Annotated in this window: 52 protein-coding genes (2 of these 52 cut by a window edge); 17 read left to right on the top strand and 35 right to left on the bottom strand. The window is 48.2% G+C overall.

All coding sequences use genetic code 11. The features are described 5' to 3' along the window. From AC1DVJ_RS06465 to AC1DVJ_RS06420, 10 genes are all read right to left on the bottom strand, one after another. Window positions 1-1,745, bottom strand: the 5' portion of a protein-coding gene (locus tag AC1DVJ_RS06465) for a transglutaminase TgpA family protein (protein ID WP_477589260.1). 673 nt of this gene lie to the left of the window's left edge; the window shows 1,745 of its 2,418 coding nt (coding positions 1-1,745); the start codon lies at window positions 1,743-1,745; the stop codon falls past the left edge of the window. Beyond that, window positions 1,732-2,949: a DUF58 domain-containing protein gene (locus AC1DVJ_RS06460; protein WP_477589259.1), complete on the bottom strand. Its 1,218-nt coding sequence runs from the start codon at window positions 2,947-2,949 to the stop codon at window positions 1,732-1,734. Before AC1DVJ_RS06460 ends, AC1DVJ_RS06465 begins: the two co-directional genes overlap by 14 nt. Before the next feature lie 11 nt (window positions 2,950-2,960). Then, complete coding sequence (locus AC1DVJ_RS06455) at window positions 2,961-3,938, bottom strand: AAA family ATPase (RefSeq protein WP_477589257.1); 978 nt, start codon at window positions 3,936-3,938, stop codon at window positions 2,961-2,963. A gap of 64 nt (window positions 3,939-4,002) precedes the next feature. Continuing rightward, complete coding sequence (locus AC1DVJ_RS06450) at window positions 4,003-5,466, bottom strand: polysaccharide deacetylase family protein (RefSeq protein ID WP_477589256.1); 1,464 nt, start codon at window positions 5,464-5,466, stop codon at window positions 4,003-4,005. 166 nt (window positions 5,467-5,632) lie between these two features. After that, window positions 5,633-6,124, bottom strand: a complete 492-nt coding sequence (gene bcp, locus AC1DVJ_RS06445; RefSeq protein WP_477589255.1) for a thioredoxin-dependent thiol peroxidase — start codon at window positions 6,122-6,124, stop codon at window positions 5,633-5,635. 124 nt (window positions 6,125-6,248) lie between these two features. Then, window positions 6,249-7,169: an RNA polymerase sigma-70 factor gene (locus AC1DVJ_RS06440; RefSeq protein ID WP_477589254.1), complete on the bottom strand. Its 921-nt coding sequence runs from the start codon at window positions 7,167-7,169 to the stop codon at window positions 6,249-6,251. A gap of 39 nt (window positions 7,170-7,208) precedes the next feature. Next, window positions 7,209-8,486 carry a phytoene desaturase family protein gene (locus AC1DVJ_RS06435; protein WP_477589252.1) on the bottom strand — a complete coding sequence of 426 codons (1,278 nt, stop codon included), beginning with the start codon at window positions 8,484-8,486 and terminating at the stop codon, window positions 7,209-7,211. Window positions 8,487-8,690: 204 nt separating this feature from the next. Then, on the bottom strand, window positions 8,691-9,686 hold the full coding sequence (locus AC1DVJ_RS06430) for a 2,3-diaminopropionate biosynthesis protein SbnB (RefSeq protein WP_477589251.1): 996 nt from the start codon (window positions 9,684-9,686) through the stop codon (window positions 8,691-8,693). Window positions 9,687-9,702: 16 nt separating this feature from the next. Continuing rightward, window positions 9,703-10,668, bottom strand: a complete 966-nt coding sequence (sbnA, locus tag AC1DVJ_RS06425) for a 2,3-diaminopropionate biosynthesis protein SbnA (RefSeq protein WP_477589249.1) — start codon at window positions 10,666-10,668, stop codon at window positions 9,703-9,705. 14 nt (window positions 10,669-10,682) lie between these two features. Then, the gene (locus AC1DVJ_RS06420; protein WP_477589248.1) at window positions 10,683-11,900 is read right to left on the bottom strand and encodes a phenylacetate--CoA ligase family protein; all 1,218 of its coding nucleotides are present in this window, start codon (window positions 11,898-11,900) and stop codon (window positions 10,683-10,685) included. A 172-nt stretch (window positions 11,901-12,072) separates the two neighbouring features. Between AC1DVJ_RS06420 and AC1DVJ_RS06415 the strand changes: the two genes are divergently transcribed. Further along, the gene (locus AC1DVJ_RS06415; RefSeq protein ID WP_477589246.1) at window positions 12,073-12,981 is read left to right on the top strand and encodes a YheC/YheD family protein; all 909 of its coding nucleotides are present in this window, start codon (window positions 12,073-12,075) and stop codon (window positions 12,979-12,981) included. A gap of 78 nt (window positions 12,982-13,059) precedes the next feature. Here the strand turns inward: AC1DVJ_RS06415 and AC1DVJ_RS06410 are convergent, their stop codons facing one another. The 3 genes from AC1DVJ_RS06410 to AC1DVJ_RS06400 are packed head-to-tail and all read right to left on the bottom strand — an operon-like array spanning window position 13,060 to window position 15,697. Continuing rightward, window positions 13,060-13,854 carry an ABC transporter permease gene (locus AC1DVJ_RS06410; protein WP_477589245.1) on the bottom strand — a complete coding sequence of 265 codons (795 nt, stop codon included), beginning with the start codon at window positions 13,852-13,854 and terminating at the stop codon, window positions 13,060-13,062. 3 nt (window positions 13,855-13,857) lie between these two features. After that, window positions 13,858-14,652: an ABC transporter permease gene (locus AC1DVJ_RS06405; protein ID WP_477589244.1), complete on the bottom strand. Its 795-nt coding sequence runs from the start codon at window positions 14,650-14,652 to the stop codon at window positions 13,858-13,860. Further along, complete coding sequence (locus tag AC1DVJ_RS06400) at window positions 14,645-15,697, bottom strand: ABC transporter ATP-binding protein (RefSeq protein WP_477589242.1); 1,053 nt, start codon at window positions 15,695-15,697, stop codon at window positions 14,645-14,647. The genes AC1DVJ_RS06405 and AC1DVJ_RS06400 overlap by 8 nt, the downstream gene beginning before the upstream one ends. Before the next feature lie 231 nt (window positions 15,698-15,928). On the opposite strand from AC1DVJ_RS06400, the gene AC1DVJ_RS06395 reads away from it, so the two are divergent. The 6 genes from AC1DVJ_RS06395 to AC1DVJ_RS06370 all read left to right on the top strand — a co-directional run bounded on the left by AC1DVJ_RS06395 (window position 15,929) and on the right by AC1DVJ_RS06370 (window position 26,475). Further along, window positions 15,929-16,969 (top strand): LCP family protein, encoded by a 1,041-nt coding sequence (locus tag AC1DVJ_RS06395; protein ID WP_477589241.1) that lies wholly within the window; start codon window positions 15,929-15,931, stop codon window positions 16,967-16,969. 745 nt (window positions 16,970-17,714) lie between these two features. Further along, window positions 17,715-19,061 (top strand): glutamate-1-semialdehyde 2,1-aminomutase, encoded by a 1,347-nt coding sequence (locus tag AC1DVJ_RS06390; protein WP_477589240.1) that lies wholly within the window; start codon window positions 17,715-17,717, stop codon window positions 19,059-19,061. Between the two features lie 518 nt (window positions 19,062-19,579). Further along, window positions 19,580-24,121 carry a glutamate synthase-related protein gene (locus AC1DVJ_RS06385; RefSeq protein ID WP_477589238.1) on the top strand — a complete coding sequence of 1,514 codons (4,542 nt, stop codon included), beginning with the start codon at window positions 19,580-19,582 and terminating at the stop codon, window positions 24,119-24,121. A 143-nt stretch (window positions 24,122-24,264) separates the two neighbouring features. Further along, window positions 24,265-24,393: a DUF6254 family protein gene (locus AC1DVJ_RS06380; RefSeq protein WP_477589236.1), complete on the top strand. Its 129-nt coding sequence runs from the start codon at window positions 24,265-24,267 to the stop codon at window positions 24,391-24,393. Window positions 24,394-24,634: 241 nt separating this feature from the next. Further along, on the top strand, window positions 24,635-25,438 hold the full coding sequence (locus AC1DVJ_RS06375) for a phytanoyl-CoA dioxygenase family protein (RefSeq protein WP_477589235.1): 804 nt from the start codon (window positions 24,635-24,637) through the stop codon (window positions 25,436-25,438). A 14-nt stretch (window positions 25,439-25,452) separates the two neighbouring features. Next, a complete protein-coding gene (locus tag AC1DVJ_RS06370) occupies window positions 25,453-26,475 on the top strand; it encodes a GntR family transcriptional regulator (RefSeq protein WP_477589234.1) in 1,023 nt (340 codons plus the stop codon). 129 nt (window positions 26,476-26,604) lie between these two features. Here AC1DVJ_RS06370 and AC1DVJ_RS06365 read toward each other — a convergent pair whose 3' ends face one another. The 8 genes from AC1DVJ_RS06365 to AC1DVJ_RS06330 form a co-directional block, all read right to left on the bottom strand. Continuing rightward, a complete protein-coding gene (locus tag AC1DVJ_RS06365; protein WP_477589232.1) occupies window positions 26,605-27,267 on the bottom strand; it encodes a bifunctional 2-keto-4-hydroxyglutarate aldolase/2-keto-3-deoxy-6-phosphogluconate aldolase in 663 nt (220 codons plus the stop codon). A gap of 33 nt (window positions 27,268-27,300) precedes the next feature. Further along, window positions 27,301-28,266 (bottom strand): sugar kinase, encoded by a 966-nt coding sequence (locus tag AC1DVJ_RS06360; protein WP_477589230.1) that lies wholly within the window; start codon window positions 28,264-28,266, stop codon window positions 27,301-27,303. Between the two features lie 200 nt (window positions 28,267-28,466). Beyond that, entirely contained in the window at window positions 28,467-29,327 is an 861-nt protein-coding gene (locus tag AC1DVJ_RS06355) for an inositol monophosphatase family protein (RefSeq protein WP_477589228.1), read from the bottom strand. Between the two features lie 196 nt (window positions 29,328-29,523). After that, window positions 29,524-30,294: an enoyl-ACP reductase FabI gene (fabI, locus tag AC1DVJ_RS06350; protein ID WP_477589227.1), complete on the bottom strand. Its 771-nt coding sequence runs from the start codon at window positions 30,292-30,294 to the stop codon at window positions 29,524-29,526. A 91-nt stretch (window positions 30,295-30,385) separates the two neighbouring features. Beyond that, window positions 30,386-31,375, bottom strand: coding sequence for a UV DNA damage repair endonuclease UvsE (gene uvsE / locus AC1DVJ_RS06345; protein ID WP_477589225.1), 990 nt, complete (start codon window positions 31,373-31,375; stop codon window positions 30,386-30,388). A gap of 458 nt (window positions 31,376-31,833) precedes the next feature. Further along, window positions 31,834-32,157, bottom strand: coding sequence for a hypothetical protein (locus AC1DVJ_RS06340; protein WP_477589224.1), 324 nt, complete (start codon window positions 32,155-32,157; stop codon window positions 31,834-31,836). A gap of 7 nt (window positions 32,158-32,164) precedes the next feature. Further along, on the bottom strand, window positions 32,165-33,307 hold the full coding sequence (locus AC1DVJ_RS06335; RefSeq protein ID WP_477589223.1) for a D-alanine--D-alanine ligase: 1,143 nt from the start codon (window positions 33,305-33,307) through the stop codon (window positions 32,165-32,167). A 39-nt stretch (window positions 33,308-33,346) separates the two neighbouring features. Then, complete coding sequence (locus AC1DVJ_RS06330) at window positions 33,347-34,369, bottom strand: amidase domain-containing protein (RefSeq protein ID WP_477589221.1); 1,023 nt, start codon at window positions 34,367-34,369, stop codon at window positions 33,347-33,349. A 234-nt stretch (window positions 34,370-34,603) separates the two neighbouring features. Here AC1DVJ_RS06330 and acnA point away from each other — a divergent pair, with 234 nt between their 5' ends. Further along, window positions 34,604-37,321: an aconitate hydratase AcnA gene (gene acnA / locus AC1DVJ_RS06325; RefSeq protein ID WP_477589220.1), complete on the top strand. Its 2,718-nt coding sequence runs from the start codon at window positions 34,604-34,606 to the stop codon at window positions 37,319-37,321. 232 nt (window positions 37,322-37,553) lie between these two features. Further along, entirely contained in the window at window positions 37,554-38,213 is a 660-nt protein-coding gene (sleB, locus tag AC1DVJ_RS06320) for a spore cortex-lytic enzyme (RefSeq protein WP_477589219.1), read from the top strand. Window positions 38,214-38,324: 111 nt separating this feature from the next. On the opposite strand, the gene AC1DVJ_RS06315 is transcribed toward sleB, so the two are convergent. The 3 genes from AC1DVJ_RS06315 to AC1DVJ_RS06305 form a co-directional block, all read right to left on the bottom strand. Further along, window positions 38,325-39,242: an SRPBCC family protein gene (locus AC1DVJ_RS06315; RefSeq protein ID WP_477589218.1), complete on the bottom strand. Its 918-nt coding sequence runs from the start codon at window positions 39,240-39,242 to the stop codon at window positions 38,325-38,327. A 118-nt stretch (window positions 39,243-39,360) separates the two neighbouring features. Beyond that, a complete protein-coding gene (locus tag AC1DVJ_RS06310; RefSeq protein ID WP_477589217.1) occupies window positions 39,361-40,257 on the bottom strand; it encodes a cation diffusion facilitator family transporter in 897 nt (298 codons plus the stop codon). A gap of 418 nt (window positions 40,258-40,675) precedes the next feature. Next, window positions 40,676-41,419: an IclR family transcriptional regulator gene (locus AC1DVJ_RS06305; RefSeq protein WP_477589215.1), complete on the bottom strand. Its 744-nt coding sequence runs from the start codon at window positions 41,417-41,419 to the stop codon at window positions 40,676-40,678. Between the two features lie 305 nt (window positions 41,420-41,724). Between AC1DVJ_RS06305 and AC1DVJ_RS06300 the strand changes: the two genes are divergently transcribed. Then, window positions 41,725-42,753 carry an alpha/beta hydrolase gene (locus AC1DVJ_RS06300; protein WP_477589214.1) on the top strand — a complete coding sequence of 343 codons (1,029 nt, stop codon included), beginning with the start codon at window positions 41,725-41,727 and terminating at the stop codon, window positions 42,751-42,753. Window positions 42,754-42,863: 110 nt separating this feature from the next. On the opposite strand, the gene AC1DVJ_RS06295 is transcribed toward AC1DVJ_RS06300, so the two are convergent. From AC1DVJ_RS06295 to AC1DVJ_RS06255, 9 genes are all read right to left on the bottom strand, one after another. Further along, window positions 42,864-44,189, bottom strand: a complete 1,326-nt coding sequence (locus AC1DVJ_RS06295) for a deoxyguanosinetriphosphate triphosphohydrolase family protein (RefSeq protein WP_477589212.1) — start codon at window positions 44,187-44,189, stop codon at window positions 42,864-42,866. A 258-nt stretch (window positions 44,190-44,447) separates the two neighbouring features. After that, window positions 44,448-45,038, bottom strand: coding sequence for a GTP cyclohydrolase I FolE (folE, locus tag AC1DVJ_RS06290; protein ID WP_477589211.1), 591 nt, complete (start codon window positions 45,036-45,038; stop codon window positions 44,448-44,450). A gap of 25 nt (window positions 45,039-45,063) precedes the next feature. Beyond that, window positions 45,064-45,285, bottom strand: coding sequence for a YneF family protein (locus tag AC1DVJ_RS06285; protein ID WP_028555371.1), 222 nt, complete (start codon window positions 45,283-45,285; stop codon window positions 45,064-45,066). A gap of 164 nt (window positions 45,286-45,449) precedes the next feature. After that, window positions 45,450-45,812 (bottom strand): hypothetical protein, encoded by a 363-nt coding sequence (locus tag AC1DVJ_RS06280; RefSeq protein ID WP_477589210.1) that lies wholly within the window; start codon window positions 45,810-45,812, stop codon window positions 45,450-45,452. Window positions 45,813-45,846: 34 nt separating this feature from the next. After that, complete coding sequence (locus AC1DVJ_RS06275; protein ID WP_477589209.1) at window positions 45,847-46,386, bottom strand: methylated-DNA--[protein]-cysteine S-methyltransferase; 540 nt, start codon at window positions 46,384-46,386, stop codon at window positions 45,847-45,849. Window position 46,387: 1 nt separating this feature from the next. Then, window positions 46,388-47,584 carry a tRNA epoxyqueuosine(34) reductase QueG gene (gene queG / locus AC1DVJ_RS06270; RefSeq protein ID WP_477589207.1) on the bottom strand — a complete coding sequence of 399 codons (1,197 nt, stop codon included), beginning with the start codon at window positions 47,582-47,584 and terminating at the stop codon, window positions 46,388-46,390. Window positions 47,585-47,624: 40 nt separating this feature from the next. Further along, a complete protein-coding gene (lepB, locus tag AC1DVJ_RS06265; protein WP_477589206.1) occupies window positions 47,625-48,224 on the bottom strand; it encodes a signal peptidase I in 600 nt (199 codons plus the stop codon). Beyond that, window positions 48,225-48,779 carry a DUF402 domain-containing protein gene (locus AC1DVJ_RS06260; RefSeq protein ID WP_477589205.1) on the bottom strand — a complete coding sequence of 185 codons (555 nt, stop codon included), beginning with the start codon at window positions 48,777-48,779 and terminating at the stop codon, window positions 48,225-48,227. 236 nt (window positions 48,780-49,015) lie between these two features. Continuing rightward, a complete protein-coding gene (locus AC1DVJ_RS06255) occupies window positions 49,016-49,447 on the bottom strand; it encodes a GNAT family N-acetyltransferase (RefSeq protein WP_477589203.1) in 432 nt (143 codons plus the stop codon). 308 nt (window positions 49,448-49,755) lie between these two features. On the opposite strand from AC1DVJ_RS06255, the gene AC1DVJ_RS06250 reads away from it, so the two are divergent. The 5 genes from AC1DVJ_RS06250 (at window position 49,756) to AC1DVJ_RS06230 (ending at window position 54,530) form a co-directional block, all read left to right on the top strand. Then, a complete protein-coding gene (locus AC1DVJ_RS06250) occupies window positions 49,756-51,312 on the top strand; it encodes a spore germination protein (RefSeq protein ID WP_477589202.1) in 1,557 nt (518 codons plus the stop codon). Further along, the gene (locus AC1DVJ_RS06245) at window positions 51,309-52,409 is read left to right on the top strand and encodes a GerAB/ArcD/ProY family transporter (RefSeq protein ID WP_477589200.1); all 1,101 of its coding nucleotides are present in this window, start codon (window positions 51,309-51,311) and stop codon (window positions 52,407-52,409) included. The genes AC1DVJ_RS06250 and AC1DVJ_RS06245 overlap by 4 nt, the downstream gene beginning before the upstream one ends. Continuing rightward, the gene (locus AC1DVJ_RS06240) at window positions 52,406-53,533 is read left to right on the top strand and encodes a Ger(x)C family spore germination protein (protein ID WP_477589198.1); all 1,128 of its coding nucleotides are present in this window, start codon (window positions 52,406-52,408) and stop codon (window positions 53,531-53,533) included. The genes AC1DVJ_RS06245 and AC1DVJ_RS06240 overlap by 4 nt, the downstream gene beginning before the upstream one ends. 70 nt (window positions 53,534-53,603) lie before the next feature. After that, window positions 53,604-53,822: a hypothetical protein gene (locus AC1DVJ_RS06235; RefSeq protein ID WP_477589196.1), complete on the top strand. Its 219-nt coding sequence runs from the start codon at window positions 53,604-53,606 to the stop codon at window positions 53,820-53,822. 96 nt (window positions 53,823-53,918) lie between these two features. Then, window positions 53,919-54,530 (top strand): superoxide dismutase, encoded by a 612-nt coding sequence (locus tag AC1DVJ_RS06230; RefSeq protein ID WP_477589195.1) that lies wholly within the window; start codon window positions 53,919-53,921, stop codon window positions 54,528-54,530. 63 nt (window positions 54,531-54,593) lie between these two features. Here AC1DVJ_RS06230 and AC1DVJ_RS06225 read toward each other — a convergent pair whose 3' ends face one another. Further along, window positions 54,594-54,941 (bottom strand): DUF805 domain-containing protein, encoded by a 348-nt coding sequence (locus AC1DVJ_RS06225; protein WP_477589193.1) that lies wholly within the window; start codon window positions 54,939-54,941, stop codon window positions 54,594-54,596. A gap of 166 nt (window positions 54,942-55,107) precedes the next feature. On the opposite strand from AC1DVJ_RS06225, the gene AC1DVJ_RS06220 reads away from it, so the two are divergent. Next, on the top strand, window positions 55,108-55,821 hold the full coding sequence (locus tag AC1DVJ_RS06220; RefSeq protein WP_477589192.1) for a Crp/Fnr family transcriptional regulator: 714 nt from the start codon (window positions 55,108-55,110) through the stop codon (window positions 55,819-55,821). 74 nt (window positions 55,822-55,895) lie between these two features. Here the strand turns inward: AC1DVJ_RS06220 and mutY are convergent, their stop codons facing one another. Beyond that, window positions 55,896-57,020, bottom strand: coding sequence for an A/G-specific adenine glycosylase (gene mutY, locus AC1DVJ_RS06215; RefSeq protein ID WP_477589191.1), 1,125 nt, complete (start codon window positions 57,018-57,020; stop codon window positions 55,896-55,898). A gap of 99 nt (window positions 57,021-57,119) precedes the next feature. Here mutY and AC1DVJ_RS06210 point away from each other — a divergent pair, with 99 nt between their 5' ends. Further along, window positions 57,120-57,671, top strand: the 5' portion of a protein-coding gene (locus AC1DVJ_RS06210; protein ID WP_477589189.1) for a hypothetical protein. Its footprint extends 48 nt past the window's final position; the window shows 552 of its 600 coding nt (coding positions 1-552); the start codon lies at window positions 57,120-57,122; the stop codon falls past the right edge of the window.

Genomic DNA, 57,671 nt, shown 5'->3' with positions numbered 1-57,671 from the left:
GCTGTTCCCGGAGCAAACCCCTTCACCCACCGAGCGGGTACACCGACAGAACGAAGCATGACTACCATTGCCGTGGAAAAATGATCACAATACCCTGTTCGATCAACGAACAGGAAATGACTGACGAAATCCTCATTTCGGCTGGGATTGGTAGGCTTTTCGAGACTATAGGGAAAGGTTTGGCTCAAATACTGCTCGATGGCCACCGCTTTAGCATAAGGCGTCAGGCGATTTGCTGTTACTTGCTCTGCAGTGCTCCTCACAGTCCGCGGCAGCGCCTCTGGCAATTGCAAATATTCGTTAGTAATCTCTTCTGGATAAGGAGCCATATCTGTGTTCAAAAGGTCTGGATTTTCTGTGACCGGTTGAACGGTTATTTTGTAATAGGATAGAGAGTCAGCGATCTCTGGCAACGTCGTTAAGCCGCTCGCTTCGGAAGTAAGAAGACTTCCGGATGAAATTGGTTTCCCTTTTTCACTCAATAACATATCCACACTCCGTAGTTGACCACCTACGAACAATTGTTTAATGGATGATTTGGTGTTCAACAAGACTTCCTGCGTTACGAGTGACCCTGCTGACGACGATGGACTAGAGGCTGTGAAGGGCTCTCGCTTCTGAATAGGCTGCGTCCAGCCTTTGCCATCGTAGTAGCTTTTGGATTCACCGCGCCAGTAGGTTAATTGGGTGGTTTTGGCTGTAAACACTGGCGAGGTGTCCACTTGGAGTGGACCTCCTAAGGATGTGTCGTTCTGGCCATATCCAGAGGTCGCCACGGCAGGACTTCCGCCCACATCTTCGTTATACAGCTCAAACAAACGATCATACCAATGTGCCCAGCTCACCGGCTTCATCAATGGTTCGGATTGGGTTTGTTTGGCTGAAAACCAACCGACCCCAGACAATATCCCAACGACGATTACACTGGCGATCACCCATTGGAAATAATTACGTGAACGTGTAGTCGTCACGCGATAGGTCTGTTCGATTCTTGAAAGATTGAGAAGAGCCATTAGGAGCAGTCCATAGCCTAATGTGCGTATAATCCCTTGAACGGTATCCGCCCCTAACACGAGCTGTAGACCAACTAGGTAAATCAGCGTTGCCATCACAAACCAAAGACTATGCTGTCTTTGCAGCATAAGCGCTTGAACCACGGAGAGCAGCAGCGCCCACCCCATTAGAAATAGGAACGTACGCATTTCACCGCTGATGAGATCAAAATGGGCTTGTACGATGTATAAAAAATCTTGCGCGAATGTTCTCACTAATGAGATGATCCATCCCCCAGCAAGTATGGACTCACGGTTAAACATATAGCCAATAAAGAACACGATGATGCTGCACTTGGCGGGCCAGCCCCATCCATAAGGAACTCTGAAACAATCCAGTGCAAGGCAGAGAGCAAAAACAACAAGGACCGGTCCAATCTGGATGGACTCATCAGCCATCCAAGCCAAAGGGCGCAACCATTCCGAGAGAAGGAGAAAAAGCAGTAAGGTGATGAGACTATCTCGGAAGAGACTATTGTGTGTGGGCGGTATCGTATCTGCGCGAAAGATGAGCTGTGATGGGCTGCGGGATGCGCTGGATGTGTCTGGGTGCGATGAAGTTGTGGGCGAAGTACCAAAGTGCGAGCCATCTAAAGGCGAAGGCGAAGTGACTGAGCGTGAAGAAGCTGCGTGCTTCTTAAAAAAAGTGCGAGAGCGCGCGTGCAGCCCGCGGCGTGGTTCAAGCGGTTGCATCCGCAACACCCCCTTGCACAGGCCACTGGCTCTGCGGATGCGGCACTTCCGTGAAGCTGCAGCCTGCGGCTTGCAGCTGGGAAGCACCCTCTCGCTCTGCGACCGAGAGGGAAGGCCGCGCGTGCACGTAGATCACGTGCACGGCTCGGCGTCTGGTGCCGCTATCTGCGATCGCGCGCACCAGCGCCACATCCAGCGTCGATGTGATGCACAGCATCGACGCATGCAGCGGCAAGTCTGCCGCCTCTTTCCTGACGAGGTCAGGAAAGGAGATGGCGGGCTTGCCGCCAACGCTCGCTAGTACTTCGTACGCGAGCGTCAGATCGGGGCGAATCGTCGGCGCGATTCGCCTGGTGCTAGAGCTGCTGCAGGCGAAGCCGCAGCTCTCTCGCCCATTGGCGGCTGCTTCGAAGAAGCCAGCCGCCAGGGCGACGCTCTTCTCCAGCAGCGGCTGCGCCGCCTCTGCTGGGCTCGCCGCAGGCGCTACATCGAGCAGCAGCATCCACTTCATGGCGGCGGCCTGCTCGGGGTCTTTGGTCATCAGACGGCTCAGGCGAGCCGTCGATTTCCAGTGGATGCGGTGATACGGGTCACCGCTGACGTATTCACGAACGGAGCTGATGAGCGGCGTTTCGGCTTTGGAACTTAATGTTGTCGAGGAAGAACCTTCCTCAGACTGAAACGTCATCCCGCTTCGACCCAAAGCATCCGGCCGTGGATACACAACATATCGCTGCAGGTCTTCTCTATGTACTTTGCGAAGCGCGAAACCAAAGAGATCCCCCGCCACAGCTTCAAGGTGAGCAAATCGGTAGCTGCCTCGCATCAGATTGGTTATTTTGTAAGGAAGCAAAAGCGTCTTCTGAAACCAAGGAAAAAGCAGCTTACTATACGTCAGCTTTCTCCCGTTTCCTTCATGGATCCAGGTTTCTTTGAGCAGCAGCCATGGCATGGGAACTGGTGAGCGGTGCTTGATCTCCAACACAATCGTCACATCTTCACCAGAAAGAAACACGTCGCCTGACATGTGCCGATGCAAGTTCAAGCCTTTTAGAGCAAATACATAAAACAATCCTGCCTGAATCCAGATCAATGATAAACAAATGCCTAGATACCATGCAGCAAATCCGCCTTGCCGATACGCCAAAAAGATCATCAACATACAACCTACAAGCAATAACGTCGTCTTTCCCCAGCTTTTCATTAGATGGCCCCCTACTTCGCCGTTACGTAACGGAGAACTGGTGTTTGCATGCCATCTAGTAAGCCTTTAAGAATAATTTCGGCCGAACGACCCATCATGCGAGCATCCGAAGTGAGAATAAGTCTGTGTGTCCAAACGGGTAAAACCAAATCCTTAATATCATCGGGAACAACGAAGCTTCTCCCTTTCACATAAGCCGCCGTTTGTGCAGCGCGCATCAAGGCATAAGACGCCCTTGGACTTGCTCCTATGTAAAAATCAGCATGATCTCGCGTCGCTAAGGCTAAGCGAACTATGAAATCTTTTAACGTGTTATCCACATGAATCATGGCCGCTTCTTTCTGTAATTGCACAAACTCATCCTGCACGATAACAGGCTTCAGGCTTTCCAACGGGTGACGATCCTGCAGACGATCCAACATCAGAATCTCTTGATCATGCGTTGGATAACCGAGGGAAAGCTTCATCATAAAACGATCCATCTGTGCTTCCGGGAGGGCATACGTTCCTTCGTAATCCATGGGATTTTGCGTCGCGATGACAACGAAGGGCTTCGGCAGCTCATAGCTCGTGCCATCAATCGTCACTCGTTTCTCTTCCATCGCTTCGAGGAAAGCAGACTGTGTCTTCGGAGAGGTCCGGTTACATTCATCAGCAAGTACGACAGACGTCATTAATGGGCCTGGACGAAACTCAAACTCATTACTCTTCACATTAAAAACCGAAACACCGGTCACATCCGAAGGGAGCAAGTCGGGCGTACATTGAATTCTCTTAAACTCGCAACCGATCGTTTTGGCTAACGCGCGTGCTAGCATGGTTTTGCCTACACCAGGAACGTCCTCTAGCAGAAGATGGCCGCCGCTCAACATGGCGATAAAGGCTTTCTCTATCGTCTCTCTTTTGCCAACTATCACTTTTTCTACGTTCATGATCATCCGTTCCACTAGAGGCTGCGGTTGATCGAATATTCGGGTTTTCGATGCCATAGACAAGAAGCCTCCTAAATAAGGGTATGCTTCTAGTTTTTCCAGCTCTCTACTCTTTTAGACATTAACCGCCCATTGCAAATAGAGAGTTTTTGAGAATACTATTATTTTCTTTGAAAAAGTAGAGAGGGCGCAGCGCCAAAGAAACTTCTCGTGTGTTCGAATCCATCACGGCATTCGTAATTCTACCGCCGAGTGAAGCTATGGTTTTTCGCAAAGGAACGATAATTTGATTATTCTGCATGTGCATATCCGCTAACGAATACGTGGCTGTTTGCTTACCTAAGGTAAACAAACTAATGCTTCTATTTGCTAGATCATAATCCATATCATAAATGCCATAATGCGCATTGGCTGTTTTAGTACTCGCTTGCCAATCGACTTTCCCGCCCATCTTTTCGATGAGATAGCGTAGAGGCAGCTCTATTCGATTCGATTGGAGCTTATAGATCGATGGTTCAATGGTAAATGTGCCTCCAACCACATGAACCTGCAAAGGCAAGGCAGCTTGTTGGGCGAGAATGCGAGCAGCCTCCTCCTCTTCTTCCCTCTTCGCTTTCGCTTTCTCTTCAGCCTCGGCCTCTAGTTTCTGAGCGAGGAGCTTTTCCTCTGCCTTCTTGGCGATGTCAGATGTGCTAGGGTGAGCAATTGCATATTGCTGTGTTTGTTCTACCAGATCTTGAAAATGCTTCAAGCTCATATTTCGAGCCCATTTTGGCTTCGTGATGGTGAATTGTTTAGGTTTAACCTGTTCCGTCAACGTGGCGAACGCGTATCCTAGCTTTTTGTAATAACTAATCACTTGGGGTAGTACTTGGACGGAAGATTCATGCCCCGTTCCATCGTGAAACAGAATGTTGATCTCATGATCAAGCGGTGAAGCCTTCACCGTCTGCCAAATTTCATTCACAGGGACGTTCACTCTCTTGGAGTCCCCGCTGTCAACATTCCAGTCATGCATGATGTAACCGGCTTGTTCCATGAGGTAGAAGTAGTTAGCATCAAAATTCGTAGCTGTCCCGCCAGGCGCGCGCACGAGCTGTGGTCGTATCCCCACGATATTTGAAATAACGTCCTCGCTGCGCTGGATTTGGTTCCAAAAGGTTTGAAAATCACTATAAAGCTCTTTATAAACATGATTATATGTATGATTGCCAATGGCATGACCGTCGTTCACGATTCTTTTGAGCTCAGAAGGATGCGCTTTCGCTTGCTCACCAAGTACGAAGAACGTCGCCTTGACGTCTTCTTTATCTAAAATATCCAGCACCTGATTCGTCAGCTTGCTTGGACCATCATCAAATGTCAAATACACAGTAGGTTGCTCCGGAGTTACATAGGTCCTCTCACTCTTCAGTCGCTTCCCTGATTGAAGCTGTTGATAAACCTCTTGCACAGCTGGATCAGCTTCATTTTCCGCGGCATGGGCCGGCATTATACCAACCAAGAGTGAAACTAGTAAAACAACAACCATCATGATTTGAATTCGTAGTCTTCCGTTGATTGGAGCTTGTACTTGTAAGCGCATCCGATGATCCCTCCGCATGTTCTATCATTTTGACATCTGATAGATTATATGGAAGTAGGATCGAGAGTATGACAGCAAAAAAACTAGAAAAACCAAAAACAAATATAGTAGTATTCACCTATATTTGTCACTATGAACTCTATATTTATCTCTGCAAAGTATGTCTCTACTTCATCTCCATTACAGCATCCAGAACAGACTGCACATGATTCTTAATCTTCACTTTGCTCCATTCTCTCACGATATATCCTTTTTCATTAATAAGGAAAGTGGAACGAATAATGCCCATGTACTCGCGACCATATAGCTTTTTCATCGCCCATACGCCATACTTCTCCGCTACCTTGTGATTCGTGTCCGAAAGCAGCAAGAACGGTAGCTCATATTTCGCAATAAATTTATCGTGCGCTTTCAGCTCATCGGGGCTAATTCCAATGACTTCCACACCTAGCTCAGCGAACTTCCCGTTATAATCCCGAAAATCGCACGATTGCTGCGTACAGGTCGGTGTATTGTCTTGCGGGTAAAAATAAATGACGACTTTGCGCCCTTTGTAATCGGCTAATGAGACTTTCTCTCCGTTGGAACCATGCAGCGAAAATGCGGGCGCCTTTCGCTTGGTCGGCGCCTTCGGTACGATTTCTTTCTCTTTGCTCAATATTGCTCTCTCCTCTTTCGCGTCTTGCTATCCAGCTAATATCTTCATCCATTATGCGTCATTCACTGGATGACATCAAACGCAAAAAAGCCACTACGAATCGTAGAGACTCGTTAGCAGCCTTTTAAATGACTTCAATATGCCTCAATTTATCCGGATTCACGACGAGATACAAAGTCTTGATCTGCCCATCCTCCACTTGAAAGGTCAACACATTATTGGGCTGATCGTTCACGTAGGCTACGATGCCCATTTGTTCGTTCACCGTAGTTAAGGTAAAGCGATAGCCCTCCGGTAATTTGGCCAAAACACCTGACAAAAACATAGCGATTCGCTCTGCCCCTATAATTGGGTTGATCGCTGCTTTCACTTTGCCTCCGCCATCGGAGTACAGAATCGCATCGGATTTCACGATCGTTAACAGTTGGGCGATATTGCCTGACACAAGCGCGTGAACGAATTGTTCCACGACAGCGCTTGTTTGTTCCATTACGGGCTTGTTGTTGGGCTGTAATTTCGGTTCGCCATCCCGCTCTGGCGGGAGGTTTATAGCATTCTTAGCCCGCCTGAAAATTTGGCGGCAATTCGTGCTGCTTTTGCCCACAATCTCTGCGATTTCATCGTATTCGTATTGCAGAACCTCGCGAAGCAAGAAAACAGCCCGCTCCACCCACGACAATTGCTGGAGAAGCAAAAGGTAGGCTGTGGATAACGATTCTTTCTGGGCATATGCAAGGTCCGGGGTGATCCGATGGTCGTCATTGGTCGTTATCAGTGGCTCCGGCAGCCACGGCCCTACGTAGACCTCTCGTTTTTTACTTGAGGAGCGTAAGTTATCGATGCAGCGGTTGGTCACGATTTTGCATAGGTAAGCTTTGGGATTATGAACATGGTCCAGATTCGTCTCATTCGCATACAGAAATGCCTCCTGCACGACATCTTCCGCATCCATCACACTTCCCAGCATGCGATACGCTAGTGAGAACATCAATGGTCTATAGGACAGATAGATCTGCTCGGAAGCTTCTGCTCCTGTGATCTCCATCTTGCCACACCTCCCGATTCCTATGATTATATGACAATTCTAAGCGAATTGAGCCGTTTTTAAAATAGCTTCTGCCGCGCGTCTAGCGCTTGCTGCCGAGGCATCGGCGAGCATTTCGCCATGACTGGCCCAGTCTCCAGCTACATACAGTCCATGAATGCCTTCGACGGCTGGACCTGTTTGCAAGTTGGATTTACCTACATGCAAGGTGTCGTGAACGACCGTAATGTTCGGAAGAAATTGCCTAGCTACCACTTCTTGTTCCCAGCCAGGATGCAAGGTATTCATCGCAGCGGTAAGGATTTCCTCGTCGGCTTTCGGATTGTTTTCCCCAGTACCGTTATATTTGACCATATGAACAACCAGTGTGCCATCCTCGCTAAGCTTAGCATTCACCGTGTGATTGGAGAAAAAAATCGGCTGATCTAGCGCGATTGCTATATCACACCCTTGAACAGGAAGCCTCTTCAAGCCTAAATCAAGGCATGCGGCCTTTGAGGGGCGCGCTTCGTCCATCCACTGTTTCAACATCGTGCGGTCTGCGTTTGAGACTAACTTGTAGGTCTCCGAAGGAGATGCAGTGCTGATGACATGCGATACCTCAAGCATCTCTTCATCGGCCAGTTTGAGCCCTTGAACCTTGCCATTTGCATGCATGATCTCTTTCACGTCGGTACCACTGCGGATATCGATACCCGCTTCAATCGCTTTCTTATGGAGTTGATCGATGATCGTTTGCCAGCCCCCGTGGAGGTAGAGCACCCCTTTCAGCGCACGCTGTACCTGTACAAGCACAGGACCTGCGAGCTGGTGATCGTTATCATGTGCATAAGTAGCTGTACGGCACAAGGAATAGAAGATATGACGAACCATCGGATCCGGAATTTCTCGCTCTGCCCATTCTCTCAACGATGCGTTTCCTGCCTTGCTCGCATCCAGTTTCATTAATCGGATCACAAGTCGCAGGAGACTCCACTTTCCTGACCATGTGAGCAACTTGGAGGTGAGCATGCTGAGCGGTGTTGCAGGCATGGGCATAAGCTGATTGTTCCACATCGCGTTAACCTTAGATGATGGTGCGCCACCTTCGATGCGAATGCCAAGTTCTTGTAGGATACGATAGGCTTCTCCCGCTCGATATAGGGCGTGCCCGCCTAGGTTGAAAAATACGCCGTTTTTCTTATTTGTCATCGCTCTGCCGCCCATGCGCTCTGATTTCTCTAGCAGCACGACTTTTCTTCCACCCTTGGCAACTTCTATAGCGGCAATCCATCCAGCTAAGCCGCCACCTATCACGGCTGTGTCGTATTTTGTCATATGCAACATCCTCCTTTTCGCTTTCCCTCTATAAGGCGAAATAGGCGCGTGTTTTGTGACAAAAAAATAATCCACAGAAGCTTTTCTGTGGATATCTCAGTATGTGGATATGTTGATATGCGTCGGATAAGTTATGCACAACAGGGACTTAAGGCCCTGTGGACTTGTGGGTAACTTTGTGGATAGATGTGGATAACAAGTAAATTAACTACTACTGGGAGGAGTCAACCTGCTGCCCTCTAACGTAACACCCTTGTTCAGCCGCACAGCTTCCCGCCAATAGTAACCGGCAATAGCAATGTCGAAGATCCCTAAGCCCATCGGATTAAAAAAAATGGGTTCCTGCACTTCCACACTAGCCAGTTGGTCGCGAAGTACCACATCGGCTAAGGTTCGTACATCCGATTCCTGTAAGTTATACAGGAGGTGCAGCTGTTCAATATCCGTCTGTTCGCGGCACACCTCACGCCAATCATCCACAATGATCGCTTTCAGGCCCGACACACTTTCCGGTTTATAATCTCGGAGAGAGACATTGAGCAGTAGCGCGCCTTGAGGCGGAGCCTCATCGATATACCTCTCTGCAGACACCGTGCAGGTCATAATCACATTAGCCTCACGGTAGCCGTCTCGCCAATCACTTATCATTTGTGTCCTATCCCGAATAGCAGTGGGGATCGTTTCAAAGCTTACACCCATCAAATCATAAATCCGAACTTCTTCAATCCGCTCACCAAATAAAGCGACACACATATCCAGATGCAATCGGCCAATCGGTCCCCATCCGATTAAGTGGATGCGAAATTGATCAGGCTGCCTAGCTTTCACAAATTTGCTCAGCATTACACCGCTAACCGCTGCGGTCCGCAAACCATTTAACAAGCCGCTGTGGATAAATGCCGTTGGTTCACCTGTTGAGGGTTTATTCAAAATCAACGTATTATGGGCCCGGGGAAGTCCCAAAAGGCGATTGTTTGGAAAGCTCGCTATCCATTTAATACCCGACATATCGATGTTACCGCCTACATAGGCAGGCATCGCAATAATACGGTTCTTCGGATCACGAAAGCGTAAGTATGGCTTCAAGGGGTGTGCACAGTCCCCGCTATCTTGTATGGCAACGACATCTTGAATGATGTCGGTTAGTTTCTTCCAATCGATTCCGATCTCTCGGATATGGTCATCCTGTAAATACAACATTCGCTAGTCTCCCATGCTAGTTACTCGGTGTATACCCTATCTCACTCTGTACCCATTCATCGTTATACACAGTACTCAAATACCGTTCTCCCCGATCTGGCAAAATCGCTGCGCAAACCGCTCCCGCAGGAATGACGCTGCTCATTCTGCGGATCGCCGAGATCACGCCGCCTGAAGAGGCGCCCGCCAGAACAGCTTCTTCCATCACTAAGGCGCGGCAGCCTTCTACGCAATCTCTGTCGGATACGTAGATGACCCGATCCGCAACATCATGCCGATGCAAGCCTGGCGTGATGCCTGCGCCTAGTCCAGGGAATTTTCTCGAACCTTTTTCCCCGCCAAAAATAACACTGCCTTCGGCATCCACCGCCACGATCTGTGTCGACCATCCGCGACCGCGGATATAGTCCATACAACCTCGAATCGTGCCACACGAGCTTACTCCGCAAAATAAATAATCGACTGCACCTAACTGCTCGCCAATTTCCCGCATCGTAGTCTCGCTATGAGCCAGCGCGTTGTCCGGACTTCCGTACTGATTGGTCCAAAAGGCATTCGGGATTTGACTCACCAACTCAGCAACTCGCTTTATGCGTGCTGGCAGAAACTCCCCCGTCGCCTCATCAGGCACGGATACAAGATCGATTTCCCCATGAAAGCTGCGGATGATTTGCAAATGCTGTTGCGTCGTACGCGGATCAACAACACAGACGAAGCGAAGCCCGAGATATCGGCAGAGTTGTGCCAGACTGATGGCTAGGTTGCCGGAGCTAGACTCTACGATGACACTCTCACTCGTCACATCGCCTCGACGTATCGCTTCCCGCAGCATAAACAAGGCAGGCCGATCCTTCGCGCTGCCGCCAGGGTTCATCCACTCCATTTTGCCATATACCTCAAAGGGTTGATCCTTGAACAAGCGAGACAGCCGAATCAGCGGCGTACGTCCGATCGCGTGGACAATACCTCCTTCAAGCTCCATTCGCTCCCCCTCCTTTATGTGTAAAAAATCTTTTTATTTTTCACGTAGGTGCGGTTCTGTGAATCCTCAAAGGCGCCCCCGATAACTTGAATGCCATCTAAAAGTTTCGCCTGTATCATCATGCCGATAGCTGGAATATGGCTCTCCACATCCGCACGAATGCTGTCCAAAACGGTTCGCGTTGCTAAAGCGCTATAGACATAGACAGTTAAAGCGTTGCCGCTAACCTGCACACGAACGCTTGCTTCGCGAAGGTGACGATAAACGACATCCTCAATGTCATAGATACTGATCTTCTCCCCGTGCTTTAGGTCGGGCCCAATGCGTTTTACGATGCTGTGGAAGCTCTGAGTGGGAACGCCCTCTATGTCGATAGTTCTTAAATCTCGTACGATATCGTAAGTGACATAACGCAGCGCGGGGAATGAATCCCTTACTGTCGAGGTGAGGACCAACACCTGCTCCAGTTCATCTGGCAGCGGCTCCATATCAGCACCTAGTAACTCCGCTTTGACGCCCTCTGCAACGATGCCCTCCGTAAATAAATACCTGCCATACTCGTGCGAAAAGTAAGCAATTGTCCCAATCTCGATGGATCCGTACGTATCGGTGACACAAGTCTCTGCGATGTTTAGTCTTTCAGCTACTCGCTGCTTCCAACCTGGTGAAGCAATCTCTCCGACCAGAATGACATGCTGGACGCCATAGTCTGTAGGATCCTCTGACGCTTGCAAAATACGATCCAAAATCGACGGCATCGTATACAGCACTTCGGGTCTAAAGCTTTGAAGCCGTTCAATATGCTGCTCGATCGGAAGCCGAAAGGATACCGATTCTACCTCCATACCGAGCTCCCGAAATACCTCGACTGCCGTTGCCTCCGCATGCCCTGTGCCCATGTCTGCCATCGCAGTTCGGTAACTCGTGCCTGCCAGAATGTTGCGGAAAACGTCCAGTTTGATTCGCAGATAAGCTTCTTCGTCCGATTGGGAATAAAAAATCGTCTTACGCCGCTTGGAGCTCGTGCCTGACGTCTGATACCGATTCATCTCCGCGCGGGGCAGGTACGGGTTGGTGTCTGTGTAGTAGAACGATTCCAACATCTCGGCTGACACAAGCGGCAGTGTAGTCATAGCAAGTTCTTCTTGATCCGCCCCGACTTCTTGCACGTGTCCTGATAACAACCAGGGAAATTGCCGTTTCATCCTTTGTATTACTTCTTTCATGTGCATGGACGTGCGGTTCCTCCTCTCGGCAGTACGAACTAAACATAACCCCAAATACACCTGACTACATATCCTATGCGCCCTTCCTGCCCATCGTTCTATATTCCTAATTTACAAACCAGAATCCCTTTTCACCTGCCTCCGCAAGCGCTCATATCATAAGGAATAATGAAACGACATGCTCGCTAAAGAAAGGATCGTAGCCATGACCAGTTCACTGAAGGCCGTTTCAAGCAAATGGATTAAAACACGCGTCACGCTTCGGGATGCGAAGCTGCGCCAGCATGTGCCAACTACGCATCCTTTTAGTCGAAATCGATTATTTGCCATGCTCACCCAGCACGGTATGCTCTATGTTAAACCTGACATCGGTTCCCTCGGTATAGGCGTTATGCGCGTTGAGAAACGGGGAAAAACCTACCGCTATCAAAGCGGCGTGACCATTTACCGTTTTCCGACGTTCGATAAGCTGTATCAATCCCTCCTGCACCGCTGCGGCACCAAGCGATATCTCATTCAGAAGGGTATCCATGTGCTTAAGCATGAGGGGAATCCCTTCGATTTCCGGGTCATGATTCAGCGCAGCCCTACGGGGAAATGGGTATGTACGGGGACTGCAGCTCGGGTCGCTCATCCGCAGAAAGCCGTAACCAATGGCAGTCAAGGCGGCACCATCTACAGTCCCTATGACCTCTTGGAACCCCAATTCGGGGTAGATGCAACATCTATTCTTATGTTCAAAATGGAACAAATCGCCCATTTGACCTCCGTTCAATTAAGCCGCGCGTATCCTGCCATGAATGAGCTCGGCATCGATATTGCCGTCGACCACAGGCTGAAGCCATGGATTCTCGAGGTCAACACGCGGCCTGATCCCTGCCCCTTCACCAAGCTGGAGGACAAATCGATCATCCGTAACATCATCCGATTCGGCAGAGCTAATGGCCGAAAGTATGATTTGACCTGCTCGAAGGCGAAAAAAGCGCCGAAGCAGCGGGTGTCGACCGCATCTAATGTGCAGCCTGAGTCGAGTGTAGAACCTTCTTCTGAAGCCCCGTCTCCGTCTGAACCAACTTCTGATAGTTAGTCATGTCTCCACTATTCACTAAAGCAAAAGGCCGTCCCCCAAGGTAAATTAAACCTTGGGGGACGGCCTTTACAATTGTTATGAACCTGCGCCGCGATATCGTTTGACGCCAATATTCCAAACCGTGATGCCCAGCGCACTAAACGCGATGCCAACCACAGGGGTGAGCAGAGCGAACCATTTCCAGTTCTCCGGGTCAATGAAATACGCGGCTGGATAGAAGCCAACGAACGCAAACGGTAGAACCCACGTCAGTATGCTGCGCAACAATTTATTATAAATCGTCGCTGGATAGCGCCCATAGTTCTGGATGTTCCAAATTAACGGCAAGATACCCGTTGGTGCATCGGAGAAGAAGGCTAATGACGTCAGTGAGATATACACCCCTGCATAGATGAGGATCGAGCCCACCACCATGACGATGAAGATCAACGGATCATGCCAATGGAACGGCAAGTCAAGCTGTACCCAGGAGTAGATCATTACGATCAAGCCCGCCAACGCGCTGAACATAGATGCTGGATCAAGATTCTCGAGCATCAGCTGCCACAGATTATAAGCAGGACGCGTTAAGATACGATCCATTTCCCCTTTGACAATGTAGCGCTCACTAAAGCCCCACAGATTAAAAAAGGAAATAAATATACCATAAGGGATCATAAAATAACCGTAGATGAACAAAATTTGTTCTTGATTCCAGCCGCCAAGCGATTGCGTTTGCATAAAGACGACAAGAATGAAGAATAAATTCAACCCATTGAATAACAAGTCGGACAGTACTTCAATCCAAAAATCGGATCGGTAGGTGAGCCTTGTTTTCATGTAGTTTTTGAAATAGTCGAAAATCAGGGTGAAATAGAATGTCTTGAACATCTGCTACCCCCCCTGTACGAATAGACGTGTTTTGGATTTAACCCACAGTACATAGATCGGAATAATTAAGAGCAAGAACCACAGTACTTGTACGCCAAAGTTTTGGAGTATGGCATTGCCCGTAATTTTGCCAGTAAACACTGCACTAGGTAAGTAAGTTATCGCCTGAAATGGCAGCCACTCGAGAATGGACTTGGACCATCCTGGGAAAAAGGAAATCGGAATAATGAGCCCTGAAAAAAGGTCAACCGCTACGCGCTTCATGCGCATAAGGCCTTCATTATTTTCGAGAAAAAAGGCAAACAAGCCCGTAATGATATTCAACTGCGTATTAATCAGGAAGCTGAAGAACAACATCACTAAGTAGATGACCCACAATTTAGGATCTGTTGGGAACTGAATCGGAAGCAGCAGCCAAATAAAGATCATACCAGGTGTCGTGAAGAGCAGCAGTCGAAAAATACCTTCACCTAAGCCTTGCATCATTTTAACAAAAATATAATTGTACGGCCGGATGAATTGAATCGCTACACTGCCATCCCGAATCTCGTTCGCTATTTCACGATCTAAGTTATTGAAGTAAAAAGCGCGGCCCATCCAGGAAATCGCCACATAGGTTGTCATTTGGCCCAATGTAAGGCCTCCGATGACCGCTTGATCTCCGTATATTGCTTTATAGACGAAATAGTAGGAGCCAATATTGATCGCGTAGATCAGAATCCCGCTGTAATAATTCACCCGATAAGCGAGCATCATTAGAAATCGCATGCGTATTACTTCTATATAAGCTCTATGCATGGGTCGTGACTCCCTCTGGCTGATCGATATCCAAACGTTTTACTTCGGCGGAGCCTGATTTATAAATTTCACGGACGATATCGTCGGTATTCGTTTCATTAATCTTAATATCTTGGATTTGGAGCACGCCAACGACGCGGCTTAGCACCTCCGAGATATTAGCTCTTTCATAAGGGATGAATACTTTGGCTGAAAGCTCATTGTCTAGCTGCCAAGCTACATCTAAGCCGAGAGTCAGCTCTTGGAGACGGGCTAATGTTGTAGGGTACTCAAACTGCAGCACAACTTCTTTGCCCTTGCCCCATCTGGCTTTCAACTCTTCCAGACCGCCATCATAAATAATTCGGCCGTCATCTAGCATAATAACACGGGAGCACAATGCCTCGATGTCCTGCAAATCGTGCGTTGTCAGCAAGATTGTTGTTTCATAGCGCTGATTGAGTGACTTCAGAAATTCGCGAATTTCTGTTTTCACAACGATGTCGAGACCAATGGTCGGCTCATCGAGAAATACGATTTCAGGATTATGCAGCAGTGAAGCTGCTAATTCACAACGCATCCGCTGACCCAAGCTGAGTTTACGGACAGGTCTTGAAAGGAGCTCCGACAGCTGCAAACGATCTACGAGCTCGTCGAGACGTTTCTTGTAATCAGCTTCGGATACACGATACACCTTTTTGAGCAGCTGGAACGACTCAACTACACCGATATCCCACCATAGCTGGCTGCGTTGACCGAAAACGACACCGATCCCAGCTACGAATTTCTCACGTTCTTTGAAAGGCACATAACCATTTACCTTGATATGACCGGATGTGGGTACAAGAATACCCGTAAGCATCTTGATCGTCGTTGACTTTCCAGCGCCATTTTCACCAATATATCCACAAATTTCACCTTTAGGAATCTGAAAGCTTATGTCCTTCACAGCTGTGATTTGCTTATACTCTCTCTTGAATAAATCTTGTACGGCTCCTTTGAGGCCACCGCGGCTTTGCTGAACCTGGAATTCCTTGCGAAGCATTTGAACATCTATAGCTAACATGCGTCTTTCCCCCTGACTTTGTCGTCTCGGTTACAGATTACGGCAACATTCGTCATAACTTGCTATCGAAGTTTCGTAGCATCTATAATATGGATCATAATGACGTTTTTCACAACCATATAACATGCTCATGATAACCCAATTCTGTAAATAAAAAAAGTACAGATTAACTAATCTTGTATTTCCCCTTAAATCACGCTGAATTTTACTCTGGAGAGGAGCTTACCTTGTATGAAAATCTTCAAACGAACCATGCTCCTGATCGTTATGCTTCTTTTCGTGGTCGCCGGCTATTATTCTTACTCCATCTACAGCTTCGCGAATAATATCTCGCATAAATCAGATAGTCCGGAAGGGAAAGGAAGTGCAGGATTTATTCCCGATACCGTAAAGGAAAAAGGAGATAAATACACCCCCCCCAAATGGGAAGGCAAGCAGCGCGTGAATATTTTGCTCTTAGGCGGCGATTCACGTGGCATGGTGAAGAATGAGCTGCCGCGTTCGGACAGCATTATGCTCGCCTCTATCGATCCTGTCACAAAGAAAGCTTATCTGTTCTCGATTCTGCGGGATACGTACGTGAAGATCCCTGGTGAAGGCGAAGATCGGATTAACACCGCGATTACGACTGGCGGACCTAACTTGGCCATGAAAACCGTCAGTGACCTGCTTGGCATTCCGGTTCAATATTATGTATATACAGATTTCAAAGGCTTCATCGCATTGATTGATGCGGTAGGCGGTATTGATATTGAGGTCGAGAAGGATATGAAATATTCCGACTCCGAAGATGATCATGTGTATGATATTAATTTGAAAAAGGGGCAGCAGCATCTGGATGGCAAAACAGCCCTGCAATATGTTCGCTTCCGACATGATGCGTTATCCGATTTCTCCCGAACAGAGAGACAACGGAAGTTCCTGACTGCTGTTGCGAGTAAGATGCAATCAACGTCCTCCTTGATCAAACTGCCGCGCATTCTGAATGCGATCGATCCTTATATCGATACCAATCTCAGTGTAACTGACATGCTCAAGCTCGGAAGTCTTGGCTATGAAGCCAAAGCAGATGGGATCGTATCCTCGCAGCTTCCGCCTTCGGACCTGCTCATGGAGAAAACGATCCGCGGCGCTTCGGTAATAACAGCGGATAAATTGAAGCTCCAGCAATATATGAAAGACCTTTTCGCTGGTAAAGCGGACGCCGATTCAGGTCCAACCAAGCCTTCACCTTCGCCAACGCCGAAGGTGACAGGGAAAACAGTGAAGTAGGCACGAATAGGATAAAAAATCTGGATAATAAGAGTGGGTATCCACTCTTATTTTTCGTATGAGGAGCTTGTACAAGCGCCTGACGCAGGGATACAGTGAATCGAATTATCGATGGTGACAAAAGTGAGAATTTGTCAGTTGTAATCCGTCAGTACTCGTTCGCGGTGATGTAGGTATAGTGATTCGAAATATTTGACGGTGACAAAAGTGAGAATTTGTCAGTGTAATCCGTCAGTGCTCGTTCGCGGTGATGCAGGTATAGTGATTCGAAATAATTGACGGTGACAAAAGTGAGAATTTGTCAGTGTAATCCGTCAGTGCTCGTTCGCGGTGATGCAGGTATAGTGATTCGAAATAATTGACGGTGACAAAAGTGAGAATCTGTCATTTGTAATCCGTCAGTGCTCGTTCGCGGTGATGCAGGTATAGTGAGTCGAATTAATCGACCGTGACAAAAGTGAGAATTTGTCAGTTGTAATCCGTCAGTGCTCGTTCGCGGTGATGCAGGTATAGTAATTCGAAATAATCGACGGTGACAAAAGTGAGAATTTGTCAGTTGTAATCCGTCAGTACTCGTTGGCCGAGATGTGATGATATAGTGAGTCGAAATATTTCGACTGTGACAAAAGTGAGAATTTGTCAGTTGTAATCCGTCAGTGCTCGTTCGCGGTGATGCGGGTATAGTGAGTCGAATTAATCGACGGTGACAAAACCTAAAAATACAAATAAAGGAATGATACTTTCTATGGAACGCAAGCAATCCGAGCTTCTCTATCAAGAAGCACTTAAACACATCGTCGGCGGGGTCAACTCCCCTTCCCGCTCGTTCAAAGCCGTTGGCGGCGGCGCGCCCGTCTTTATGAAGCGTGCGCAAGGCGCACACTTCTGGGACGTTGACGGGAATCGCTTCATTGACTACCTCGCCGCCTATGGCCCGATCATTACCGGTCACGCGCATCCGCACGTGACAGAAGCGATTTGCCGCGCCGCACAGAACGGCACGCTGTATGGCACCCCAACCGAACTCGAGATCGAGTTCGCCAAGATGCTGAAGTCGGCGATTCCATCGCTCGACAAAGTGCGCTTCGTCAACTCCGGCACCGAGGCCGTGATGACGACGATCCGCGTGGCGCGCGCGTTCACGAAGCGCACCAAGATCATTAAGTTTGCCGGATGCTACCACGGCCACTCAGATCTCGTGCTGGTGGCGGCTGGCTCCGGGCCGTCCACACTGGGCATACCGGACAGCGCTGGCGTGCCGGCGAGCATCGCGCAAGAGGTCATCACCGTGCCGTTCAACGACATACCGGCACTAGAGACCGCGCTTGCGCGCTGGGGTGAAGAGATCGCCGCGGTGATGGTGGAGCCCATCGTCGGCAACTTCGGCATGGTTATGCCCCATGCCGGTTACCTTGAGCAGCTGTGCGCAGCTGCTCGCAAACATGGTGCCCTCGTCATCTACGACGAGGTGATCACGGCGTTCCGATTCCATTATGGAACGGCACAGACCTATGAAGGCCTCCCTATTCTAGAGGGTGGCCCAACCGAGGCCGCGGCGCGCTTCGCCGCCGTGGAGCCGGACCTGACGGCCCTCGGGAAAGTGATCGGCGGCGGGCTGCCGATCGGGGCCTACGGGGGCCGCAAGGAAGTGATGGAGCAGGTCGCGCCGCTCGGACCTGCTTATCAGGCCGGCACGATGGCGGGGAACCCCGCCTCCATCTCAGCCGGTATCGCCTGCTTGGAGGTGCTCCAGCAGCCAGGTGTATACACCAAGCTCGAACAGCTTGGTACACGCCTTTCACAAGGCATCGCTGAATCGGCCGCTCGCCACGGCATTGCCTTGACGCTGAACCGCATCGGCGGCGCCTTCTCTACGCACTTCTGTGATCATCCAATCACCAACTATGAGGAAGCGCAGGATACGGACGGCGAACGCTTCGCTGATTTCTTCCGACTTATGCTGGAGCAAGGCATCAATCTTGCACCTTCCAAATACGAAGCTTGGTTCATGACGATTGCCCATACAGATGAAGACATTGCCCAAACGCTCGAAGCCGTAGATCGCGCTTTCAAAGTGATGAAAACACGCTGATTGTCCCAAAAACGAACTATGATCCTATTAGGATTATAGTTCGTTCGTCTTTCTACATGAACTAGAGTTGTATGAATTATGGTTTTATTCACCAATATACAAAAAAGGTAACGCTTACATTTGTGTTTTACGTCCGCAAGTATTGTCGGATGAAGTTTTTCATGCTATTCTAAGATTACTTTTACCCTTTTAGCGAAACGGCTTGAATACACAGTATTTTCCTAGAAAGTTAGGGCATGATTTACAAATACTACACGGATTTTTGTGTGCGTTGCCCTACTTTCCTACGAGTCGATTTATGCCGTATTTTAAGAGTTATATCTCCTGTAAATTGGCATGATATTCAGTTATATTGCATTTTTATACACAATCATGCATATTTCGGATTTAAGCATATTGTGGCTTTTCTCCCTAAAATGTGAGAGCTGGCAGGCTCATAAGCGCCAGAATGCAAGAAGCGTTAGCAAGAGGAGTTTAATTATGTATGGGAGGTGACGGTCAGGCGACTGACCAGAGCAATGAATGAAATTATGCGTAATGAAGGCCGTTTTCAAGATCTACTAGGAACCGAACACGACAGCTGCGGTATTATCTGTATTATTGAAAAGAATGGTCACCCTTCCCGTGATAACATCCAAAAAACGATTGATGCCCTTGTTAAAATGGAACATCGTTCAGGATTTATCAATGGTGAAGGTGATGGTTGCGGTATTTTAACAGACATTCCACGTACTCTCTGGGAAAAGAAACTAACAGACGCGGGTCTGGACGGCAAGCTTGCCTATGACAACCGTTTTTCTGTTGGCCATATCTTTGTCCCACGTAAGCTGGACTTGACTGTTACTGAGATTCAAAACGGCATTCGTGAGCTTTTTGCCTCCCATGATGTATCCATTATTCTTGAGCAAGAAAACCTCGTTGACAGCTCTTCACTAGGCGCCAATGGTCTGCTTGATGAGCCTACGTTCTGGCAAATTGCAGGTATTAGCAACAAGACTGAAGGTCAAGTTGCTGATCACCTTTATGAGCTGCATATTGCGATTGAAGATCGTTACAATGTTCATGTTGCGACACTAAGCAATGTGACGTCTGCCTACAAAGTATTAGGTGCAGCAAGCATCCTTCCTAAATATTTTAACGACTTGCGTGATCCTTTGTTTGCGTCCCAAGTCACTATCGGTCACAACCGTTATTCAACGAACACATTGTCCAGCTTCTTCCGCGTTCAACCGTTCTCCCTTCTTGGACACAACGGTGAAATTAACACGGTGAAGAAACTTCGTCTTGAAGCTGACATGGTTGGCGTTCCGCTTGTTAGCGGCGGTTCCGACTCCCAAGACATGAATAGAACGATCGAAACATTCATACACCGTTTTGGATTGTCGCTTTTCGAAGCCATGGAAATGGTATTCCCTCCTATTATTAATGAAATGAAACAGTTCCGTCCGGAGCTTCAAGATTTGTATGTGTACTACCGTCAAGTATGGGGCCACTTTGCTCAAGGTCCAGCGGGTATCGTTTCCCGTTACGGTAACGAGTGTATTTTCAGCGTAGATGCGCTAGGTCTTCGTCCAGTATGGATGGTTGAAAGTGACACGTCCCTGTACTTCTCATCTGAGCAAGGTGTTATTACAGTTGGCGAAATGGTTGCTGATCCGAAGCCAATCGCTCCAGGCGAAAAAGTCGGTGTTGTTCTGACACCAGGCGAGCACATTCAAGTGATTCCTTATCATGAAGTTCAAACCTTGGTGTATGAGCGTGTAAGCAAGCGTGTGAATTTTGGCGGTCTTCGTTCTTATTTGAACCCTGCCCAAACGAATACAGAAGCTGAGCTTAATGAGAATATTGTTACAACTGATCAAGTGTATAGTGCATTTGGTTGGGATCGTGACGGCATTTCACACATTGAATCCATGTCTGAAACTGGCGCTGAGCCGATTCGTTCGTTGGGTCATGATTCACCTCACGCGGCTCTTGCATGGGAACGTCAGAACGTGCCAGATTTCATTAAAGAAAGTGTTGCCGTTGTAACAAACCCTGCCATTGACCGTGACCGTGAAATGGAGCATTTCTCCACGCGTGTTATCGCTGGAGCTCGTCTTCCGGTATTTGCACAGGTGGATAGCAACCTTCGTCTTGAGCTACTTGCTCCGCTTGTTCTAGAAGGAACGAACGGTGTTGGCAGCGAAGAGCACTTATCACAACCGTCATTTGAGCAATTGCTTGCACAATTCCGTGCACAAGGCGATAACAAAGTAGCTGTTCTATCCACAACTTTTACTAGAGGAACTTCTCTACAAGATGGTTTGAACAAACTTGCAGCAGATGCAATCTCCGCAGCTCGTGATGGCGCTGTACTTCTAGTCTTGGACGATGCAGAAGCTCATCAAAACGACCGCTTGTGGCTGGATCCGCACCTTGTCGTTTCCAAAATCGATATCGCACTTCGTGCGGAAAAGCTTGGTTTCGGCGACAACCTGCGCCGTCATGTTACGTTGATCCTTCGTTCAGCTGCTATTCGCAGCCTGCATGATATCGCTGTAGCTTGTGGTCTAGGTGCTGATGTGATTTCTCCTTATTTGCTCTTCTCAACAGCTTCTGACAAAGAAGGCCAAGCAGCAGCAGCACGTAAAGTGTACGCGGCTCTAACGAAAGGACTTGAGAAAGTCATTTCAACGATCGGAACGCACGAGCTTCGTGGGTACACACGTTTCTTCTCCTCCATCGGCTTCCATCCGGAAGTATCCGAGGTGCTGGATATCGTAAACTACCTTGGTAGTGAAAAAGCAGGAACTGGCTTTGCGCAGCTTGAAGCTGAGGCAGAAGCACGTTATGCGGATTACACGAATCCGAAAGCGAAAGCAGCGAAAAACTTCCGTTTCTTCCAACGTATGTGGAAAGCACTAGGCGATGCCGCTTCAGGAGCTGCTCCTTACAGCGACTACCGCGACAAGCTGCGTGAAGAAGAGAAGAAGAACCCGATTTCCATTCGTCACATTGCGGGCTTCAAAGCAATCAGCGATGGCCGTCAGCCACTCGATCCGTCGCAAGTTGATATCTCGATTGGCGGTCACTCTTTGCCGATGTTGATTTCTTCCATGTCCTTCGGTTCACAAAATGAAACAGCTTTCCGTGCCTACGCTGAAGCCGGCGAACGTCTGAACATGGTAACCATGAACGGCGAGGGCGGAGAGATTAAAGATATGCTTGGCCGTTACAAAAAAACGCGCGGAGCGCAAGTCGCTTCCGGACGTTTCGGTGTTAACATTGAGCTTGCTAACGCAGTCGCTTTCCTTGAGATCAAAATCGGTCAAGGGGCAAAGCCAGGTGAAGGCGGTCACTTACCAGGCTCCAAAGTAACAGCGAAAATCGCTGAAGCACGTAACGCTACAATCGGTTCAGACCTGATCTCGCCATCCAACAACCACGATATTTACTCGATCGAGGATTTGGCGCAAATCATTTCCGAGCTTAAAGAAGGCAGCGGACGTAAAGCCAAAATCATCGTGAAAATTCCAGTTGTTCCTGGTATCGGAACGATTGCGGTTGGTGTTGCCAAAGCTGGCGCTGACGTGATTACTCTCTCCGGTTTCGACGGCGGTACAGGTGCGGCTCGTATTCACTCCTTGACGCACGTTGGTCTTCCTACGGAGATTGGTACGAAGCTTGCTCACGTTGCTTTGATTGAAGCTGGTCTTCGTCACCGCGTTGAGCTATGGTCCGATGGCGGTCTGAAATCAGGCGCTGACGTTGTTAAAATGGTTATGCTCGGTGCGAACCGTGCAGGCTTCGGTAGTATCGCGATGCAATCTATTGGTTGTACAACATGTCGCGGTTGTCACCTTGACACTTGTCACGTTGGTATCGCTACACAAATCGATTCCATGGAAGAAGCTGAAGAAAAAGGTCTTCGTCGTTTCGTACCGCGTCAGTTCGATCTAGCTGTAGACAGCTTGGTTCGTTTGTTCGGTTCGATGGGTGAAGAAGTACGTGAAGTCGTAGCTTCCCTTGGTTTCAAAAGCTTACAAGAACTCGTTGGCCGTTCCGATCTTTTGGAGCAAATCAGCCACATTGAGCGTATCGATCTATCCGATATTCTTCGTCCGGCTCCACTACAGTTCATCTCTGAAGAGACAAGAGCGGCTGAAGCAGCAGCAGTGTCATCCGATATTCGTATCGCGGCTGGCGCAGAAGGTCTCGACTTCTTCCCGGATTCCGTATCGTTCGATGCTCCTGTCGTTCGTAACTGGTCCAAAGTGGACGCCGAGTCCCGTATTCTTGGAACTCGTTATTCCAGCCATCGTGTAAGAGACCGTTTCAACGGCAGCTATGATGAGCTTCCAGCTGTTGCTCTTAACTTGATCGATGGTTCCGTTCCTGGTAACGGTCTTGCCGCATTCAACGCACGTGGCGTGAATATTACTGTTCACGGCGGTGCTGAAGATGGTCTTGGTAAAATGGCCTTCGGTGGTAAAGTTGCCATCGTCAAGTCACTTGGCCAAAACAACACCTTCATCAACGGCAGCGTTGGTAAGTCGTTCGGTTACGGAGCTCAAAAAGGTTTGTTCTTGATTCAAGGCAGCGCAGATACACGTGCATGTATCCGTTTCTCCGGTGCTGACGTTGTATTCGGCGGCGAGATCACAACGCCTCTACGCGATGAGCTTGGCGGTCTAGCAGCACGTGCGAACCTTAAAGGCTTCGCGTTCGAGTACATGACAAACGGCCGTGCCGTTGTTATGGGCGATCCAGGTCCATGGATCTGTGCCGGTATGACAGGCGGGGTTATCTACCAACGTCTCGTGCCGGAAATGGGTCTTGATCAAGCAGCCATCGAACGTCGTATTGCTAAAGGCGCTAAAGTTAAACTTGAGCCTATCGGCCTTCAAAGTAAAAAAGATCTTACCGAATTACTCACAGCTTACCATGCTGAGCTTGCGAACTCCGGTCAATCGGAACCCGCAGCTAAAATCGAAGCTTTGCTTGGCAACCTTGAAGCTAGCTTCATCCGTATCTCCCCGGTCAACATGCAAGCTGACCAATCCGTTGCTACGGAATAGTCTTTTGCTTAAGGCTCCACCAAACCTTCATTGGTTTGGTGGAGTTTTTTTGTAAGAGGTAGTACTTCCGTTGCATAAAATATGCTCATCTATCGCATTTTATTAGTGCAACACCATCCGCATGCCAGAGGAGGTTTTTAGCGATGAGCCACTCAAAACGCCGCGAAGAAGCTGCATGGAAGGGTCGTAAACAAGCTCAACATCCACCACATGGTAAGGTGAAAGCCCTGGCGGAATTCGCCAGCGAGTATGACGCGGAAAACCAGAAGTAACTAAGACCCCCTCTCCTCCCACACGTTAGAGGGACCAACACAAAGAGCCCGTCAGCCATTTACATGGTCGTCGGGTTCTTTGTGGTAGATATATGGGCACTATCCCCTTCGCTCAGATTAGCCAACTTTTCACTTGTTTCTTAGCCTAAGGGTAGTGGAAAAATGATTCACTTTTTCCTGAGAAATCATGCTACAATAATTTGTATTATACGACAATACAAATTATAAGGAGCTGTTTGCCATGTCGCGTCTGCTTATAACCGAGGAACAAGTGGCTTTCTATCGCGAAAACGGATATTTGATTGGTCTTGCGCCCGTATACTCACCGGAGGAAATGAGCGTTCTTAATCAAGAGCTGGAGCAACTCTCCGCGCTGCTCGAACCTTCCGAGAAACTCATGGCCATCCGAGAGTGGCATATGTCCAGCAGGTGGTTATACGACATTTGCACTCATCCTAAATTATTAGATCAAGTAGAAGGCATTCTCGGTCCAAATTTCTTCCTATGGGGCTCGCAATTCTTCGCCAAGGGGCCTGGCTCCCCCGATACAGTCGCTTGGCACCAAGATGCGTATTATTGGCCGCTTCATCCTCACAATTCGGTGACGGTATGGCTCGCTTTCGTAGACGCCGACGAAGAGAACGGAGCAATGAAGGTCATTCCAAAAAGCCATAAAGCCGGACTTATCAAGCATAACAGCATTGACGGTGATTCCGTGCTGACGTTGGAACTGGAGCAGGGCACGTTCAATGAGTCGGCTCAGCGATCGTTGACGTTAAAGGCTGGACATATGTCGTTGCACGACGATGCGATTGTCCATGGATCGCCTGCGAACGGATCGGACCGTTGGCGGATCGGATTGACGATTCGGTATTCCGGAACGAACGTGAAATGTGACTTGTCGCGGGCGCCGCAATTCAAGGCTTACTTAGTCCGGGGACAGGATGATTTCAACCATAATCCGCAAGGCGAGATTCCGGTCGAGAAGTTCGCTCGCTTGTCGCCGGAGCATCATATCTCGAGCACGGACGAAATAAAAAGCTAAGGAGGCTGAATGGCTTGTCTCTCTATATGGGGCTCAAAGACGATATCACGAAGCTGGTATTAGACGGGACGTACAAAAGCGGCTCGGGTCTGCCCACGGAACAAGAGCTGTGCGAACGGTATGGCCTCAGCAGGGTAACGGTGCGAAAGGCGCTCGAAGAACTAAAGAAGGACGGCATGATCTCGAGCGTTCAAGGACAAGGCACCGCCGTATCTTCCCGCAAAGGCGGCTATCCTAGCTCGCTTGAGCTGATCGCTTTGGTTGCCCCGACGCACAATCCGTTCTTCGCTTCGTTCATGGCGCATTTCGAGAAGGTGGCGGAGGAAAACGGTTCGCTTGTCTTGTTCAAGCAGGATTTCCAAGGCAGGGCTTTCGCATCGGAGGACTTATTCTACCGGTTCATCAAGAAAGATATACGCAACGTCGTCTTCTGGCCGCAGTTAGGTCCAATCGACTTCAACATGATGAAGCGTCTGCGAGCGGTCGGGATGAATATGGTTTTTTTCGACCAAATGTACGAGACGGAAGTCGCCGACGCGGTCGGCATCGACTGCCATCATGCCGTGGCGGAGCTATTTGCAGCATTGTTGGCCAGGGGTTGCGGCAAAGTGCTATTCCTAGGTTACGATGGGTTGAGCATTCCCAGCGAAATGCAGCGGGAAGAGGCTTTTTTAGCGCTCGGCGGAGATCCTCGTAATATATACCGGGTGAAATGGGGCGGAGAAGTTGATACGGAGGTCGTGCAGTTGTTGGAGCGCCTGCGGGATAAAGGGAGTCTGCCAGCAGGTATCATCTGCTGCAACGGACCGATCGGACTAGCTGCGGCGAAGTATTATGAATCCGCTGGAATTGACCATTCGCCCCTAGGCGTAATCGATTTCTTGCCAGAGATGGTCCGGTATCCGATGGTCGTCTACCAGCAGCCGATGAAAGAAATGGCCCTAAAGATTTACGAGCGGCTCCTTGCGCAAAATAACGAAGGCGAGCTTTGGCAACCGAACCGCTATATGGTGAAAGGTTTACTCATTGAAACTTAATATTAGGCGATCGATATCGAATAAACTGGAATAAATTAGACAAGTTGAGACGAGCTCCTCCCCCATCAGCTTGCTCTACTAACACAAAAATACGCTCCGTCCTAATTTCGACGGAGCGCACATTCATACCTACTTCTTAGCCGCTTGATAGGCTTCGATATATTGAGCAGCCTTCTTCGCTACAAGGCTGTAGTTTCCTGTTTTGACTGCTTCGCTGGTCAAATCGGAGCCGATGCCGACGGCAACTGCGCCGGCCTGGATCCACTCGCCGAGGTTGCTCAGCGATACCCCGCCAGTAGGCATAATGTTCGCCTGTGGCAGCGGACCTTTAATGGCCTTAATCATCGCCGGGGAGTAAAGGTTACCCGGGAAGAGCTTTACAATATCCACGCCTAGCTCTAGCGCGGCTTGGATATCCGCAATCGTCATGCACCCTGGCATGATGGGTACACGATACCGGTTACACAGCGTAACCGTGTTCGGGTTCAAGGACGGGCCGACAACGAACTCGGCCCCGCTTAGGATCGCGGCACGCGCCGTTTCGGGGTCAAGGGCTGTGCCCACCCCGATGATCGCGTACTTGGACGCGTCCTTCGCTGTGCTCGAGTAGCGCTTCGCTAGCTCCTCGATCGCGCGCAGCGCGAAAGGCACGGTCATCGTGACTTCGATGACTTTAATACCGCCGGCGATGGCTTGATCCGCCATTTCGACGACTTCTTCTGGCGTATCACCGCGTAGGACGGCAACAACACCCTCATTTGTAATTTGCTGAAGTAATTGAAGTTTTTTCACAACCATCTTCCCTTCTATGTGTGAACCTATTATTTAACGTTCGATATGTTTAATGTTGTTAAGTACCGCTTCCACTTGCTCCCACGTCGGAGCGCCTTCCCAGTCGCCTTCTGTCTGCACGATCATGGAACCCACCAAGTTCCCGATGCGAACAGCCTCAGGGTACTCATACCCTTTCTGCAAACCAGTCAAGAAACCTGCGCAGAATCCATCACCCGCACCCACGGTATCAATAACTTGCTCTGCTTTGAAGTAAGGCACAGTCGTAATAGAATCAGCTGTTACGACATACGTCACATCTTCTCCACCTTTGACGATGGATACGGCCGACAACTCGCGCAGCTTGCTCACGATGACATCCCAGTCTTCTGTTTGGTACAGTAACTTCAGCTCATCCAAGCCTGGCAAGAAAATATCGGACAGCTTCGCAAGCTCAAGCAGCACTGGACGTGCCTCATCGATATTCCATAGCTTTAAGCGTAAATTCGGATCAAAGCTAACCTTCACCCCATGCTTCCGCGCCAAGCGCACGGCTTCGAAAGCTGCCTCTCTACACGACTCACTTAAAGCCGGTGTGATACCGGTAACATGCAATAGTTTTGCCCCAGCGATGTACGCCTCATCCAAATGGCTCGGGCTCATCTGACTTGCTGCCGAGTTTTTGCGATAGTAGTAAACAGACGTTTTGCCCATTAGGACTTCACGCATCATAAGCCCTGTTGGCGCCTCTGCGGTCAACTCTGCGCGAGAAACATCGACGCCTTCACCACGGATTTTTTTGAAAATCATACGACCTAACGGGTCCTTCCCCAGCCTGCCGAACCAGCCTACGCTGCCGCCAAGACGTGAAATCCCGATCGCCACATTGCTCTCTGCACCGCCAAATAGGCTATGCAGCTCCGAAGAATACTCCAAGCCCTTACCGCCTGAAGGCATTAGCAATGCCATTGTTTCGCCAAACGTAATAATATCTGGTCCTGATCCTGTATTTACCGACATAGAAGCTCTCCATCCATTCCGATCACGACTCGCGTGTCCCGTTAATTGAAACGCTTAAATAAATGAGATATCTCATATTATAGTGGATATGGACGGTTTTCACCAGACTTTTACGAAGGGTTTCTTCTCCACCAATTAAAGGAAAAACCTCTCACCCAATCATTCCATAAGGAACGATCATGTAAGAGGTTGGATTATTTTTATAGCCCCGTCGCCTCAGCAACAGCTAGCTCATGCTGAAACTCCTCGTGAATGCGCCCATTCGACGCCAACACGTTACGGACACCCAAATGATACGGCTTGCCCTCTGTATCCGTCACACGGCCGCCTGACTCTTGAATGATCAAGGCACCTGCGGCTATGTCCCAGGCATTCAGACCAATTTCCCAAAAGCCGCTAAGACGCCCAGCAGCCACATAAGCCAAATGCAACGCAGCAGAGCCTGCTACTCGGATGTTACGTACTTTAGGCGATAGCGCCCCAACACCCTTCAGATTAATGGGCAAAGCTCCATCACGATCAGCCGGGAACCCCGTGGCAATTAAACTGGTGAGCAGCGTCTCCTCTTCGGAGACCTCTGTCTTTTTCCCATGCATGTAGGCGCCTTTCCCTTTCTCCGCTACAAACAGCTCGTCGCGCGACGGGTCGTATACAACACCTACGATCACTTCACCCTTGTGCGCAAGCGCAATGGATACAGAGTAGAACGGAAAACCGTGCACGAAGTTCGTTGTCCCATCGATCGGATCTACGATCCAGAGATACTCTTCGTCGCTCATCTCTTGCAGCGCTTTGGCCGATGCCTCCGGACCTGGTTCAACGCCTTCTTCCCCCAGGATGGAATGGTTTGGGAAATGTGTCATAATCAAATTGCGAATCAGCTTTTCCGAGCCTTTATCAACCTCTGTCACAAGGTCTTGAGCAGAGAACTTCGTCCCTACATGATTAATGTCTCCGAGCTTCGTCTTGATCCATTGACCCGCTTTTGCTGCCGTATTAATGGCTACTGCTGTAAAACTTTTACTTCCCACCACAAAAGCTTCTGTACCATTACCAACCATCTATATCAACTCTTTCTTTTCATTAATTTAGATAATACGTTAAGTATAGTAAATTATACGTTTCTAATACTAGTGCGTTTCATCCTAAATTATTCGTACATTTTCACATTAGCGCGAAAAAAAGCGAAAAAAAACCGTAACGGCACGAGGGCCGTACGGATTTCACTTATTTTTATCTATGAAAATAAGGCTTTTCTTAAATACCAACGATGTGGTACCCGCCGTCTACATAAATAACTTCGCCCGTGATACCGCGGGACAGGTTGCTCATCAGGAACATAGCCGTGTCGCCAACTTCAGCTGTATCTGTTGTTTTACGAAGCGGTGCTTTCTCTTCGACTTGACGCAGGATGGAGTTGAAATCCTTGATCCCTTTGGCAGCCAAGGTACGGATCGGACCAGCCGAAATACCGTTCACGCGAATGCCGTATTGTCCAAGATCTGCCGCCAAGTAGCGAACGCTAGCTTCTAGCGCAGCCTTGGCAACTCCCATGACGTTGTAGTTCTTCATTGCGCGCTCTGCGCCAAGGTATGTCATAGTCATGATGCTTCCGCCTTCAGTCATTAGCGGGTAAATGCGTTTGGAAACTGCTACTAGGGAGTATGCGCTAATGTCATGCGCAAGCGCGAAGCCTTCGCGTGATGTATCAACATAGAGCCCGTCGAGTTCTTCTGTTTTAGCAAAAGCAATACTATGTACAAGCCCGTGCACCACACCAAACTTCTCTTTAAGCGCGGATGCCAAGGTATCGATCTCTGCATCAACGGTTACGTTACACGGCATCAAAGTTGAGCCTGGAATCGTGTCAGCTAGCTTGCGTACGCGTTCCTCAACGCGCTCATTTTCGAACGTGAACACAAGATTAGCGCCTTGTGCAGCTAAAGATTGTGCAATGGCCCAAGCGATACTGCGGTCATTGGCAACACCCATTACAAGTATATTTTTCCCGTTTAATAATTGACTCATGGTTCGTAGAAGCCCCTCTCACAATGGCATGGTTAGTCGTTCACTCTCCAAATTACCCCATTTTGTCCAACAATTCAAGCAAAATATGGGTTTACAGCTGAATCGATGCTTGATCGAGCGCCGTGACGCCTTCTTGTCTCTTCAAGTCATCCATCAGCTTGAATAAGGCGCCATCCTTCATCTTCGCTTCAATCATGATATCCAGCTTCGGTGTGATGGGGGCTATTGCTTTGAGAAACGCAAATAAGGGCCCCACCTCCACATAGTCGGCGTGACTTCTTGGCTCCGTTTCACCTTTGGGGCTGGAAACATGAATCTTTGGAGGAAGCGTGGCTGAAGCCTCATCGAGACTCAAGCGTGCGCGACTTAGCCACGTCTCTTGAATGCGAGGCCATAGCTCCGTGACGTCCTCGCCGTTGTTATTGACCGCGTGATGATGGACATCCAGCACCATCGGGGCACCGACTATTTCGGCAATCTCAAGCGTTTCTAGCGCGTTGAAGGTTTTGTCGTCATTTTCGAGCGTGATTCGTTGTTGGATGGACGGGCGCAGCGTACTGAAGTTCTGAACAAATCGCTTCGCGGACTTTGTTTTGTCCCCGTAAGAGCCACCGACATGGATGTTACACATCGCCTCCATACCAAGACCCATGGCGTTCAGCATGGCGGAGTGACGTTCTAGATCTTCGATGGATTTCTGCAGCACATCCTTCCTCGGCGTGCTTAGCACGGTGAAGTGATCTGGATGGAAGCTGACACGCATATGATTAAGCTTGGCATAGCTGCCAAGCTCTTCGAATTCAGCCGCTAGCGTCGGAATCGGATCCCAATCACCCAGCATCTCATGACCAATCAACGGGATAAAACGGGATGAAAACCGGAACACCATAATATCATGAGCGCGATTATGTTTAAGCAGGCGGAGTGTGTTATGTAAATTTTCAGCGCCAATGCGCTCTAACTTGCGGATGGCTGCCTCGCGATCGAGCAGCTTACTGAAGTTTGTTGCCGTCATCGTCTTGGACGGGGAAGCATTCTTAACCACGGTGGACATGGCCACGTATCCGAGGCGAATAAGCATGAGTAGGGTCTCCTTTTTTTCAGGATGATCCTAGTTAGGTTACCCTGGCGATCTGTCGTGCATACAAGGCTGACTTATTACGAGATAGGCTGGAATATGGAGCAATAATATTGATTAGCTGTATTAACTACAGTTATATTTCGCGGATTTGGGGGATTATCGGGAATATCTGGAGAAAGTCCAGTTAATTTATAGAGGAATTCGAAGAATCGTGACAATAGCCGGATATTACCTGCAGAAAATACAGTTAATCCTTCGGAAACGTGAAATATGGCCGAAATAGATGGAGGAAATCAGTTAGTTAGGCTGATGGCAGGGGTTCGGGTTGGGAGGCGGTGACGATTGCGGTGGCGCTGACACTGGCGGTCCAAGTTCGGCTTCAGCTTCGGGTCAGGCTCGACCCTTTCTCACCAAAAAAACAAAAGCACCGTCCTCATCGGACGGTGCTCTCCTTACTTCTACTTCGTGCCTTGTTCCCCAAAAAACATCTCGTACGCAAGCGAGGTCTGAATGCGAGCTTCTTCCTCGTTCAGACGACGAATCAGCTCCATCTCCACCTGCGTAACTTCTTCACCTTGGAAATTGATTTCCGCGATGGAGGCCACGATGCGCACGATGGCGATCGCCTGGTTCTCAGGCGTGTACGCGATGACCTTCTGACCTGTTGGAAACACGCGGAAGCCGCTCTTTACCATTTTGCCGCGGCCATACTCCAGCAGCTCATAGAGCTCCTGCTCAGACTTAAACTTACAAGCTGAATTGAATTCCGTTTGAAAACCCATGGCTCATCTACTCCGCATCGAAAGAATATTGGATATTTTGCTTAGCTGCATGTCGGTCAAGTGCCAGACGAATGAGATCATCCAGCAGCTCTTTATATGGTTTACCTGTCTCTTGCCATAGCAATGGATACATGCTGAACGGTGTGAAACCAGGCATCGTATTGATTTCATTGATATAGATTTTCTGATCGGCTTTGCCTAGGAAAAAGTCCACACGCGACAAGCCACTGCCATCTACCGCCAAGAATGCACGGAGTGCTAAAGCTCTGACCTCATCTGATATCTCTTGGGATATCTCAGCAGGGATAATCATGGCCGATTTGCCGTCTAAATATTTGGCTTTATAATCGTAGAATTCATTCGAAGACACGATCTCTCCCACAACAGAAGCGATAGGCTCATCATTCCCCAGAACGGCAACTTCGATTTCACGAGCATCAATGTTTTCTTCAATAATAACTTTGCGATCATATTGAAAGGCGAAAGCAACCGCCGCGATCAACTCTTCTTGATTTCTCGCTTTGGAGATCCCAACGCTTGAGCCTAAGTTAGCCGGTTTTACAAAGCACGGGTAGCCAATCGCTGTTTCCAGCTCCATGAGATGATAAGCGCGATTCTTCTCCCACTCCGTGCGGGTAAAATGACGGAAAATACACTGAGGAAGCCCTTCTTGCGCGAAAACCTTTTTCATCATGACTTTATCCATCCCGACTGCAGAAGCCAATACGCCAGCCCCTACGTATGGAATATTTGCCATTTCCAAAAGGCCTTGAATCGTACCATCTTCCCCGAAGGTGCCGTGTAAAAGCGGGAAAACGACATCTAATCCGAGATCCTCCGCTCCAGCTGAAGTAATAGAAGAAACAGCCACATCGCCCTTCGTTTGAATGCCGCCAAAAATCGGTGCCAGTGCGTTAGAAGCAGGTGCACTAGCGTCTACAGTACTGAAGGTCAGTACTTCCTTGGATTCAGCAGGACCTAGCAGAGGTGTACCGCTTCTCCATTCTCCTTTTTTGGATATATAAAACGGTGTAATCTCATATTTCGTGAAATCCACAGCCTTCATAACCGCCAATGCTGTTTGCAAAGACACGTCATGCTCGCCGGATTTCCCTCCATAAATTAATCCAATTCGTATTTTGCGGCTCATTACGTACCTCCGTCTAGTATTTGCAATTTCTATGCCTACTTACATTTCATCGGGAACATGAATGAACATGTATTTCGTCCGTTCCGTCCAAGCAGGTGAATCCTTATATGCCCAGTATCGATTGCGACTATTAAAGGTATGCGCATTAACAAGCGGCATGCCATTGGCATCTTTACCTATAACAAACGTATTATGCTGGAAGCGGCCATCGCCATCCCAATCATAGCTAATGGTATCCCCTGGCTGAAGATTCCGAGGGTCTCCGACTACTATACCTGTCAAACCATGTGTATGAGGACGGTCTAAATAATGATGTAAGCTATTTGCTACTGCCCAACTATAGCTCCAGAGCTCTTGGCTTCCTTTTTTACCAGAATACCACCAGCCTGAATCCCTTTTCCCAGTATAGTTCATTGGAGCCCCGCCTGCAAAGAGGCATTGAGACACATAATTCGTGCAATCTACCTCGAAATATTCGTATCTCGGATTTGGTGTTTGCCACCAAGTTTCCGCATATTGGACGGCTTTGGGGCGATTATAAATGATTTTGCGATGATTGGATTCCAGAGTGCTCGTATTGCGTATACTAGGATTGATATAAGGAAGAGAAGGTGAGCTGCGCTTGGTGTTTAGAAATGTTTCATTCTCTGACAAATGGAAGCTGCGCCCCCGGCTGGGATGCGACTTTTCGCCTTGTAATTGCTCCGCACTTTGGACCTTCCAGGTAGAAGCTCCATTCTCAATAATCACGCGTTCCGACTCTATGCGCTCCTCTTGATGTTCTTTGGAACCAATTTGATAGGTCAAAAAACGATGCAGTTGGATATCGGCAATAATGCCATATGGCAATTCCTTAACGCCCAGCAGACGAAGCTTCGTTTCACCTCGCAGCAGCTTAGCATCACGTTCACGGTAACTATTCAGGAGCCTTCGTACCTTAACATCCTGTTTCCGTACATAAGCGCTGTCCAAGACAAATGCTTCCAATGGTGCAGATGAGCCTTCAAGCTCAGCCTGATTTTTCGCATGAACGTAATTGTAGAGCGCTGTTTTCCAGGACATCTTGGTATCCCTCCTTAGCTTTTATTAAGGTAACGATAGGTTTCGTTAGGACAAGCCCGAATTGCTTTGAATTGATTCAATATATGACATTTTGACGGTAAAAATGATTGAAATTAATCTTTACTCACACGTGGCGAAGCAGTATACTTGAGGTAGAGGGAATTATGAAATCGAGTTTCACTAGATGAAATTCGATGGCATGGTTAGATATTATCATTTGAGGAGGAACTACCTATGTCCAATAAGGACTCTTTTTCTGTGCGTAAGCAGTTAACTGTCGGCACGAAATCGTTCCAGTATTACAGCCTTCCTGACTTTGAAAGCCAAGGTCATGGCACAATTAGCAATCTACCTGTTTCCATCCGCGTTTTGCTTGAAGCAGCTGTTCGTCAGTTCGATGGTCGCGCGATTACAAGTGAGCACGTAAAACAAATCGCTGGCTGGGCTCAAGGCCGCGATGAGAACAAAGAAATTCCTTTCATTCCTGCTCGTATCGTTCTTCAAGATTTCACAGGCGTTCCAGTCGTCGTTGACCTTGCGGCAATGCGTGCGACTATGGCTCGTGAAGGCGGAGATCCTAAACGTATTAACCCGCTTGTACCTGTTGACCTTGTAATTGACCACTCTGTCATGGTTGATGCTTTCGGATCCCCGGATGCACTCGACATGAACATTAACTTAGAATTCGAAAGAAACGAAGAGCGTTACCGTTTCTTGCGTTGGGCACAAACTGCATTTGATAACTTCCGTGCAGTGCCACCTTCAACAGGTATCGTTCACCAAGTTAACTTGGAGTACTTGGCATCTGTTGCAGCAACGAAAACAATCGACGGCGAAACTGTCGTTTACCCGGATTCCCTTGTAGGTACAGACTCCCATACAACGATGATCAATGGTCTTGGTGTAGTAGGTTGGGGCGTTGGCGGTATCGAAGCGGAAGCTGGTATGCTTGGTCAACCTCTATACTTCGTCGCTCCAGACGTTGTTGGTTTCAAATTGACAGGTCAATTGGCAGAAGGCGCTACAGCGACTGACTTGGCATTGACTGTTACTCAAATTTTGCGTAAAAAAGGCGTTGTTGGTAAATTCGTTGAGTACTTCGGTCCTGGTCTAAGCAACATCTCCCTGGCTGACCGTGCAACAGTTGCGAACATGGCTCCTGAGTATGGCGCAACAATCGGTTTCTTCCCTGTTGACAACGAAACATTGAACTACTTGCGCGCTACTGGCCGTGATGAAGAGCAAATTGCGCTTGTAGAAGCTTACTACAAAGCACAAAACATGTTCCGCACAGACAGCACGCCAGATCCAGTGTTCACAGAAGTTCTTGAGCTTGATCTTAGCACGGTAGTTCCTAGCTTAGCTGGTCCTAAACGTCCGCAAGATCGCGTTGAGCTTACGAACATGAAAGAATCTTTCAATGCTATCATCCGTACACCGATCGAAAAAGGCGGCTACGGCTTGACAGAAGAGAAAGTGGCTGAAGTTGTTGATGTTGTGTATCCAAATGAAACAGTTAAAATGGGTACTGGCGCAGTCGTAATCGCGGCGATTACTTCTTGTACGAACACATCCAACCCAAGTGTTATGATCGGTGCTGGTCTCGTAGCGAAAAAAGCGGTAGCACTTGGTTTGAAAAAACCAGCTTTCGTAAAAAGCTCTTTGACGCCAGGTTCCCTAGTTGTTACTGAGTACCTGATTAAAGCAGGCCTTCTTGAGTCCCTTGAAGCTCTTGGCTTCCACGTTGCAGGTTACGGCTGTGCAACTTGTATCGGTAACTCCGGTCCGCTTCCAGACGAAGTAAGCAAAGCGATTATCGACAACGATATGACTGTTGCTGCTGTTATCTCCGGTAACCGTAACTTTGAAGGCCGCGTACATGCACAAGTAAAAGCGAACTACCTTGGATCACCTCCACTAGTTGTTGCTTATGCTCTTGCAGGTACTGTGAACATTGATTTGGCAACTGATCCAATCGGTTACGACCAAAACGACAAGCCTGTTTACTTGAAAGACATCTGGCCTACAAACCAAGAGATTCAAGATGCTCTTAACATAGCGATGAGCCCTGATATGTTCCGCGACAAATACAGCAACGTATTCCGCGCGAATGAGCGTTTCAATGCCATCCAAATTCCAGAAGGCGATCTGTATGAGTTCGACACGAACTCCACATACATCCAAGAGCCTCCGTTCTTCACAGATCTAGGCACAGTTCTTGATGATATCGCAGATATCCGCAGCGCAAAAACACTAGCACTTATGGGCGATTCCGTTACAACGGATCACATCTCCCCTGCTGGTAACATCAAAGTTGACAGCCCTGGAGGCCAATACTTGATCGACCATGGTGTAAAAAGAGAAGACTTCAACTCCTACGGTTCCCGTCGTGGTAACCACGAAGTGATGATGCGCGGTACGTTCGCGAACATTCGTATTCGTAACCAAGTGGCTCCAGGAACTGAAGGCGGCGTTACAACTTACTTGCCAACTGGCGAAGTTGAGTCCATCTATGATGCTTCCATGAAGTATCAAGCTGAAGGTCAAAACCTCGTAGTTATCGCAGGTAAAGAGTACGGAACTGGATCTTCCCGTGACTGGGCAGCAAAAGGTACTTTCTTGCTAGGCGTTAAAGCTGTTATCGCGGAAAGCTTCGAGCGTATTCACCGCAGTAACCTTGTTGGAATGGGTGTTCTTCCACTTCAATTCGTTAACGGCGAAAGCTGGAAAACGCTAGGTATTACTGGCCGCGAAACATTCGATATCACAGGCCTTAGCAATGACGTTCAACCAGGTTCAACAGTAAAAGTTACTGCAACTCGTGAAGATGGCACGAGCTTCGAATTCACAGCTCTTGTGCGTTTGGATAGCTTGGTAGATGTAGACTACTACCGTAACGGTGGTATCCTGCAAACCGTTCTTCGTTCGATTCTTGCTGAGAATAAAAACTAATTAAGTAACTAGCAAAACACACAAAAAAAGCTCGGGATTGCCTTTATGGCAGTCTCGGGCTTTTTACATATTTATGGGAAAAATCATTCGTGTTTTCGCAAAATCGGGGAAAAATACACACCCCTCTAGCCTTAGAGCCCCAAGGCATTGACTTACATTTCCAAAAACTGCGGGTTGAGACGGGGGATAATTCGCACCTATACTGAGAACAGCGAAAGGGGAGATGAAGATGATGTTATTTAAAAAACTAGTCGTAGTCGCACTTGTAGCTTCCTTTGGTTTAGGAATGAATGCAGGAACGTGGAGCCCGAAGGCATCCGCAGCAGAAGCTACTACATTGAAACAAGGCACTCAAAACGGTGACGTTTGGGACGCGCAATTCCGACTAAAAACTTTAGGCTTATATGAGCCTTCAATAGATGGAAAATATGGTCCTATCACCGCCGCGGCAGTTCGTAAATTCCAAACGAATTATGGCTTGAGTGTGGATGGTATTGTCGGAGCGAACACGTGGGAATATTTGCGTAAATTCACGGTGAATCAAGCTGAGCTAGATATGTTAGCCAAGGTCATTTACAGTGAAGCACGCGGTGAATCCTTTAAAGGTCAAGTCGCTGTTGGAGCGGTCGTTATGAACCGATTGAAATCCACTCAGTTTGATAACACCATTCAGGGCATCATATTCGAGGTTGGCGCTTTTACGGCAGTCAGTGACGGCCAATACAATCTAACGCCGGATAGCGATGCTTACAAAGCCGCTTTGGAAGCCGTGCGAGGCTGGGATCCAACTGGTGGAGCCCTCTACTATTTTAACCCGAAAACAGCGACAAGCTCTTGGATCTGGTCACGTGAACAAATCGTGCAGATCGGGAATCATATTTTTGCGAAATAAAGTGTAGATCGTGTGTGAGCACGATGCTAGAAAACGAAAACACCTCTAACCGATAGCCGCTATTGAAGCGAGCTCGGGTAGAGGTGTTTTTTTGAAATAAGAAGACTGTTGTTACGCTTGCTCCGCCAGCTCTTTCATATGCTCCATGACCTCGAGATGCACGTTGCGAATAATGCTTTTTGTCCATATATCAAAATAGAGCGATGGCTTTATCTTCAAATCATACCAACTTGTGCCGACGAGTGTGGTGGTCCCATCACCGTTGTCTTCTAGGATAAACTGTCCTTTGGACAAACTGATATGCCCTAAAATTTCTGGATCGTCTGGGAGCTTGGTAATCGCGAAGGTTAGCTTGCGGTTTTCTTCATATTCCACGATCTTCTCATCGAAAACGATTCCGTTGCTGAAAATGCACTTACGGTCTGCACCAACATAGTGGCCTTCTGCCGTTGACTGTACGGGGCTTGGCAATCCGATTTTAAATAACCAATAGTCGGGCTTTGACGTAATAGGCGAAAATGCAGTGACATTTTGCCATACTACTTCGGGCTTGGCGTGAATTAGGATGCGGTCTGTGACCTGACTTTCACCGGGTTCGGCGGTAATCACATTTAATAAGATCAGGCCAGACATCGCGGCGAGGATGGAGATATTGACCGTCTTTTGTTCCTTTTTGAACATCACTTTGCCAAGTGTAATGCCAAGTAAAATAAAGAGATAAATGAGAGGAGCCACGATGATGATACAAATGTAACCTTCGCCCATCATGAAATAACTATAAATGAGAGCCAAACCCAGATTAAGAAACGCGTAGCCGAATACAGGACCAGCAGTCACTCTATGGCTTCTCCAGAAATACGCATTAATGATTCCCATGATAAACGGGAGTAGGACAAAATCAGATAGGATTAGTATCCCGCCCGCACCAGTTGATACTTTGACAATATACGCTGTCAAAGCAATAATAATCGCCGCGCTTCCATTTGCCACGAGAATCCCTAGCCAAATGTCTTTTGCCCTTCTACTCATAGTCTTCACTCCCTTAACTCAAACGACATATACATTGTCAGTAAGATGCTATGACTAATCTAACCCGAATCGGAACGATTGTAAATATTTAGGAAAATAAAAAAGCTAACGCAGATACTCATGCGTCAGCTTGCTCTTCATACCAAGGATTCAAGTGCACCAGCACTTCATCCACATCGCTATGGGCTTCTTTAATTTTCTGCTTAATATTGCGGCCGATATCGTGACCTTCCTGAATCGTCAGTTTACCGGAAACACCAAGTCTCGCATCAACTAGTATGTAATGGCCATGCTCCCTCGCACGGAGTCGATCGATCCGCTTGACCTCTGGTACACCTCTGATCAACGCGGCATACTGCTCAATATAGGCGGGACTGACACTTCGCTCCATCAAAATGTCGAAGGATTCGCTGCCCATTTCGTAGGCGAGCTTCAATACGAGGAAGGAGACGATAATCCCCGCTACAGGATCTCCATACCCCAAGTAGCTAATGTTGTACCGATCTCCGATCAATGCTAGGCCAATCCCCACAGAAGCCGCGATTGAGGCGTATACGTCCGCTAAATGGTCGTAGGCGGTAGCAATCAACCCTTTGCTATTGAGCTTCTTCCCAATGCGCATTGTGTAGACATAGAGAATCTGCTTCCAGATCAGCGAAATCACTGCTGCACAAAGGGCAATGATATGCGCCACACCCGCTGGCTCGAATAGGGCATGAATGGAGTGATAGCCCATATAAATAGCGGCTCCGACCAATATGATTGCAACGATAAAAGCGCCGAGCACCTCTGCCTTCCCATGCCCATAGGGATGTTCAACATCCGCTGGTTTTGAGGACACGCGCATAGAGCTGTAGGCGGTCGCCGTCGCGATAACATCTCCAGCGTTATGAATGCCATCGGCGATCAGTACTTGGCTGTTGAACACGAGGCCCACGACGATCTTGATGGCGGTCAGCACGATGTTACTGGCTAAACTGATCCAGATTGCCAGCATCGAGGCTGTCTTCTTCATGACTTGCCCACTCCCTTTCCAACCAATAGTATGGCCTTTCAGAAGCAAAGCATCCGTCCATATTGGGTAGGTTGAGTTGGTAGAAGGATAGGTGTGGTAAGGGTGAGCAAGTTGCGAGTGGTAGTGAAGGTGACGGGTGATGGGTGATGGGTGACGGTAAAAAGGAATGGTTGCTGGGATAGGTTGGGATTAGACTATTGGCGGGATAAGGTGATGGGAAATTCTTATTTGCTGTACAACGCGCCTTTCTTGGCGTAAATATGGGAAATAAGCACTCTGGGAGTTCTTATTCGAGGCTATCTCGAGGTATTACGCGAGTTAAGGTGATTGAAAGTGCTTACTCGCAACAAATCGCGCCATTCCGGGCGTTTGTACGAAGCGATAAGCACTCTCCGTGCTTCGCACGGTAACAATGCCGCTAGCGAAGCATCGTTCCCATGCGCCGCGCCGCCTCCATAATCGTCGGCGCCTGCTCCTGCATCAACTCCAGCGTAAGCCTGTTCGCTGGACCCGAGACCGCGAGGGCGGCGACTAATCGGCCGCCGCGGTCGAGAATCGGCGCGGACACTGCCGCCGCGCCCGGCTCGCGCTCTTCGACGCTCGTGGCGAAGCCCGCGCGTCTTGTGTCGCCGAGCTGCTGGAGATACGCCTGCGTATCTAACCCTGTCGGCCAATCGGCCGAGGTTAGAAGCTGCTCCAGCAGCCCTGGCTCAGCAAAGGCGACGAGCACCTTGCTCGAGGCGCCGACGTAAAGCGGCATTCGCGCCCCGACAGGGGCAACACGGCGAATGGCATGGTTGCTCTGCACGGCTTGGATGCGTACACGCACCAGGCCGTCCTGTACGTACAGCGAGATCGTTTCACCGAGCTCATCGCGCAGTCGTTCCATCTCAGGCAACAGAATGATGCCGGGATCTCCCTCTTTGGACAAGTTAGCCGAGAGCTCCCATAAACGGTAGCCCAGTCTGTACTTCTCCGTCGCTTCATCACGCATGATGAAGCCCTTGCCTTCTAGGGAAGCTAGAAGGCGATGCACCGTGCTTTTATGCAGCTGCACTCGCGTGGCAATCTCGGTTAACGTCAACTCGGACGCCCCTGTAAAACAAAGCAAAATATCTAAAGCGCGCTCAACAGCACGCACGGTCAGCTTGCCATCTTCCATTGATGAGTCACCACTTTCATGAGCCAAACTGTTTCACTATATGAAACCTTGTTATGTTCAGTATAACGAAACTACATGAAACCGTAAAGGTTAAACACCTCTTTTCCCCATTATTACAGGACCGTTACAATAGGCTTACAAATGCCGCATCTCCATTGACTTGAAAGCGCATTCAGAATACTATAAAAGTATAACCTTACTTATCAGAATATTTAAACAATTTATACAAATAGAATACTCCCTTCCCAATTTACACCTCTAACTCGCGGCATCTCACATACATCTCACGGAGGGAGGCTACATCGATGTCTTCAACAACACTAAATCCTGTAACTGGATCGCTTCAACCCACACTTGATCAGGTGATCACGCAACCATTTTTACGCAGGAAAAAGCTAATCACTACGACTCTTTTAGTCTTATTAATTCTAGGCACATCGATCGTTCTCATCTTCCATGCTTACGTTGCCTGGACCTTAGCCCGGCCTCATATTGAACCTCTACATTCCAATCCGATGAAGGCTGTTCGACTTCCTTATACAAACGTGTCCTTCCCAAGTCAAAATGGTAATTCGAAACTGGAAGGTTGGTTGATCCCTGCTACAGGGTCGAATAAAACGGTTATTTTCTCGCATGGCTATGGCGGTAATCGCGAAGAAGAATGGGTTCCCTTATACACCTTGGCCCGCGAGCTTCATAAACAGCAGTACAATGTTCTTATGTTTGACTATGGCTACGTGAATCCTAACAATAGCCGCCTTATGACCGGCGGTGTGCAAGAATCACAAGAATTGCTTGGGGCCATTGATTATATTAAAGAGTCAACTGGCGGATCGATCTTTATTTGGGGATTTTCCATGGGAGCAGGTACTGCCTTGCAGACGGCTCTGCAGCAAAACGGGGATATTTCAGGGATGATTCTGGACAGTACATTTCTGCTGAACTCGGACACCCTTTATCAAAATATGAATCAAGTCGTACATTTACCTAGATACCCTTCTCTGTCGCTTGTACGTCTATTCTTTCCTTTACTAAATGGCGTAAGCTTACATGATGTTCCCTTCACTAAAGTAACCACAACATCTTATGAGATGCCGATCTTCATGATCCATGGCACCAATGACAACAAAGCGCCTCATGTCTTAGTCGAAGCGATGTTCAAGCAGCAGCATAACACCGCCTCTAAGCTATGGATTCTTCCTAACGCACAGCACGAGCTTTTGTACCGTGCTGAGCCTAAAACGTATGTGAGCCGCACGATGGACTTCCTCGGAAGCATTAAACCAACAGCCACATCCGAGCACGTTAACGCTGGTATTCCCTCCTCCCTATAAAATCGACCTCTTGATGAGGTCGGTCTTTTTTTTGCATTTTGCCAGCCAGCCTGCCTGCCTGCACAACGAAAAAGAGGTAAGCAGCGCTTACCTCTTATCATTATCAACCCTCAATCCATCTCATAAATCGAACCGGATTTACTCGCAAACAGCTCCGCATACACCTTCTCCGCATACGCGTCGGTCATGCCAGAGATGTAATCCGCCACGAAGCGCGGCCAGCTCCAATTACTAGTGCTGCTTCGCCGCTCGTAGCTATCGATCCAGTCGGGCGGAATGATCCACTGTCCCTTCTCCTTCTCGATGAAGCTGTCCCAGAGACGCTCGACGATGATCTCGCTGCGCTTTTGCAGGCGCAAGACGCGGAAGTCCTTAATCAGCGTGACCCACGCCAGCTTCTTGAGGATTTCCATCGTCCGCAGCAGGTCCATATCCTCCGCGCCGTCTCTGACGAGCGCTACCTTCTTCCATCCGCGTTCCGTATCGTCGATAATGTCGAGGCGACTAGCGAATGAGCTGACCCAGCGAGCTTTCATCTCTCTGCGCGTCCGGGATTCCTCGCGGTTGCACTCGGCGAAGATGACCTCCCATTGCTCCAAATAATCATGCAGCACGCGTCTCACCATCTGCTCGATATCGACTTGTTCCCAGCCGAATTTATGCTGATTCGGGTCATTCAAAATCTCCATCACGAGATGCCGAATTAACCGTTGGTCCTCAAAGAAGGTAGCGTTCATTTGGATTTTACCTGCACGAATGCCATCTTCAATATCATGCGTGGAATAAGCAATATCATCGCATAGATCCATCAATTGCGCTTCTAATGTGGAGCAGCCCTCTGGCATTTTCCAAATGTCGCGAAGCTCGCGGATAATGTCCCACTCTGCCCCGTAAACACCCTTCAGACGCCCCTCTTCCTCAATGAGGAAGGGATATTTGTTGATGCCGAGAAGCACGGCTGCCGTCAGATCTAGGCCGCTCTCGCTGCCTGCTCGCTTTTCCAGGAACATAAGGATCCGAAAATTTTGCGCATTGCCTTCGTATTTCAAGCCGTGATCCTTCATCAGGATATGATTTAGCACTTCTTCACCCTTATGGCCAAAAGGCGGATGACCGAAGTCATGTGCTATGGATGCACACTCGACCACGGTCGGATCAATGATCAGGCCTGGATGCTCTCTTTTGCTCAAAAATGGATTCGTCCGTTCTAAACGCTTCGCTACTTCTCGCGCAATCTGTGCAACCTCCAAGGAGTGTGTCAAACGGGTCCGATAGTAATCGCCCGAGCCAGCTCCGAACACCTGAGACTTCCCCTGCAGACGCCGAAAAGTCGGTGATTGAATCAACCTTGCATAATCCCGCTCAAATTCATCCCGTTCTTCACTCCATTTTGAGGAAGCTGCCTCACCAGGCCGAAATTTCCGTATGTTGTTCATATGCTTGCCTCCTCTAGCCCTCTAGCGCTGTAGGGCGCCGATCTCATCCGTATCCTGCTGCTTCAAGCCATCCATCATTCTTCTATCAGTTTATGCGAGAGCATGTTCGATAGTCACAATTCTACTTGCCGATGCAGGAAGGATTATTAACTTAAAAGGATACTATATTCCTCATGCCCCAACAAGCCTTACTTGCTGTAAACGTGAAAAAAGGGAATGATGCACAAGACCATTGTCTCCATGCACATTCCCTCGCTCTTATGATTTAATTAAGGATAGAAATTCCGAACGAAGTGTCGAATCTTTACGGAAGGAGCCACGTACAGCGGATGTTACGGTTTGGCTGCCGTATTTCTTCACGCCTCTTGCGCACATGCACATATGCTCGCCTTCCACGACAACCATGACGCCATGCGGCTTCAGCACTTCAGCCAAAATATCAGCAATTTCGGATGTAATCCGTTCTTGCACCTGAAGCTTACGTGTGACTACATCGACCAACCGCGCAAATTTACTGAGACCAGCCACTTTACCGCTCGGCAAGTATCCAACGTGGACTTTACCAAAGAAAGGCGCCATATGGTGCTCACATTGGCTGTAATAGATGATATCTTTGATGATGACTAGTTCTTCATGCTGTTCATCAAAGGTGACCCCAAGGACTTCACGAGGATCCGCCGCATACCCTGCGAAAATCTCTTCATACATGCGTGTTACACGAGCTGGCGTGTCCAATAGGCCTTCCCGATCTACATCTTCACCAATCAAACGCAAAATCTCACGAACATGACTTTCGATCTGTTCGCGATTCTCCGCGACTCTTTCATTTCTATAATCGATGGATGCCATCTTCTCTACCACTCCACCCTATTTCTTATTTCCGCTTTTGGTTAAAGTTTTGGTTTTTCATCATTTGCTGTGCTTTATTCAATTGTTGCTTGTTCATGTTATAGCCCATTTGCTTCGCCATTTTGGCTAGCATTTCAGGATTGTTCTGCATGGATTCGAGCTGTCTCTTCAGATAGAATACACCAATAAAGAAACCACCAACCAAACCAACAATCAACGTGAGAATGGGAATCAAATAACTCCACATAACCTATGCCCCCTGCTTGTACATTATTAGAATAGAATGCTTGTTCTATCATATCATTACTGTTCCACGGTTTACAAATTAAAGCACTTGTTCGATGAATACCGTCGTTTCCTTGGCTAAATCGACTTCTTTGATCTCGAGCACTTTGTCTGTCGCATCCTGCTTCACAATCCGAATAATCGGTCGTGTTGGGAGTCCTCTATGCTGTCCCACCACAGCAGTGTATTAATCGACATGCTGACGCTCCGCGAATTAAACTCTTTACCCGACTGAATCGCTGCGAACGTCTGGCCCATTTGCGTCATGACAAGTCGTTTCGTTTCTTCCGAAAGGATTTCCGGGATCTCTATATCCTTCAGGTTCGGGTCCTTGATGTAAATCATCGTCACGCCAATACGATTCAGCGTATTAATCATAAATACGGTTAGCTGCACATTCTCCGAAAGCAAAATAGCCCCATTACTGGCGTAAATCGTACGTCCCAGATATTGACCAGGCTCTACCGAATCCAAATGCACATATTTCATAGGATTCACTCCACATGTTGTAGTTGTTGAACTTCTATGTTAGCAATGTTCGTTGTTCCAAATCTAATAAGTGCACTTTGGTCGGAAGGCCTCCGCCATACCCTACAAGATCCCCGCTTGCTCCAATAATGCGATGACATGGGATGATGACAGGAATCGGATTTTGATTATTCGCGCCCCCTACAGCTCTTACAGCCTTAGGCGAGCCAATCGTTTCTGCAATGTGCTTATATGAGGCAGTATCTCCGTAAGGGATCGTTTGCAGGGCTAGCCATACACGCTTCTGGAAATCAGTCCCCTGTAGATCCAGTTCCCCTTCAAAGCTTTCTCGTTCTCTCTTAAAATACTGCGTTAGCTGCTCCGCGGTTGACGCCAATTGCCCGTCTGAGTTCTCGCTTAGCTCGTACACACCATACCAACGACGGGCCCATTGCTCACGCTGCTCTCGGTTCTTCTCAAACGTACCGAACTCCACCTTGCACAGCCCTTTCGGAGATGCCACTAGAACAAGAGGACCGATGGGTGAATCAATCTCGGTATAGGTAAGCAGGACAACCTCCTGAGGCTGTTTCATCTTATTCCTCCTGTACGGCCACCCCTTCGCTGTTCTGTACAGCAATGGCCTTCTCGATGTCCTTCTGCACCTGCGGCTCTTGCTCAGCCGCAGCGGCTTTGTCTAAGGCTGCGTAAGCTTCTTCGCCGCCGATTCGCCCTAGGGCCCACGCTGCGGTTGCCCGGATCTCCGGGCGAGGATCGCTCAGCAGCATGTCTCGAAGGACCGGCACCGCCGACGCGTCCTTGAAATTGCCGAGCGCGATGATCGCGTTGCGCTGGATCGGCTTTTTGCCGCGCCAGGATGCCGCGATGCGCCCGTACTGCTCTTTGAAATCCTTGTTCGACATCGTGAGCAAGGGAATGAGCAACGGCTTGACCTTCTCAGGGTCAGGCGTTAGCTCAGGATGATGCGTCCAGTTCATCCCCTTATTCTTCGGGCAGACGACCTGGCACGTATCACAGCCATAGAGTCGGTTGCCGATTTTGCGTTTGTATTCGTCATCCACATACCCTTTGGTCTGTGTGATGAAGGAGATGCAGCGACTCGAATTAAGCTGCCCTGGGCCGACTAGCGCCCCTGTCGGACAGGCATCGATGCAAATCGTGCAGTCTCCGCATTGGTCCATGATAGATATATCGGATTCGAACGGGATGTTCGTGATCATTTCGCCCAAATACACCCACGACCCCCATTCGGGGGTGATGACGGCGCAGTTTTTGCCGCTCCAGCCGATACCGGCACGTTCGGCGACGGCGCGGTCGACCAGGGCACCGGTGTCGACCATGCTCTGCAGCCTCGCCCCCGGCACGCGCTGGGCGATGAAGGCCTCCAGCTTCGCGAGCCTGTCGCGAAGCACGTCGTGGTAGTCGCTCCCCCACGAGGAGCGCGAGATCATTCCCCGATAAGCCCCAGGCTCGGATCGGGGTGGGTTCGGCAGCTTCGACGGGTACGCGACGGCGATTGAAATGATCGACCGCGGTGCGTCGAAGCTCAGCTCAGGATGTACTCGCTTCTCGATATCCGGCTCCTCGAAGCCGGATTCGAAGCCCTTCTCCCTGTGGCGGAGAAGGATGTCTTTCAGTTCATGGAACGGCTCCGCGGATGTGAAGCCGATCTTATCAATACCGAGAGAGGGTGCGGCTTCTACGATCTCTTGTTGCAGCTTTCGCCAATCTGTTCTTGCTTCATTGATGCTGGAATCACCAGAAACCGCCAACCCACTCACCTCTCTCTTCCATTTGATGTCATTCGTTGACTTACAACTTGCAGGCCATGTCTAATGGCCACAGTACGAACTCCGCCCGTCCTTGGACGAGACTAGTCGGTATGACCCCAAACATGCGGCTGTCTGCACTCGCCGCACGATGGCGATTATCGCCCATTACGAAGATTTGGCCCTGTCCGACCGCGATCGGTCCGAAGTCCCCATCCTCGATGGGTGTATCCGCATACGGCTCCGTGACCTTATCACCGTTCACATAAAGAGCTCCCGCGCGGCTCTGAACTTCATCGCCTGAGATGGCGATGACCCTTTTGACCAATAAGGGGTTCTGCGGTAAAGCAAGCTTCTCAGGCTCCTTGAGAATAACAATCTCGCCGCGCCCCGGTGGTTTCAAATACGTAATGGCTTTATTCACGAACAGCCACTCACCATCCCCGAGTGTCGGGTCCATCGAGTGACCGCGCACGGTCGATAAATTGAAGCCGAATTGATGAACAATGATAACAACAAGAAGAGCTACGAGAATGGATTTCGTCCAATCCCACAGCTCATGCGTGAAGCTTTTCGATTCTTGAACATGCCTCGGCGCAGAAACAATCTTATTGGAATCTTCTCGTCCTACGAAGAAGCTCATTCAACCGCCCCCGTTCTTATATTTTTCCCATTGCTCATAATAATAGATCACCATGTCATCCTGGAAAGGGGGCTTGTCCTCATTAACTAACGCTAGCAGCGCTGCAAGCCCTTCCTTCACCTTCGTCTCCACGAGGGACGAGTAGTGGTAGCCCAGCTTATGACGCTCGTATTCATCTTGATCCACAATATGTACAGTTCGATCCGGCAATCGAATCACATCTAGATCATAATCTATATACGTTAATACCTGCTGATTAACATACAGAGGAGAGGCTACATTACAGTAATAGCGCACCCCAGACTCCTCCATGAGAGCAACAATATTAAACCACATTTTCGGTATGAAAAAAGAAACCCCTGGAATGCGGCTGACCCACTCCTTGCCATCCGCTTCTTGAATCTTAGTCTGACTATTGATGAACACTAGCATGCCCTGTTTCTGATGCTCTTCATGGAGCATACTTGGAGGAACCCGCCAATTGGTCAACCACATGCGATGTAGATGCCCGTCGTGTTTGAAGCTTTTTATCACATACGGCGTGAAATTATCCATGTTCAAAGCTCCTCTTTAAATTGCTGCCGAAACGTCACCTTATTATACTAGAAAAGCATATCTGACCCCCAATTGCAATGGCGGCACAGATATGCTTCCTATAAGCCAAACCTATTTATTTCTAAATATTAGATATTATGTGTTGCACACGATAAGTCGGCTATATTTCTAGATAAACGCTCCCGTCCAAGGAGGACGGTGGAGCCGTTTATTGTGCTACCGTGCCGAGCGAGAGACTACACACTTACTTTCTTCACAATGCTGAGCCGATGTGCTGCTCTGGAAAAGTCAACTGTGCTGTAACCAGCGGACTCATACACAGGCAATACCATTTCATTGTGTACATCTACTGTTACCATAATTTTCTTTACATTCCGTCCGAGAAACCGCTGCTTCATTGCCTCGATCAAAGCTTTGCCAATACCCTTACGTTGATATGCTGTTGCGACTGCAATCCTATAGAAGTAGCCATTGTTATTATCAATCGTGCCGATAATCATGCCTACGACTTGCTCTTCTTCTTGAGCGATTAAAACAAGCTCCGTGTCCCACGATAGCTGACGTGCAAAAGCTTCAATCGTCTCCTCATAGCAGGTTTCCGACAGAACGTCTTCTAGAAGTTCTTTAACCGAAGAGGTATCACCAAGCTGAAATGAACGAACATGCATACGGTTCTCTCCCAATTCCATATTAATTTGTAGAGATTAATTTTCTGGTAAAGAAGTAAATACGACAAAAAAACACGAAATCCTGCTGAAAATGTGATGAAATTCACAAAAAACTTTGTTTTTTTCGATATTTCTCGTGAAAGCGCTTAAATGCAAGCGTTTTCACCTAATTTCTCTGATTATTCCCCATGCCTCTGGCCTCTCTTTTACTCAAGGTTGCCCTCGCCTTTAGGACGCATAAAATGACACTTGCCAAGGAACAATGATAGACAGCATCTGAAAAATGAGAATTTATGGGATGGTTGAACATGGAACTGATCCGCCGTTTATTTAAAGCCGCAAATCGGATGATGGAAGAAAGCTCGGAAAACCAACAGGAAACGCCAACACCTGAAATCATCGAAATTTCCACAAATCTATCCGAAAATATAGACCACCTCGCCACGATTTTTAGTGACACACCTGATTTGATCGTTCGAACATTCACGTATAAACAATCCGGAGCCCCGGCAGCACTGGTCTATCTGGATGGTCTTGTTGATAAAAATTCCATTAATAATAACGTCCTGCATACGCTTATGTTTTACACGACGAGCGATAACAAGGATGAGGCGCCCGTCGCTCTAGGGGACCTCCACAGCCTCATTGCTTGGGCGGGTGTTGAAACCGCCATTTTACACGGCTACAGCATCCTTTTCATTGATGGGCTAGCCCATGCCTATTCATTGGAAACACAAGGCTGGCCGCAGCGAGCTATTTCGGATTCTCAAATTGAAGCCTCGCTGAAAGGCGCTCATCAAGGCTTCATCGAAACAGGTAGTCAAAATATTGCCTTAATTCGTCGTTACATCTCCAGCCGAGAGCTCAAAATAAAAGAGATCCTTGTCGGAAACAGGACCAAAAGCAAGGTATCCATCTTGTATTTAGAGGATATTGCGCTCCCTGACATACGTCTTGAATTAGAGCGTCGTATCTCGAACTTACAGGTGGATTGCGTCTTAAATACGGGCGAACTGGCGGAATTAATTGAAGATAACCCCTTCTCCCTGTTTCCACAAATGATTACCACCGAACGGCCGGACACTGCCGCATCTCAGCTGTTGCAAGGGAGATATTGTGTCGTCGTTGATCGATCATCAAGTGTATTGATTGCGCCTGTTGGTCTAGCCGCCTTCTTCCAAGGTATTGATGATTACAGTACGCGTTGGCCTGTTGCTACCTTCTTTCGACTGCTTCGTTTCTTTGCCTGTATCATCGCTGCGTTTCTTCCGGCTTTCTATATTGCCTGCGTTTCATATAACCATGAATTGATTCCCTTGGACTTGATTTTATCGATTGGGGAGTTTCGGTCATCAGTCCCCTTTCCTCCTTTTATGGAGGCGCTCATTATGGAAATTATGCTCGAAATGCTGAGAGAGGCTGGCGTCCGTCTTCCCGCGCCGGTTGGCCAAACTGTGGGGATCGTAGGAGGTATAGTCATTGGACAAGCAGCGGTTCAAGCTGGCATCGTGAGCAATCTAATGGTCGTCGTCGTTGCGTCTACGGCGGTTGCATCCTTCATTCTTCCTAACTATGACATGGCAGCTTCTGTTCGTTTGGTTCGGTTTCCGATGATGACGCTGGCATCCCTTTACGGAATCGTTGGGATCGTCGTAGGCGCCATGGTCATTCTAGCTCATCTCATTAGTTTAAAATCACTCGGAGAGCCGTATAGCTCTCCTATTGCACCGCTGCGAATGGCGGACTGGAAAGATGTTTTCATCCGCCTGCCGCTCAAAAAAATGGTCCACCGCCCCAAAAGTGTACGCTCTCTTCAAAAACGTCGATATGGCATCATGAAACAGGAAGGAGATGACTCTTCATGAACCCAGGTAAAGGTAATCAGATTACGCTGTTTCAATATATTTTGCTTATTCATAGTGCTCAATTAGGTATTGGCCTTATCCCTCTGCCTGGCGAACTTGCGAAAGGCTGCGGTACGGATGGATGGATTGTATTAATCATCGGATGGCTTGTTTCTATGGCCAGCAGCCTGATTATCATTCAGATCATGCACAGGTATCCCAATGGCACGATCATTGACTTACTGAGTCACTACTTTGGGAAATGGATTGGAAAAGTAGGAATCGTTATGTTTGTCGTCCATTTCCTCCTCTACATCTATTTAATTTATAATCGCATGGCCCTGCTCGTTCAGAATTGGATTATGCAGCAAACCAGTACAGCAGTTCTCATGCTGTTATTCCTACTTCCGGCTTATATGATCACCAGGGGTGGATTTCGCGTCATTGGCCGCTATTCTGAAATTCTCCTTTTCCTTTCTAGCGGCTTAATCTTATGTTCCCTGTATCTATTCAAACATGCGCATTGGATTCATCTTCTTCCCATCCTGAAACATGGCTGGATCCCCATTTTTCAAACCGTAAGAACCACCATTTTAGCGTTTCTTGGATTTGAGATTGCCTTCTTTCTATACCCGTACCTTGAAAAAAAGAGTTCTGCATCCCTCGGCATCATTATTGCGAATTCGATCACCTTCTTTATTTACATACTGTTTACCTTACTTGCTTTTGTCAATTTCAGTCCGGACGATATCACGCAATACCATAATACACTCATCTCTTTATTTAAAATCATTGAGTTTCGTTTTCTGGAACGCTTTGATATTTTAATCCTCTCCGCCTACTTGCTCATTGTCGTAAGAACCTTCATTCCTATACTGTATGCTGCTGTTATTTGTACACAGCAGCTTGGACTCAAAGGGCAGCCCCGACTGCACATCCTCCTCATACTTGCCGCAATGGTGTGCGTTACATGGATTTGGAAGCCTGGTTGGAATGAAAGTGAGGGATTACAAGATGTTGTTCAAAATATTGGAATCGGAATCGCTATCTTTATGCCGCCGATCTTATGGGCCATTCTAGCAGGTATGCGTCGAATCTCAAGGAGGTCCTCCCCATGAAGCCGATGCGAACGAGCCTTATTTTATTCCCGCTTTTTGCTCTGTTCATCTTAATATCTAGTTGTAAAGATCAATTACCCTTAGAAAATGTGACGCTTGTTCTCATGGTAGGTCTTGATTTGGATAAAAATGATAACCTCGTTATTTATGCGTCCAGCCCCGTCTTTAATAAGGAAGCCAAGGAGAAAAATGAAGTCATAAAAGTAACATCGTTTAACATAAAGGATAGTCGAAATGAATTAGACACACGTGCATCAGCACTTATTAGCTCCGGTAAAATCCAAAATGTGCTCATTAGCAAACGCATCTTGGCCCACGACGACTGGTTTAAGCTGCTGGATGTCTTCTTCCGTGACCCCAAAACATCTGAAACGGCCAGAGTAATCGCCGTTGAGGGCTCCGTCGAGGAGATTATTAACTTTGCACCACCAGATAAACGGAGAATGTCCATGCATATTGCCAAACTTCTAGATACCGCTCATATGCGCAATCTGGTACAAGTCACGACGCTATTCGACCTTCATCGTCACATGTACGAGAAGGGAATTACCCCCTACTTAACTGACCTACGCAAGGATGAGGAAGATGTCAGTGCGGCGGGCACGATGCTTTTGACCAAGAAAGGAAAGTATGCCTATGCCATTAACAACGCCGAAAATCAACTTCTTCAAATGCTGCAAAATGAGAAAGTTGGTGCTCTAACTATAGCTCTCGTGCTCCCTAAAGAGAAAGGCGATGCCATTTTTGATACAGGAGCGATCAGCTTCTATGCATTAAGAATTAAACGAGACCTGAAGGTTAGCTTCGAACAGAATAAGTTCGTTTTTGATATCCAGATCTCGATTCCTATTCAATTGACTGAAAAATCTTTCACCTTCGATGTGAGGAATAATGCGCCTAAACTTGAAGCCGAGATCAATCAGCAGCTAGAAGCGAAAATGAAATCGCTAGTTACCAAAATGCAAAAGCATGAAATTGACCCTATCGGCCTTGGCCTGTATGCGCGCGCCTATCAATTCAAAGCTTGGGAGCACGTACAGGATGAGTGGGGGCACGCATTTTCGGAAGCCGAAGTACGTATACACGTAAAGACGAAAATTAAAAATATGGGCGAAACCCTATAAAGCATGTATGAGATGCGCGGAAAAACACCATCTTATAGGAGGATATTCCGATCAGAAAGAGGTGAAACCTATGTCAGATAACGAATTAGATCATGAACTTACAGCGCACGAGTACCCCCGGGAAATTCCGGATTTCCAGTTCCTGAGCACGAAAAAGCCGGAAGAATGGACCGAAATCGAGCTGCTTCAGCTCCACCGGACGATGAGCGACTTATCTCCTTATCTTCATGAACAAGATACAGCCATGCATGATCAAATCACGCGAGAAATGGAACGCCGCGGCATTTAAGGGACGGCCGACTTAGTAAACACAAATGTTGCTTTATTAGCTGTGTTCCTTCATAATGAAATTGAAACTACATAATTTTTAGGAGGTATTTATTCAATGGCACATCAACTACCCGCTCTACCGTACGCAAACGAAGCTCTTGAGCCGCACATCGATGCAAAAACAATGGAAATTCATCACGATCGTCACCATAACGCTTATGTAACAAACCTGAATGCAGCTTTGGACAAACATCCAGCTCTGCATGACAAATCCCTTAATGACCTGATCGCTGACTTGAACAGCCTTCCTGAAGATATCCGCACAGCAGTTCGTAACAATGGTGGCGGTCATGCTAACCATTCCCTATTCTGGGAAACAATCGGACCAGAAGCTGGCGGCGCACCTACAGGCGCTCTAGCAGCTGCGATTGACAGCGAGCTTGGCGGTTTTGATAAATTCAAAGCAGACTTCGCTGCTGCAGCTACAACACGTTTTGGCTCTGGCTGGGCTTTCCTAGCTGTTGACAAAGCTGGTAAATTGAAAGTATACAGCTTGCCGAACCAAGACAGCCCGATCATGGAAGGCGAAACGCCTGTTCTTGGTCTTGATGTTTGGGAGCATGCTTACTACCTGAACTACCAAAACAAACGCCCTGACTACATCGCAGCTTTCTGGAATGTTGTTAACTGGAACGAAGTTAGCAAACGTTACGACGCAGCGAAGTAATTCATGGTAAATAGGAAAAGCGACCCTCTGGGGTCGCTTTTTTGTTGCAGTTCCTCGGAACTCTTATTCTCTCTTCGGGTTTGGCCCATATTGATTATCGTTGTCGTCGCTATCTTGACAATAAAATATAAGCAAAATAATGAAGCCAATCAAGGGAATTAACCCAATCAGCAGCCACCACCCGCTTTTACCGGTATCATGCAATCTACGAAAGGCTACGGCTAGAGAAGGTAAAAGGACGAATAAAGAATAAAGACCTGACAGGAGCTTATCAATTCCGATAATGGACTCGACGATAGCAATACCAATAGAAATAATAATATTGAACAGCACGAACATCCAATATTCTTTCCGTCTTGCTCTGCCTGAAAACCCTACATAATTGGATAACACCTTCACATACCATTCCATCTGCAACGACTCCTTTTCGTGTAATCAACGAACGATATCCTCGGATATTCTACATTCTCCCATTCATATTCCAGATTGAGAAATCTCATACATCATTTTCGACCGTAATCATGTTCTTTCGCTTTCCTCTTTACGCCAATAAAACGAAGTTGTACGATAAAGGTATATGAATCTACAACCGGAAAGAGTTGACGAACCCTTGACCATCGCACCTTTGCTTCAACATGTCCCCCTGTTTCAAGAGCTTTCGGAAGAAGATCTATTCGGGATCGCCCCTTTATTTACGCAAATGAAAGTAAAGAAGGAAACCATCCTTTTTGAAGAAGGCGACGTTGGTGAGGAATTGTTCTTGATTCAGTCTGGTGTTGTGAAAATATATCGTCTGGACGAGGCCAAAGAGGTTACACTAGCCTTGTTCCGAGATGGGGATTTCTTCGGAGAGATGTCTCTGCTCAGCAGTGGGATGACACGTTCAGCTACGGCTGAAACGATGGCGGCCAGCACCCTGTATGTGCTGGGCCGAACAGCCTTCACTTCGTTCATGGAAAAGAGCCCTAGGCTATGCCTAAAGCTCCTTGAAACCACCATGCAACGATTACGTCATGCCAATGATCAAATCTATGATTTGACGTTCCTTGGGGTTCGCTCTCGTATTATTAAAACGATCCTTCGCTTGTCTGAGCAGCATGGGATCGCTACGTCAGACGGTCTACTCATTGATGTTAAACTGACTCACCAGCAGTTGGCCAACATAGTGGGAACGGTGAGGGAGTCTGTCACCAAGATCCTGCAAGAGTTGCTAGATGATGACCTCATTCACATTGATAAAAAGCTAATCACCTTAAAAAACATCGAAGCCATCCAGGCTGAACTTCGATAGCATCATAGCGTAAGGGCTGGTAACGTGGCGGAAATGTAAAGCCTACCTGCTGGAGGTCATTACATTACATTACATTACGCTTCGTTGCGCTCCTGCCATTCTTTCATGATCCGCACGAAAACATTAGGGAATGCGTAGTTTTGGAGATCCTCCGGACCTACCCATCGGTAATGGAACGGGATCCATTCTTCTCCCGTACTCGGTCGGTTCGGATCACCCAGTTTAGCGCGATAGACCTTCATTTTCCAAATGATATGGCTGAAAATATGCTCCGTATCCATGAACCACTCATCAGGTTGAATCCCGATTTGTTCCTGTTCGGCAAGGGCTTGGCGAAGAACTTCCTGGTTGTCTTCGTCAGACTGCCATGCTGCGGTCGTCCATTCTACATGTGGGAGCTCCCACATCCGGGCAAGCAGCCCCTCTTGCGGGCGCTGTCTGATCAACCATTTGCCTGCATGCTCACCTGTACCTTCGATGAAAGCCACTGCCCGCAGTTCTGGACGGGGCGGTTTGGCTTTCTTTTTGATAGGCAGGCCTTCTTCCATACCAGCCTCACGCGCTGAACAGTGTGCCATTACGGGGCACGTCAAGCAGTGCGGTGACCTTGGGGTACACACCATGGCACCTAGCTCCATGAGCGCTTGGTTGAAGTCGCTTGCAGTACCCTCCAGAATTAGCTCGCGCGCCAACTTCTCCATAATCGTCCTCGTGGACGGCTTCATAATATCTTCTTCGATGAGAAAATAGCGCGAAAGCACGCGCATCACATTACCGTCGACAGCCGGCTCTGGTTTATTGTACGCGATACTTAGGATCGCACCTGATGTGTATGGACCAACACCTTTGAGGGCGGAGATTTGCTCTTTATTTGCTGGGACAACACCTTCGTAGCGTTCGTGCACTTCTCTGACGGCGGATTGCAGATTCCTCGCTCGCGAGTAGTAGCCGAGTCCTTCCCACGCTTTGAGCACATTTTCTTCCGGTGCCGTAGCTAATGCTTCCACAGTTGGAAATTGATCCACGAATCGATGGAAATATGGAATCACTGTATCTACGCGTGTCTGCTGCAGCATCACTTCAGAAATCCATATATAATAAGGGTTTTTACTTCTACGCCAAGGTAAATCACGTTTATGTGTCTGGTACCAATCCAAGAGATTCTTGGAAAAATACATCTTCTGTTGTTCGCTGTACATAAGCTCTCCTTCTCTATGGGGCACGTTCAAGTTATAATGGACGAATGAATATGGTACCATTATACGAGAAGTGTGGAACATAAAACTAGAGGTGAATGTATGCAAACGTCGAAGCCATCCAATTTGACTCAGACCAAACAACAACAATTAGAAAATAAAAGAAAAGATTGGCTGCGCGAAGCTCAAGGCCTGGTCCCGCTATTATTTATTTGGGGCGCGGAGTGGGTATTCAGCGCCGGGGTTGATTTCGCCATCTACTGGCGAGATCTAGATTGGCTCAAGCAAGCGGCATTTATTACCGCGGTGGTGGCCAGCTTGATCCAGATTTGGGGGATGCGGAAGTCATTGGCTACTGGAGATACCCGGGAAAAAGATGATTCCGAACGCACCGGATGGGGGCATCCGATATTCCTTGTGCTGCCAGGAGCCATGCTCATTGCAGCTGTGGCATTATTAGAGGCAATCGGCGCGGTGAATCCGTTGTTTGCTCCTATTTTGCGAGCGTTTCTGCTCGCTATCGGGTTCGTTCAGGTCGGTCTGCTGCTCGGCAGATCCCTTATTTATGTGGGTTTGTGGCTTTTCGCGCTGACCGCGGTAATGGGCGTGTGGTATTTGGGGTATTCGGGTGTGATTCTTGAGGGCATGGGCGGC

It is taken from the genome of Paenibacillus sp. P4_A9 (assembly GCF_056402415.1).
The sequence above is the reverse complement of the archived record's forward strand: the minus strand, read 5'-3'. Positions and strand labels throughout refer to the sequence as shown.

Bases quoted from the DNA above. Each gene is read 5' to 3' on its own strand.
- AC1DVJ_RS06460 (WP_477589259.1), bottom strand. From the start codon at position 2,949: ATGAAAAGCTGGGGAAAGACGACGTTATTGCTTGTAGGTTGTATGTTG.
- AC1DVJ_RS06455 (WP_477589257.1), bottom strand. From the start codon at position 3,938: ATGGCATCGAAAACCCGAATATTCGATCAACCGCAGCCTCTAGTGGAA.
- AC1DVJ_RS06450 (WP_477589256.1), bottom strand. From the start codon at position 5,466: ATGCGCTTACAAGTACAAGCTCCAATCAACGGAAGACTACGAATTCAA.
- AC1DVJ_RS06440 (WP_477589254.1), bottom strand. From the start codon at position 7,169: ATGGAGATCACAGGAGCAGAAGCTTCCGAGCAGATCTATCTGTCCTAT.
- AC1DVJ_RS06435 (WP_477589252.1), bottom strand. From the start codon at position 8,486: ATGACAAAATACGACACAGCCGTGATAGGTGGCGGCTTAGCTGGATGG.
- AC1DVJ_RS06430 (WP_477589251.1), bottom strand. From the start codon at position 9,686: ATGTTGTATTTACAGGATGACCATATCCGAGAGATCGGAATCGATTGG.
- sbnA (WP_477589249.1), bottom strand. From the start codon at position 10,668: ATGGAGCTTGAAGGAGGTATTGTCCACGCGATCGGACGTACGCCGCTG.
- AC1DVJ_RS06420 (WP_477589248.1), bottom strand. From the start codon at position 11,900: ATGCACATGAAAGAAGTAATACAAAGGATGAAACGGCAATTTCCCTGG.
- AC1DVJ_RS06415 (WP_477589246.1), top strand. From the start codon at position 12,073: ATGCTCGCTAAAGAAAGGATCGTAGCCATGACCAGTTCACTGAAGGCC.
- AC1DVJ_RS06410 (WP_477589245.1), bottom strand. From the start codon at position 13,854: ATGTTCAAGACATTCTATTTCACCCTGATTTTCGACTATTTCAAAAAC.
- AC1DVJ_RS06405 (WP_477589244.1), bottom strand. From the start codon at position 14,652: ATGCATAGAGCTTATATAGAAGTAATACGCATGCGATTTCTAATGATG.
- AC1DVJ_RS06400 (WP_477589242.1), bottom strand. From the start codon at position 15,697: ATGTTAGCTATAGATGTTCAAATGCTTCGCAAGGAATTCCAGGTTCAG.
- AC1DVJ_RS06395 (WP_477589241.1), top strand. From the start codon at position 15,929: ATGAAAATCTTCAAACGAACCATGCTCCTGATCGTTATGCTTCTTTTC.
- AC1DVJ_RS06390 (WP_477589240.1), top strand. From the start codon at position 17,715: ATGGAACGCAAGCAATCCGAGCTTCTCTATCAAGAAGCACTTAAACAC.
- AC1DVJ_RS06385 (WP_477589238.1), top strand. From the start codon at position 19,580: ATGAATGAAATTATGCGTAATGAAGGCCGTTTTCAAGATCTACTAGGA.
- AC1DVJ_RS06380 (WP_477589236.1), top strand. From the start codon at position 24,265: ATGAGCCACTCAAAACGCCGCGAAGAAGCTGCATGGAAGGGTCGTAAA.
- AC1DVJ_RS06375 (WP_477589235.1), top strand. From the start codon at position 24,635: ATGTCGCGTCTGCTTATAACCGAGGAACAAGTGGCTTTCTATCGCGAA.
- AC1DVJ_RS06360 (WP_477589230.1), bottom strand. From the start codon at position 28,266: ATGTCGGTAAATACAGGATCAGGACCAGATATTATTACGTTTGGCGAA.
- AC1DVJ_RS06355 (WP_477589228.1), bottom strand. From the start codon at position 29,327: ATGGTTGGTAATGGTACAGAAGCTTTTGTGGTGGGAAGTAAAAGTTTT.
- fabI (WP_477589227.1), bottom strand. From the start codon at position 30,294: ATGAGTCAATTATTAAACGGGAAAAATATACTTGTAATGGGTGTTGCC.
- uvsE (WP_477589225.1), bottom strand. From the start codon at position 31,375: ATGCTTATTCGCCTCGGATACGTGGCCATGTCCACCGTGGTTAAGAAT.
- AC1DVJ_RS06340 (WP_477589224.1), bottom strand. From the start codon at position 32,157: ATGGGTTTTCAAACGGAATTCAATTCAGCTTGTAAGTTTAAGTCTGAG.
- AC1DVJ_RS06335 (WP_477589223.1), bottom strand. From the start codon at position 33,307: ATGAGCCGCAAAATACGAATTGGATTAATTTATGGAGGGAAATCCGGC.
- AC1DVJ_RS06330 (WP_477589221.1), bottom strand. From the start codon at position 34,369: ATGTCCTGGAAAACAGCGCTCTACAATTACGTTCATGCGAAAAATCAG.
- acnA (WP_477589220.1), top strand. From the start codon at position 34,604: ATGTCCAATAAGGACTCTTTTTCTGTGCGTAAGCAGTTAACTGTCGGC.
- sleB (WP_477589219.1), top strand. From the start codon at position 37,554: ATGTTATTTAAAAAACTAGTCGTAGTCGCACTTGTAGCTTCCTTTGGT.
- AC1DVJ_RS06315 (WP_477589218.1), bottom strand. From the start codon at position 39,242: ATGAGTAGAAGGGCAAAAGACATTTGGCTAGGGATTCTCGTGGCAAAT.
- AC1DVJ_RS06310 (WP_477589217.1), bottom strand. From the start codon at position 40,257: ATGAAGAAGACAGCCTCGATGCTGGCAATCTGGATCAGTTTAGCCAGT.
- AC1DVJ_RS06305 (WP_477589215.1), bottom strand. From the start codon at position 41,419: ATGGAAGATGGCAAGCTGACCGTGCGTGCTGTTGAGCGCGCTTTAGAT.
- AC1DVJ_RS06300 (WP_477589214.1), top strand. From the start codon at position 41,725: ATGTCTTCAACAACACTAAATCCTGTAACTGGATCGCTTCAACCCACA.
- AC1DVJ_RS06295 (WP_477589212.1), bottom strand. From the start codon at position 44,189: ATGAACAACATACGGAAATTTCGGCCTGGTGAGGCAGCTTCCTCAAAA.
- folE (WP_477589211.1), bottom strand. From the start codon at position 45,038: ATGGCATCCATCGATTATAGAAATGAAAGAGTCGCGGAGAATCGCGAA.
- AC1DVJ_RS06285 (WP_028555371.1), bottom strand. From the start codon at position 45,285: ATGTGGAGTTATTTGATTCCCATTCTCACGTTGATTGTTGGTTTGGTT.
- AC1DVJ_RS06280 (WP_477589210.1), bottom strand. From the start codon at position 45,812: ATGAAATATGTGCATTTGGATTCGGTAGAGCCTGGTCAATATCTGGGA.
- AC1DVJ_RS06275 (WP_477589209.1), bottom strand. From the start codon at position 46,386: ATGAAACAGCCTCAGGAGGTTGTCCTGCTTACCTATACCGAGATTGAT.
- lepB (WP_477589206.1), bottom strand. From the start codon at position 48,224: ATGAGCTTCTTCGTAGGACGAGAAGATTCCAATAAGATTGTTTCTGCG.
- AC1DVJ_RS06260 (WP_477589205.1), bottom strand. From the start codon at position 48,779: ATGGATAATTTCACGCCGTATGTGATAAAAAGCTTCAAACACGACGGG.
- AC1DVJ_RS06255 (WP_477589203.1), bottom strand. From the start codon at position 49,447: ATGCATGTTCGTTCATTTCAGCTTGGTGATACCTCTTCGGTTAAAGAA.
- AC1DVJ_RS06250 (WP_477589202.1), top strand. From the start codon at position 49,756: ATGGAACTGATCCGCCGTTTATTTAAAGCCGCAAATCGGATGATGGAA.
- AC1DVJ_RS06245 (WP_477589200.1), top strand. From the start codon at position 51,309: ATGAACCCAGGTAAAGGTAATCAGATTACGCTGTTTCAATATATTTTG.
- AC1DVJ_RS06240 (WP_477589198.1), top strand. From the start codon at position 52,406: ATGAAGCCGATGCGAACGAGCCTTATTTTATTCCCGCTTTTTGCTCTG.
- AC1DVJ_RS06235 (WP_477589196.1), top strand. From the start codon at position 53,604: ATGTCAGATAACGAATTAGATCATGAACTTACAGCGCACGAGTACCCC.
- AC1DVJ_RS06230 (WP_477589195.1), top strand. From the start codon at position 53,919: ATGGCACATCAACTACCCGCTCTACCGTACGCAAACGAAGCTCTTGAG.
- AC1DVJ_RS06225 (WP_477589193.1), bottom strand. From the start codon at position 54,941: ATGGAATGGTATGTGAAGGTGTTATCCAATTATGTAGGGTTTTCAGGC.
- AC1DVJ_RS06220 (WP_477589192.1), top strand. From the start codon at position 55,108: ATGAATCTACAACCGGAAAGAGTTGACGAACCCTTGACCATCGCACCT.
- mutY (WP_477589191.1), bottom strand. From the start codon at position 57,020: ATGTACAGCGAACAACAGAAGATGTATTTTTCCAAGAATCTCTTGGAT.